The organism is uncultured Allobosea sp., assembly GCF_945957345.1.
GTDB lineage: Bacteria > Pseudomonadota > Alphaproteobacteria > Rhizobiales > Beijerinckiaceae > Allobosea.
The window spans coordinates 1-54206 of record NZ_CAMFKW010000039.1 but is presented as its reverse complement, the minus strand read 5'-3'; the positions used below and the strand labels follow the sequence as shown (position 1 = coordinate 54206).

Annotated in this window: 52 protein-coding genes; 28 read left to right on the top strand and 24 right to left on the bottom strand. The window is 67.1% G+C overall.

The window, feature by feature from the left end:
- Positions 1 to 292, bottom strand: a 292-nt coding sequence (locus Q0Q36_RS18280) for a M81 family metallopeptidase (protein ID WP_367187184.1), incomplete at its 3' end; no start/stop codon positions are given.
- Positions 289 to 1869: an ABC transporter substrate-binding protein gene (locus Q0Q36_RS18275; protein WP_293800099.1), complete on the bottom strand. Its 1581-nt coding sequence runs from the start codon at positions 1867 to 1869 to the stop codon at positions 289 to 291. The genes Q0Q36_RS18275 and Q0Q36_RS18280, both read right to left, overlap by 4 nt.
- A gap of 252 nt (positions 1870 to 2121) precedes the next feature.
- Here Q0Q36_RS18275 and Q0Q36_RS18270 point away from each other — a divergent pair, with 252 nt between their 5' ends.
- Positions 2122 to 3015 (top strand): DMT family transporter, encoded by an 894-nt coding sequence (locus tag Q0Q36_RS18270; RefSeq protein ID WP_265057870.1) that lies wholly within the window; start codon positions 2122 to 2124, stop codon positions 3013 to 3015.
- 20 nt (positions 3016 to 3035) lie between these two features.
- On the opposite strand, the gene Q0Q36_RS18265 is transcribed toward Q0Q36_RS18270, so the two are convergent.
- The gene (locus Q0Q36_RS18265) at positions 3036 to 3698 is read right to left on the bottom strand and encodes a GNAT family protein (RefSeq protein WP_293800096.1); all 663 of its coding nucleotides are present in this window, start codon (positions 3696 to 3698) and stop codon (positions 3036 to 3038) included.
- A 124-nt stretch (positions 3699 to 3822) separates the two neighbouring features.
- Here Q0Q36_RS18265 and Q0Q36_RS18260 point away from each other — a divergent pair, with 124 nt between their 5' ends.
- Together Q0Q36_RS18260 and Q0Q36_RS18255 are read left to right on the top strand one after the other, a co-directional pair.
- On the top strand, positions 3823 to 5319 hold the full coding sequence (locus Q0Q36_RS18260) for a PLP-dependent aminotransferase family protein (RefSeq protein WP_293800094.1): 1497 nt from the start codon (positions 3823 to 3825) through the stop codon (positions 5317 to 5319).
- Positions 5320 to 5425: 106 nt separating this feature from the next.
- Positions 5426 to 7276, top strand: a complete 1851-nt coding sequence (locus Q0Q36_RS18255; protein ID WP_293800103.1) for a KUP/HAK/KT family potassium transporter — start codon at positions 5426 to 5428, stop codon at positions 7274 to 7276.
- A gap of 29 nt (positions 7277 to 7305) precedes the next feature.
- Here Q0Q36_RS18255 and Q0Q36_RS18250 read toward each other — a convergent pair whose 3' ends face one another.
- Genes Q0Q36_RS18250 through Q0Q36_RS18210 form a run of 9 tightly spaced genes read right to left on the bottom strand, consistent with a single transcriptional unit; the run spans position 7306 to position 16633 of the window.
- Positions 7306 to 7989 (bottom strand): phosphoribosyltransferase, encoded by a 684-nt coding sequence (locus Q0Q36_RS18250; RefSeq protein WP_293800092.1) that lies wholly within the window; start codon positions 7987 to 7989, stop codon positions 7306 to 7308.
- Positions 7990 to 7994: 5 nt separating this feature from the next.
- A complete protein-coding gene (locus tag Q0Q36_RS18245; protein WP_293800090.1) occupies positions 7995 to 9158 on the bottom strand; it encodes a M20 aminoacylase family protein in 1164 nt (387 codons plus the stop codon).
- Positions 9158 to 10957, bottom strand: coding sequence for an adenine deaminase (locus Q0Q36_RS18240; RefSeq protein ID WP_293800088.1), 1800 nt, complete (start codon positions 10955 to 10957; stop codon positions 9158 to 9160). The genes Q0Q36_RS18245 and Q0Q36_RS18240 overlap by 1 nt, the downstream gene beginning before the upstream one ends.
- Complete coding sequence (locus Q0Q36_RS18235) at positions 10954 to 11880, bottom strand: nucleoside hydrolase (RefSeq protein WP_293800086.1); 927 nt, start codon at positions 11878 to 11880, stop codon at positions 10954 to 10956. Before Q0Q36_RS18235 ends, Q0Q36_RS18240 begins: the two co-directional genes overlap by 4 nt.
- Before the next feature lie 7 nt (positions 11881 to 11887).
- A complete protein-coding gene (locus tag Q0Q36_RS18230; RefSeq protein WP_293800084.1) occupies positions 11888 to 12910 on the bottom strand; it encodes an ABC transporter ATP-binding protein in 1023 nt (340 codons plus the stop codon).
- Complete coding sequence (locus tag Q0Q36_RS18225; RefSeq protein ID WP_265057862.1) at positions 12903 to 13682, bottom strand: ABC transporter permease; 780 nt, start codon at positions 13680 to 13682, stop codon at positions 12903 to 12905. Before Q0Q36_RS18225 ends, Q0Q36_RS18230 begins: the two co-directional genes overlap by 8 nt.
- On the bottom strand, positions 13679 to 14506 hold the full coding sequence (locus Q0Q36_RS18220; protein ID WP_293800081.1) for an ABC transporter permease: 828 nt from the start codon (positions 14504 to 14506) through the stop codon (positions 13679 to 13681). The genes Q0Q36_RS18225 and Q0Q36_RS18220 overlap by 4 nt, the downstream gene beginning before the upstream one ends.
- Positions 14507 to 14552: 46 nt before the next feature.
- Positions 14553 to 15572: an ABC transporter substrate-binding protein gene (locus Q0Q36_RS18215; protein ID WP_293800080.1), complete on the bottom strand. Its 1020-nt coding sequence runs from the start codon at positions 15570 to 15572 to the stop codon at positions 14553 to 14555.
- Positions 15566 to 16633, bottom strand: coding sequence for a LacI family DNA-binding transcriptional regulator (locus Q0Q36_RS18210; RefSeq protein ID WP_293800078.1), 1068 nt, complete (start codon positions 16631 to 16633; stop codon positions 15566 to 15568). The genes Q0Q36_RS18215 and Q0Q36_RS18210 overlap by 7 nt, the downstream gene beginning before the upstream one ends.
- Before the next feature lie 219 nt (positions 16634 to 16852).
- Between Q0Q36_RS18210 and Q0Q36_RS18205 the strand changes: the two genes are divergently transcribed.
- Positions 16853 to 17053: a hypothetical protein gene (locus Q0Q36_RS18205; protein WP_055726713.1), complete on the top strand. Its 201-nt coding sequence runs from the start codon at positions 16853 to 16855 to the stop codon at positions 17051 to 17053.
- A gap of 77 nt (positions 17054 to 17130) precedes the next feature.
- Here the strand turns inward: Q0Q36_RS18205 and Q0Q36_RS18200 are convergent, their stop codons facing one another.
- Positions 17131 to 17511 (bottom strand): PsiF family protein, encoded by a 381-nt coding sequence (locus tag Q0Q36_RS18200; RefSeq protein WP_367187183.1) that lies wholly within the window; start codon positions 17509 to 17511, stop codon positions 17131 to 17133.
- 80 nt (positions 17512 to 17591) lie between these two features.
- Here Q0Q36_RS18200 and Q0Q36_RS18195 point away from each other — a divergent pair, with 80 nt between their 5' ends.
- Complete coding sequence (locus Q0Q36_RS18195) at positions 17592 to 17873, top strand: hypothetical protein (RefSeq protein ID WP_293800074.1); 282 nt, start codon at positions 17592 to 17594, stop codon at positions 17871 to 17873.
- A 6-nt stretch (positions 17874 to 17879) separates the two neighbouring features.
- Here Q0Q36_RS18195 and Q0Q36_RS18190 read toward each other — a convergent pair whose 3' ends face one another.
- On the bottom strand, positions 17880 to 18293 hold the full coding sequence (locus tag Q0Q36_RS18190) for a hypothetical protein (protein WP_293800072.1): 414 nt from the start codon (positions 18291 to 18293) through the stop codon (positions 17880 to 17882).
- A gap of 500 nt (positions 18294 to 18793) precedes the next feature.
- Here Q0Q36_RS18190 and Q0Q36_RS18185 point away from each other — a divergent pair, with 500 nt between their 5' ends.
- Positions 18794 to 19003: a hypothetical protein gene (locus Q0Q36_RS18185; protein WP_293800070.1), complete on the top strand. Its 210-nt coding sequence runs from the start codon at positions 18794 to 18796 to the stop codon at positions 19001 to 19003.
- 22 nt (positions 19004 to 19025) lie between these two features.
- On the opposite strand, the gene Q0Q36_RS18180 is transcribed toward Q0Q36_RS18185, so the two are convergent.
- Entirely contained in the window at positions 19026 to 20150 is a 1125-nt protein-coding gene (locus Q0Q36_RS18180) for a mandelate racemase/muconate lactonizing enzyme family protein (RefSeq protein WP_293800068.1), read from the bottom strand.
- 90 nt (positions 20151 to 20240) lie between these two features.
- Between Q0Q36_RS18180 and Q0Q36_RS18175 the strand changes: the two genes are divergently transcribed.
- The 9 genes from Q0Q36_RS18175 (at position 20241) to Q0Q36_RS18135 (ending at position 29020) form a co-directional block, all read left to right on the top strand.
- A complete protein-coding gene (locus Q0Q36_RS18175) occupies positions 20241 to 20885 on the top strand; it encodes a GntR family transcriptional regulator (protein WP_293800066.1) in 645 nt (214 codons plus the stop codon).
- Positions 20882 to 21811 carry an alpha/beta hydrolase gene (locus Q0Q36_RS18170; protein WP_293800064.1) on the top strand — a complete coding sequence of 310 codons (930 nt, stop codon included), beginning with the start codon at positions 20882 to 20884 and terminating at the stop codon, positions 21809 to 21811. The genes Q0Q36_RS18175 and Q0Q36_RS18170 overlap by 4 nt, the downstream gene beginning before the upstream one ends.
- A 23-nt stretch (positions 21812 to 21834) precedes the next feature.
- Positions 21835 to 23055 (top strand): sugar ABC transporter substrate-binding protein, encoded by a 1221-nt coding sequence (locus tag Q0Q36_RS18165; protein WP_293800062.1) that lies wholly within the window; start codon positions 21835 to 21837, stop codon positions 23053 to 23055.
- 66 nt (positions 23056 to 23121) lie between these two features.
- Positions 23122 to 24021, top strand: coding sequence for a carbohydrate ABC transporter permease (locus Q0Q36_RS18160; protein ID WP_293800060.1), 900 nt, complete (start codon positions 23122 to 23124; stop codon positions 24019 to 24021).
- Positions 24018 to 24854 carry a carbohydrate ABC transporter permease gene (locus Q0Q36_RS18155; RefSeq protein ID WP_293800058.1) on the top strand — a complete coding sequence of 279 codons (837 nt, stop codon included), beginning with the start codon at positions 24018 to 24020 and terminating at the stop codon, positions 24852 to 24854. Before Q0Q36_RS18160 ends, Q0Q36_RS18155 begins: the two co-directional genes overlap by 4 nt.
- Positions 24851 to 25753 carry a sugar phosphate isomerase/epimerase gene (locus Q0Q36_RS18150; RefSeq protein ID WP_293800056.1) on the top strand — a complete coding sequence of 301 codons (903 nt, stop codon included), beginning with the start codon at positions 24851 to 24853 and terminating at the stop codon, positions 25751 to 25753. The genes Q0Q36_RS18155 and Q0Q36_RS18150 overlap by 4 nt, the downstream gene beginning before the upstream one ends.
- Positions 25753 to 26772 (top strand): Gfo/Idh/MocA family oxidoreductase, encoded by a 1020-nt coding sequence (locus Q0Q36_RS18145; protein ID WP_293800054.1) that lies wholly within the window; start codon positions 25753 to 25755, stop codon positions 26770 to 26772. The genes Q0Q36_RS18150 and Q0Q36_RS18145 overlap by 1 nt, the downstream gene beginning before the upstream one ends.
- 189 nt (positions 26773 to 26961) lie before the next feature.
- Positions 26962 to 27633: a response regulator gene (locus tag Q0Q36_RS18140; RefSeq protein WP_293800053.1), complete on the top strand. Its 672-nt coding sequence runs from the start codon at positions 26962 to 26964 to the stop codon at positions 27631 to 27633.
- On the top strand, positions 27626 to 29020 hold the full coding sequence (locus Q0Q36_RS18135) for a sensor histidine kinase (protein WP_293800051.1): 1395 nt from the start codon (positions 27626 to 27628) through the stop codon (positions 29018 to 29020). Before Q0Q36_RS18140 ends, Q0Q36_RS18135 begins: the two co-directional genes overlap by 8 nt.
- 100 nt (positions 29021 to 29120) lie before the next feature.
- On the opposite strand, the gene Q0Q36_RS18130 is transcribed toward Q0Q36_RS18135, so the two are convergent.
- The 3 genes from Q0Q36_RS18130 to Q0Q36_RS18120 form a co-directional block, all read right to left on the bottom strand.
- Complete coding sequence (locus tag Q0Q36_RS18130; protein ID WP_293800049.1) at positions 29121 to 29996, bottom strand: ABC transporter permease; 876 nt, start codon at positions 29994 to 29996, stop codon at positions 29121 to 29123.
- 10 nt (positions 29997 to 30006) lie between these two features.
- On the bottom strand, positions 30007 to 30831 hold the full coding sequence (locus Q0Q36_RS18125; RefSeq protein ID WP_293800047.1) for an ABC transporter ATP-binding protein: 825 nt from the start codon (positions 30829 to 30831) through the stop codon (positions 30007 to 30009).
- Positions 30832 to 30926: 95 nt separating this feature from the next.
- On the bottom strand, positions 30927 to 31925 hold the full coding sequence (locus Q0Q36_RS18120; RefSeq protein ID WP_293800045.1) for an ABC transporter substrate-binding protein: 999 nt from the start codon (positions 31923 to 31925) through the stop codon (positions 30927 to 30929).
- 368 nt (positions 31926 to 32293) lie between these two features.
- Here Q0Q36_RS18120 and Q0Q36_RS18115 point away from each other — a divergent pair, with 368 nt between their 5' ends.
- The 4 genes from Q0Q36_RS18115 (at position 32294) to Q0Q36_RS18100 (ending at position 38317) form a co-directional block, all read left to right on the top strand.
- On the top strand, positions 32294 to 34657 hold the full coding sequence (locus Q0Q36_RS18115; RefSeq protein WP_293800043.1) for a caspase family protein: 2364 nt from the start codon (positions 32294 to 32296) through the stop codon (positions 34655 to 34657).
- A gap of 314 nt (positions 34658 to 34971) precedes the next feature.
- Complete coding sequence (locus Q0Q36_RS18110; protein WP_293800041.1) at positions 34972 to 36279, top strand: ATP-grasp domain-containing protein; 1308 nt, start codon at positions 34972 to 34974, stop codon at positions 36277 to 36279.
- A gap of 2 nt (positions 36280 to 36281) precedes the next feature.
- Positions 36282 to 37484, top strand: a complete 1203-nt coding sequence (locus tag Q0Q36_RS18105) for an NAD(P)-binding domain-containing protein (protein ID WP_293800040.1) — start codon at positions 36282 to 36284, stop codon at positions 37482 to 37484.
- Complete coding sequence (locus tag Q0Q36_RS18100; protein ID WP_293800038.1) at positions 37481 to 38317, top strand: thioesterase domain-containing protein; 837 nt, start codon at positions 37481 to 37483, stop codon at positions 38315 to 38317. The genes Q0Q36_RS18105 and Q0Q36_RS18100 overlap by 4 nt, the downstream gene beginning before the upstream one ends.
- Before the next feature lie 88 nt (positions 38318 to 38405).
- On the opposite strand, the gene Q0Q36_RS18095 is transcribed toward Q0Q36_RS18100, so the two are convergent.
- The 4 genes from Q0Q36_RS18095 to Q0Q36_RS18080 form a co-directional block, all read right to left on the bottom strand.
- Positions 38406 to 38975, bottom strand: a complete 570-nt coding sequence (locus Q0Q36_RS18095; protein ID WP_293800036.1) for a hypothetical protein — start codon at positions 38973 to 38975, stop codon at positions 38406 to 38408.
- A 97-nt stretch (positions 38976 to 39072) separates the two neighbouring features.
- Positions 39073 to 39696 (bottom strand): Isoquinoline 1-oxidoreductase subunit, encoded by a 624-nt coding sequence (locus tag Q0Q36_RS18090; RefSeq protein WP_293800034.1) that lies wholly within the window; start codon positions 39694 to 39696, stop codon positions 39073 to 39075.
- On the bottom strand, positions 39696 to 41876 hold the full coding sequence (locus Q0Q36_RS18085; RefSeq protein WP_293800032.1) for a xanthine dehydrogenase family protein molybdopterin-binding subunit: 2181 nt from the start codon (positions 41874 to 41876) through the stop codon (positions 39696 to 39698). Before Q0Q36_RS18085 ends, Q0Q36_RS18090 begins: the two co-directional genes overlap by 1 nt.
- Positions 41877 to 41879: 3 nt before the next feature.
- Positions 41880 to 42338, bottom strand: a complete 459-nt coding sequence (locus Q0Q36_RS18080) for a (2Fe-2S)-binding protein (protein ID WP_293800030.1) — start codon at positions 42336 to 42338, stop codon at positions 41880 to 41882.
- A 201-nt stretch (positions 42339 to 42539) separates the two neighbouring features.
- Here Q0Q36_RS18080 and Q0Q36_RS18075 point away from each other — a divergent pair, with 201 nt between their 5' ends.
- Entirely contained in the window at positions 42540 to 43160 is a 621-nt protein-coding gene (locus tag Q0Q36_RS18075; protein ID WP_293800029.1) for a TetR/AcrR family transcriptional regulator, read from the top strand.
- Positions 43161 to 43239: 79 nt separating this feature from the next.
- Positions 43240 to 44079 (top strand): MurR/RpiR family transcriptional regulator, encoded by an 840-nt coding sequence (locus tag Q0Q36_RS18070; protein ID WP_293800027.1) that lies wholly within the window; start codon positions 43240 to 43242, stop codon positions 44077 to 44079.
- Positions 44080 to 44203: 124 nt separating this feature from the next.
- Here the strand turns inward: Q0Q36_RS18070 and Q0Q36_RS18065 are convergent, their stop codons facing one another.
- Positions 44204 to 44473: a hypothetical protein gene (locus Q0Q36_RS18065; protein WP_293800025.1), complete on the bottom strand. Its 270-nt coding sequence runs from the start codon at positions 44471 to 44473 to the stop codon at positions 44204 to 44206.
- On the opposite strand from Q0Q36_RS18065, the gene Q0Q36_RS18060 reads away from it, so the two are divergent.
- Complete coding sequence (locus Q0Q36_RS18060) at positions 44376 to 45839, top strand: MFS transporter (protein ID WP_367187182.1); 1464 nt, start codon at positions 44376 to 44378, stop codon at positions 45837 to 45839. The two genes, Q0Q36_RS18065 and Q0Q36_RS18060, sit on opposite strands and share 98 nt — an antisense overlap.
- Complete coding sequence (locus tag Q0Q36_RS18055) at positions 45836 to 46525, top strand: aspartate/glutamate racemase family protein (RefSeq protein ID WP_293800021.1); 690 nt, start codon at positions 45836 to 45838, stop codon at positions 46523 to 46525. Before Q0Q36_RS18060 ends, Q0Q36_RS18055 begins: the two co-directional genes overlap by 4 nt.
- Before the next feature lie 82 nt (positions 46526 to 46607).
- Here Q0Q36_RS18055 and Q0Q36_RS18050 read toward each other — a convergent pair whose 3' ends face one another.
- Positions 46608 to 48287, bottom strand: a complete 1680-nt coding sequence (locus Q0Q36_RS18050) for a SulP family inorganic anion transporter (protein ID WP_293800019.1) — start codon at positions 48285 to 48287, stop codon at positions 46608 to 46610.
- 118 nt (positions 48288 to 48405) lie between these two features.
- On the opposite strand from Q0Q36_RS18050, the gene Q0Q36_RS18045 reads away from it, so the two are divergent.
- From Q0Q36_RS18045 to Q0Q36_RS18025, 5 genes are all read left to right on the top strand, one after another.
- Positions 48406 to 49791 (top strand): RNB domain-containing ribonuclease, encoded by a 1386-nt coding sequence (locus tag Q0Q36_RS18045; RefSeq protein WP_293800017.1) that lies wholly within the window; start codon positions 48406 to 48408, stop codon positions 49789 to 49791.
- Between the two features lie 5 nt (positions 49792 to 49796).
- Positions 49797 to 50414: a ParB-like protein gene (locus Q0Q36_RS18040; protein ID WP_293800015.1), complete on the top strand. Its 618-nt coding sequence runs from the start codon at positions 49797 to 49799 to the stop codon at positions 50412 to 50414.
- 126 nt (positions 50415 to 50540) lie between these two features.
- Positions 50541 to 51287 carry a sulfite exporter TauE/SafE family protein gene (locus tag Q0Q36_RS18035; protein WP_293800013.1) on the top strand — a complete coding sequence of 249 codons (747 nt, stop codon included), beginning with the start codon at positions 50541 to 50543 and terminating at the stop codon, positions 51285 to 51287.
- 175 nt (positions 51288 to 51462) lie between these two features.
- Entirely contained in the window at positions 51463 to 52947 is a 1485-nt protein-coding gene (locus tag Q0Q36_RS18030) for an efflux transporter outer membrane subunit (RefSeq protein WP_293800012.1), read from the top strand.
- Positions 52944 to 54206: efflux RND transporter periplasmic adaptor subunit (locus Q0Q36_RS18025; RefSeq protein ID WP_293800011.1), on the top strand; the 1263-nt coding region annotated here is incomplete at its 3' end. The genes Q0Q36_RS18030 and Q0Q36_RS18025, both read left to right, overlap by 4 nt.

Genomic DNA, 54206 nt, shown 5'->3' with positions numbered 1-54206 from the left:
CGCCGGCACAAACGCAGGCGCTCCACTGGATGGTTTTCTCACCGCCGTGCACACCCGTTCCGGTGCGCGGCCAGAGCGGGGAGGTGATGCCGACGAGCTCGACATCCGCGAACTCGTGGGCGACCTGCACGAATCCGCCCATATAGCCCTTCGGATCGGTGGCCAGCAGGTCTTCGCCGGAGGCCGGGGATCCCGGATAGATGAAGTCCTCCCGCGTCGTGTCGTTGGGGAGGAATGTCACTGTCTCATGCGCGAACTGGAGAACGGCGATCCGAAGCTTGGAATGTGTCACAGCGGCCTGACGTCGTAGAATTGGGCGAAACCGATCCGCATGCCTGATATCCCGCGATAGGCCGTCTTTTCGTAGTATGCGCCGAGCGGGATATAGGGCACGTCGATGAAGAACTGCTTCTGGATCTCGGCGCAGATCGCCTTCTGGGCCGCGAGATCCTTGGCGGCGAACCAGTCGAGCCGGAGCTCTTCGAGGCGCGGCGATTTCGGCCAGCCGAACCAGGCCTGATCGCCATTGCCGCGGATGCCGAGCTGGCTTGCGGGGTCGAAATTATTGGTGCCGTTCAGATAGGTGAAGAAGATGCTCCAGCCGCCCTTGTCGATCGGCTGGCGGCTGGCGCGACGCTGGACGACCGTACCCCAGTCCGTCGAGACCAGCTCGACATTCATGCCCGACTTCTGCAGGGCATCCGCTGCCACGGCCGCGAGCGCATGGGTCGAAGGATAATCGGTCGGATCGAGCAGCACGATGCGCTCGCCCTTGTAGCCGGCCGCTTCCAGGGCGCGCTTGACGGCGGCGAAATCGCGCTTGCCGACCAGTTGCTCGGTTCCGGCCGTCGTCGCCATCGGCGTATCCGGGCTGAAGACGCCGACATGGTCCTTCCAGAGCGAGCGCTCATCGCCGGCGACCGCGATCATGCATTCGCTCTGATCGATGGCGCCGAGCAGCGCGCGGCGGATCGCCGGATTGTCGAAGGGCGGGTGCAGCGTGTTGAAGCGCAGGCAGCCGATGCCGCCGGCCGGGTCCAGTCCTTCCAGCTTGAGGCCTGATCGGCCCTTGAGGGTACCTTGCAGGTCGGGGGTGGGGTTCTGCCACCAGTCGACCTCGCCGTTGGCGAGCGCATTCGCGGCCGTCTGCGGGTCGGGGATGATGCGCCATTCGATCCGGTCGAAATGGACGTGTTTCGGGCCGGCGGTGAAGGTGGCCGAGCCATCCGCGCGCGGAACATAGTCGGCAAAGCGCTCATAGACGGTCAGCGCGCCCTGCACGCGCTCATCGGCCTTGAAGCGGAACGGCCCGCTGCCGATCATCTCGGTGACCTGCTTGTTCGGGTCGGTGAGCGCGAAGCGCTCCGGCATGATGCAGGGCATCGAGGTGCCGGTCTTGCCGAGCGCGGCCGGCAGCAGCGGGAAGGGCCGCTTCAGCCGGAACTTCACGACGCGATCGGATTCGACCGAGAGTTCGTCCGTCGCATCCATCAAGGCGCGGCCGAAGGCGTCGCGGGCGGAGAAGCGGCGGATGCTCGGCACCACGTCCTGCGCCCGGACCGGCTCGCCATCGTGGAAGCGCAGGCCTTCGCGCAGGGTCAATCGCCAGGTCTTGCCGTCATCCTCGACCGTATGGCCGGCGACCATCTGCGGCTCGAAATCGTAATTGGCGTTCTGGCCGTAGAGCGTGTCGAAGACGAGGTAACCGTGATTGCGCGTCACGGTGGCCGTCGTCCAGACCGGGTCGATGATCGCGACATCCGATTCCGGGATGAATTTCAGCACCTTCGCCCGCTGCGCGAGAGCCGGCTTGGTTACAGCGGAAACCGCGGCACCCGCAGCAACACCCAGGAACGTCCGACGCTTCATGCCGAGATCCCTCGCCCGAGGAGATGGAAAAGCTGCACAGACAGCGTTGCTGCAATTCCAATGCCGCGATCCTAGGATGCGGGAATTGACCGGCGCAAGCGGACTGGCTCCGCTTTCAACGCAGGAGCCCCCCTTCACCGACGCGAAGCCGCCACGCGAAAGGGCCGGCATGTTCCTGCCACCATATCGCTATTCGCGGAGTGGTATTCCGCGACGCAGCCCGATATGCGAGCGGTGCTGCCCGATCCTGCCATGCGTGCGACGTTGACCAGCGAAACCTCTTCTCCGACCGCCCATTCCCGTGGCGTCCTGCTCGTTTTCGCCGCGACCGTGGCCTGGAGCGCCAGCGGCATCTATGCGCGCCTGCTGACCACGGACGCCTGGACCGCGGTCGCGTGGCGAGCGCTGTTCGCCGCGCTTTTCCTGATCGTTCCCATGGCCCTGTTCGGCGGCGCGGGAACACGCCGGGCCTGGAAGAAGTCGTTCGGGCCGACCGGCTTGGCTCTGATCGCATTCCAGACGATCAGCCAGGCCGCCTTCATTGGCGCCTATTACACGACCAGCGTGGCGAATGTCGCGGTGATCTATGCGACCGCGCCCTTCATCGCCGCCGTGCTCGGCTGGCTGCTCCTCAAGGAACGGATCGTGCTGCGCACGATGATCGCGGGGCTCGCCTGCCTTATCGGCGTCGGGATCATCATCTCGGCCTCGCTGGGCGCGGGGCGGATCGTCGGCGATCTGCTCGCCCTGCTGATGACGGTGACATTCGCCTTCGTCATCGTCATCCCAAGGATGGATCCGGATCTTCCGGCGATGCCGCCGATCTTCATCAGCGCGGTGCTCACTTTCCTGCTCTTCGCGCCGTTCGGCTCCTGGGGCTCGCTCGATGCCCATAACCTCGTGGTGTTGGCTGCCTTCGGCGCGACCAATTTCTCGGTCGCGCTGGTGCTCTTCATCATCGGCGCACGGCACCTGCCGCCAGCGGAATCGGCTTTGATCGGCACCACCGAAGTCGTCATGACGCCGGTCTGGGTCTGGCTCCTTTTCGCGGAGCCACCACCCTTCGCGACGATCGTCGGCGGAGCGGTGATCTTCTCGGCCGTCGTCTGGTACACCCTGTCCGAGCTCCGGCGCGGCAAAGCCTAGGGATGCGGCGCAATCCGCGCTCAGCCGAAGCTGAGCCGGGTACGCTGCTGACCGTTCTCGTCGAAATTCCCGGGTGCGAGCCAGGCTTCGTAGCCGGCTTTGAGGCGCGGCCAATCGACATCGACCATCGCGAACCAGGCTGTGTCGCGGTTCTTGCCCTTCTGCACCATGTGCTGGCGGAACACGCCCTCGAACGTGAAGCCGAAGCGTTGCGCCGCACGCTTGGACGGCTCGTTATGGTTGTTGCATTTCCACTCGAAGCGCCGATAGCCCAGCGTATCGAAAGCGTACTGCGCGAAAAGATACAGCGCCTCCGTCGCGATGCGGCTGCGCGCGATCGCCGGGCCCCACAAGATGTTGCCGATCTCGATGACGCCGTGCACGGCATCGATCCGCATCAGAGCCTGCCGACCCTCGGCCCGACCGGAGCGCTTGTCGATGACGGCGAAGAAGAGCGGATCGGCGGAAGCGGCGGCCTTGTCGAGCCAGGTATTCAGCGCCGCCCGGTCGGCAGGCGCGTCCTCGAACAGATAGCGGAAGCGATCATCTGCGCCGGGTTCGCGAGCGGAGGCGAGCAGGTCATCGCCGTGCTTCAGGGGATCGAGCGGCTCGAGCCGCGCGTAGCGGCCCTCCAGCACGATCCGCTCGGGGCGCGGAACCCCCTTCCAATCCGACAGGTCCATGGCGATGCCTTGATGTCATACGTGGTTGCAGATGCGGCGGAGGCCGCAGCCGCCCATCGTTGGCGAGTTAAGCGGTGTGATGTACACTGCCACTTCTCTCAATCTGACCAGACCAGTTTGCGATATGGCGACCCCGGTAGAGACTTTCGCCTGGCAGCCACTGGACAGGACGGCCGGCGATCTCGAAGGACAGCTCTATCGCAGCTTCCGGGACCGCATCCTCGACGGGACGATGCCGGCCGGGCAGCGCCTGCCGTCCTCACGGCATCTGGCCATAGCGCTCGGCATTGCTCGCTCGACCGTAGTTCAGGTTTATGAGCGCCTGAAGGCCGACGGCTATCTGCTGGCGCAGGCAGGCTCGGCCACGCGCGTCGCCGCGATCGCCGCGGAGCTGCTGCCGCTCGCGCCCAGCCCTACGCCCGGCCTTTCCGAACCGGCCGATCCGCCCGAACCAGCCAGGCTTTTCGCCCCCGGCATGCCCGATCTCACGGATTTCCCGCATGCGAGCTGGGCGCGCTACTTGGGCGCGCGCGCCCGCTCGTTGCGCATCCACGACCTCGGCTATGGCGAGGCGGACGGCCTGCCGGCGCTACGGGAGGCGATCCTCGATCATGTCGCCAAGACCCGCGGCATCTTCGCCCGGCCCGAGCAGGTATTGATCGCGCCCTCGACCCGGGCGGCCATCAACCTGATGTCCCATGTGCTGATGCGGCCGGGCGACGCCGAGGGGAACGTCGCCTGGATGGAGGAGCCGGGCTATGCAACGGCGCAGGCACTGCTACGCGCGGCCGGCGCCAGGATCGTGCCAGTGCCCTGCGACGAGGCCGGAATCGACGTATCGAGGGCATCAGGCCCCCCGCCCCGACTGATCTATGTGACACCTTCGCACCAATATCCAACGGGCACGACCATGAGCCTGCAACGACGGCTTGCCCTCCTGGATGTCGCGCAGGCGCATGCCGCTGTGGTGATCGAGGACGATTATGACAGCGAGTTCCAGTACGGCTCGCGACCGATCGCGGCGCTGCAAGGCATCGACCGCACCGGTCTCGTCGCCTATCTCGGCACCTTCTCGAAGATCTTCGCTCCGGGGGTGCGCGTCGCCTATGCGATCGTCCCGCTACGTCTGTTGGAAGAGGTCTCCGCCGCCTTGCAATTGCAGGGCTCCGTCGTGCCGATCCATATCCAGGCCGCCCTCGCCGATTTCATGCGGGACGGCCGCCTGCGCGGCTATATCAGGAAGATGAAGGCCCTCTACGCCGCGCGGATGGCCGCGAGCGTCGCGGCACTTCAGCGCCATTGCTGCGACATCCTGCGGATCGGCGAGGGAGCTGGCGGGCTCCAGTTGGCGACATGGTTCCGCGATCCGCATGTCGACGATAGCGCCGTCGCCCAACATCTACAGGCGAACGGCTTCGCGATGCAGCCGATGTCGCGCTTCCATCTCGGGCCGGCCCGGCCGGGGCTTGTTTTCGGCATCGCGCGCGTCGCGCCGGCCCATGTCGAAGCCGATGTGGCACGGCTGGCCGCACTCCTGAAATCCTGCGGCGGCCAAAGCCTCGCACCAGGTTCTCGGGAAACACTTGCGGTCAGCACCTGTCATGGCTTACCCCAAGGGTAACCAAAGAGAAGAATAAGGGGGGCCGCCTTTGTCCAAGGTAGCAGCCATCGAGACCCATGCTGGGCCGAAAGCTCATCACGGCCCTCGCTCCCCCATCGGCATCGCCATGCTGGGCGCGCTCGGCGTCGTCTATGGCGATATCGGCACGAGCCCGCTCTACGCGCTGAAGGAGGCGGTCCGCGCGGCCAGCGGTGGCGGCCCGCTCGACCCGCGCGCCGTCGTCGGCTGCGTCTCGATGATCCTGTGGGCGCTGATCCTCGTCATTTCGATCAAATACGCGCTGCTGATCATGCGAGCCGGCAACCGCGGCGAAGGCGGGATCATGGCGATGATCGCCCTGCTCAAGGCCCGGCACGCCAAGCCGGGCACGCCGCGCGCACGCATCCTGGTGCTCGGGCTCGTCGGTGCCGCCCTGCTCTATGGCGATGGCGCCATCACGCCGGCGATCACGGTGCTCTCGGCCGTGGAGGGCCTCAAGCTCGACGCCCCGGTGCTGGCGCCGGCCGTAGTGCCGATCACCGCCGTGATCCTGCTCGGCATCTTCCTCGTCCAGCGCAAGGGCACGCGCTTCATCGGCCAGCTGTTCGGGCCGATCATGCTGCTCTGGTTCATCGCGCTCGCCCTCCTCGGCGTCAGAGGCATCCTGATGGCGCCCGGCATCCTCGCCGCCATCAATCCCTTCGCCGCCCTCTACTTCATCACGCATACCTCGCCGCTCGTCGGCTTCGTCGTGCTCGGCGCGACCTTCCTCGCCGTCACCGGCGGCGAGGCGATGTATGCCGATATGGGGCATTTCGGCCCGCAGCCGATCCGCTTCGCCTGGTTCAGCGTCGTGCTGCCGGGCCTGATGCTGAACTATTTCGGCCAGGGCGGGCTGCTGCTGACCGATCCCAGCGCCGCCGACAACCCGTTCTACCAGCTCGCCCCGGACTGGGCGCATTACCCGCTGATCGTGTTCGCCACCGCAGCCGCCGTGATCGCCGCGCAATCGGTCATCACCGGCGCCTTCTCGCTGACCCAGCAGGCGATGCAGCTCGGGCTGTTCCCCTCGGTCCATGTCAGGCACACGGCGGACGACCAGAAGGGCCAAATCTATATCCCGATCGTCAACTGGATGATCTGCGCGGCGACCCTGATCTCGGTCTTCATGTTCCGTTCCTCCGATGCGCTGGCGGGCGCCTATGGCGTGGCCGTCTCGCTGCTGATGGCGATCACCACCTGCCTCGCCGCGCTGATCGCGCTGAAATGGGGTTACAGCCTGCCCGCGGTGCTGGCGGTGAACGGCTTCTTCCTGCTGATCGACCTCGTCTTCTTCTCCGCCAATCTCGTGAAGCTGGTGGATGGCGGCTGGTATCCCCTGCTGATGGCACTGGTGCTGACCATCATCATGCTGACCTGGAGGCGCGGCCTTGCCCTGGTGGAGGCGGCACGCAACCGCCAGCGCGAATCCGAGAAGGACTTCCTGTCCATGCTGGCGACGAAGCCGCCGATGCGCCTGCCGGGGACGGCTGCCTTCCTCGCCTCGGCTGCGCGCGGCGTCCCGCTCTCGCTCTCGCATTTCGTGCGCCACAACCACGCGCTGCACGAGCACATCCTGCTCATCACCGGCAAGCCGGAGGAGGTGCCGCGCGTCCCCGACGACCAGCGCATGGAACTCGTAGAGCTGGCCCCCGGCATGACGCGGGTGATCCTGCATTTCGGCTTCATGGAAACGCCGCGCATTCCCGACGGATTGCGCTGCGGCGTCGAGCGCGGGCTGCTGCCTGGCATGCAGCTCAACGAGCTCTCCTACTATATCGGCCGCGAGACGATCATCCCGCGCGAGGAGATCGAGGGGATGGCGATATGGCGCGAACATCTGTTCGCCTTCATGCAGCGCAATGCCGAGCGATCGGCAGCGCATTTCCATATCCCCGCCACCCAGGTCGTCGAAGTCGGCGTCGAGATCGAGATTTAAAGAGCGCTGGCTTTAAAGGGGATCGCGCGTCATCCCACCTGTCCGTACCAAAGGCCGTCCGGTCCCCGTTCGAGCAGCGGCGTCGCAAAGCAGCCTTCGATCCGCCCGAGCCAATCCGCTCCGGGTACGGCCAGAAGGGAACGCCAGCGTAGCGATTGCAGCATCGCCGTTCCGATCGCGACGGGCTCGATGCCTCGTGCCGCCAACAGGTCGAGCCCGGCGAGGATCGATGCGCCGCTCGAGATGACGTCGTCGACCAGCGCCACCCGCCGCCCCTCGATCAGGGGCAGCATGCGGGGATCGACATAGAGCCGCTTGGCCTGCTGCGTCGTGATCGACGATAGCGGCACCGACAACGCCTCGTCATACCAGAACTTGCGGGAGGTCCCGAGCGGGACATAGCGGGCGTGGCCGAGCTTGCGCGCGACTTCCGCGGCGAGCGTCAGCCCGAGCGTCGGCAGGCCGATGACGATCTCGGGCCGGTAGGCCGCCAGCCTTGCGGCCAGATCGGCCGCAAGCGCCTCCACGACGGAGAAGCTCGCCTGATTGACGATCAGGGAGGCGAGCCCGTGGCGCCCGTCGGCGAGAGCCCGGATCGGCAGCAGCAACTGCCTGCCATCGGCGAGCGTGGCGGGGAAGAAGGCGCGATGCCCGGCCTCGACGCGAAAGCTCCCGGCCGGGTGAAGCTCCTGCCAGAATTCATGGGGTTGCACGTCGCCTATTCCGCCGCCAGTTCGCGCTCGACGAGCCGCGCCCAGAACCGGGCGCCCGGCCCGATCGCGGCATCGCTGAAGTCGTAGGCCGAATTGTGATGCAGGGCGCCGTCCTGTGCCGGCCCATTGCCGAGCCAGACATAGCAACCCGGCGCCTCGGCGGCGAAGAAGGCGAAATCATCGCCAGCGGTCGAAGGCGGAAAGCTCTGCCGCACCTTGTCACCGAAGACGTCACGCGCGGCGCCGAGCGCCCGGACCGTCGCATCGGGATGATTGACGACAGGCGGGATGCGCCGCTCGAAACGGTAATCCGCCGTGACGCCGAACATGGCGGCGGCGCCCCGCGCCAGGCGTCCGATCTCGGCTTCGAGTTGATCGCGCACCTCGGCGGAATAGGCGCGGGCCGTGCCGCCGATATCGACCGTATCGGGGATGACGTTGAGCGCGCGCGGATCGCCCGCCTGGACCGAGCAGGCGCTGACGACGGCCGGCTGGAGCGGGTCGACGACGCGCCCGACGATCGTCTGCAGGCCGGCGATGAAGGAGCCGGCGGCGGTCACCGCATCGCGCCCGAGATGGGGCTTGGCGCCATGGGTTCCGATACCGCGCAAGGTCAGCCGCCAGCTGTCGGAGGAAGCAAGCTGCGGGCCTTCGACAACGGCGATCTCGTCGGGATCGAGTCCGGGCATGTTGTGCAGGCCGTAGACGGCATCGCAGGGGAAGAGCCGGAACAGCCCGTCCTCGACCATGCGGCGGGCGCCGCCGCGCCCCTCCTCAGCCGGCTGGAAGATGAAATGCACCGTACCGCTGAAATTGCGGCTCTTGGCCAGAGCCCGCGCGGCGCCGAGCAGCAGAACGGTATGACCGTCATGGCCGCAGGCGTGCATCTTGCCGGGGACCTTCGACTTATAGGGACGCTCGGCCAGTTCGGGCATGGCGAGTGCGTCCATGTCGGCGCGCAGGCCGATGGAGCGGGTGCCGTTTCCGACCGTGAGCGTGCCGACGATGCCCGTGCCGCCGAGCCCGCGGTGAACGACGATGCCGGCCTCTTCCAGGATGCCGGCGACAATGCGGCTCGTGCGCTCCTCCTCGAAGCCCAGCTCGGGATGGGCGTGAAGGTCATGGCGGAGCGCCGTCAGGAAGGGCAGATCGCTCTCGATGGCGTCCATCACGACAGCTCCGGCGCGAGGATTTCCAGCACAGGCGTGGCGAGCACGCTTCCGGTTGCCACATCGGCAATGCCGCGATCGGTCTGATGCGGGCCAGCATTGCAGGCAAGCGTCGCGCCAAAACAGGCCTTGAACACGAGATAGGGCGGCTGCCAGTCCACGACCGCGTCCATGGCTTGCCGGATTGCGGCAAAGCCATCCGAGACGGCGGCCAACGGCGCATCCGAGACCAGACCGGAGACCGGGAGCGGCAACAGGGCGGTGACGCGCCCGCCCATTGCGACCGCCATGCCGCCGCCGGCCGCGATCACCGCATTGGCGGCCAGAGCCAGGTCTTCGGCATTGCCGCCGAAGACCGTAAGGTTGTGACTGTCATGGGCGACCGTGGTGGCGAAGGCGCCCCTCCAGCTCCCCCATTCCCGGAGATACCCGATGCGCGGCCTGCTGTCGGCGAGGCCGTGCCGATGGGCGACCGCGATGAGCGTCGCGCCTTCCGGTGGCACGACAATGCCGTCGCTGACAGCCGTCTCGGCCTCGCCCCAGCGCGTGAAGCGCGGCCGGTCGATCGTCGCGACGCGCACGCGGCTGCCTTGCGAGCGCACGCCGAAATCGGCAGGAGCAAGCGCGCCGATCTTCATCGAGGCGCCAAACGCCCCCGGAGGCGTCGGGCGGGCAGGCTCGATCACGCTGCCGTCGCGGGCGACGCTGCGGCCGTTCGTGAGCACATGGCGTGCGCGGAAGTCGGTGAGGTCGTCGAACACGACGAGATCGGCGCGCCGCCCCGCGGCGACGAGACCGAGATCCTCCCGGCCGAGCCGGCGCGCGGCATTGAGCGTGGCGGCCTGCAAGGCCCAGACGGGATCGAGCCCGTAACGGACGAGCCGGCGTACGACATCGTCGAGCCCGCCGGCCTTCAGCAAATCGTCCGGAAAGACGTCGTCGGTGCAGAGCGTCACCGTCTGCGGCAAGCGGCCGAGATCGTTCAGGGCAGCGACGAATTCGTGCAGCAGATGGTCGTGCGAGCCGCGCAACTCGATGGTCAGCCCGGCCCGCAGCTTCTCCATCAGGTCCGCGCCGGAGACGAGTTCGTGGTCGGAGGTCACGCCGGCCGCCATGAAGGCCATGAGATCGGCGCCCGCGAGGCTGCGGGCATGGCCGCAGACAGGCTTGCCCGCCGCGAGGCCGGCCTGGACGATGCCGCTCATGCGCGCTTCGCCGGCGATGACGTCGCGCATGTTCATGACCTCGGCGACGCCGCCGATCTCGGGGCGGGCGAGGATCGCGGAGACCGCCTCAGGGCCGAAATCGGCGCCGGCCGCCTCCAGACCTGGCGCCGACGGCACGCAGGAGGGCGCGAGCACAGCGAAACGCAGCGGCAGGCCGCGCGTCGCGGCGATGGCGTAATCGACCCCCTCAAGCCCATGGACATTGCCGAATTCATGGGGATCCCAGACGACCGTGGTCACGCCGCGCGCGAGCACGGCGTCGGCATAGGTCGCCGGCGTCACCATCGAGCTTTCGACATGCATATGCGTGTCGATCAGGCCCGGAACGACATAGCCGCCCGCCGCATCGACGATCTCTAGCGCGTCGCTGCGCGCCCCGCGCGCGTGGACCGAGGCGATCAATGGTCCGACGAGGCCGATATCGGCCTCGCGCCGCTCGCCCGTCACCATGTCGAGCAGGGTGCCACCGCTGACGAGGCGATCGAAGGGCGCATCGCCACGCGCCGCCGCGACGGCCCGCAGGCGCAGCGCGGGATCGGCGAGATCGAGGGGTTCGGCAGGTGTTCCGGTCACGGCTTGGCCGCCTCTTCACGCAGCGCAGCGAGGATCATCATGCGGATGGCGTCGCTGTCGCCGCCGGCCGCATAGGACGCATTGAAGACGGCATGCGACGCGCGCGTCTCGACCACCGTCCGGCCCCTGGTCACCGTTCCCGCGAGCTCGACCGTGATATTCGCCCGCTCGAAGCGCGCGAGATCCGGCCGCAGGAAGATCGCAGCCGCGCAGGCATCGTAGAGCGACATGGCCGGGCGCCCGCGCGCGGGCGCGATGCCGATGAAGCCGGCGGTGAGGTCGGCGAGCAGCGCGGCATTGCGGCCGCCTGCCTGCCGGATCGGCGCGATATCCGCCGGCGAAGCGAGGATCTGCCGACAGAAATCGAGATCGACCATCGTCAGCGGCAGGCCGTGCGACAGGACGACGGCGAGTGCCTCCGGATCGGCGAAGGCGTTGAACTCTGCCGAGGCTGTGTGGTTGCCACGCGTCACGCCGCCGCCCATCCAGACGAGTTCGTCGATGCGGGCGGCAAGATCCGGCCGGGCGGCCGCCAGCGCCGCGATATTGCCGAGCGGCCCCAGCGCCAAGATGCGCTTGGCCTCCTCGCCCTTCGCAAGCCACTCGCACAGGGCGGTGAAGGCATCGCCCATCGGGGCCGGCGCCTTTTCCGGCAGCGAGCGCCCGGCCGTCGGCATTCCGGTTTCGCCAAGAATGGCCGCGGCGGTCTCGAGCGGCCCGAGCAGCGGCCGTTCGCGGCCGGAGACGATCGGGAAACCGAAATCGAAGACGGCCGCCGCCGCCGCCGCATTGGCGCGGACCCGCTCGATCGGCGTGTTGCCGAAGGTCAGGGACACCCCGTCGATGGCGAGCCCGCCATGCCTGACCAGCAGGATCGCGGCGAGATCGTCGAAACCCATATCGGTGTCGATCCAGACGCCCATCGCCGCCTCAATCCGCCTTGAGGCAAGCGGCCTGCCCGATTGGCAGGTCGAAAGCGACCGTGGTACCCGGCGGATGTACCGGGAGGCTGGCATCGGCATCGGCCCGAATCGTGCCGAAGGACGTATCCAGCACATATTCGCGCGTGCTGCCGGCAAAGGAGACGCCGCGGACGACCCCGCTCAGAGGCCCGGCCCCGAGCGCCACTGTCCGCGGCCTGAAGGCGAGGCCGGCTGCGGCCGGCAATGAAGCCGACAGCGGAACGGCCGCATCGCCCAGCCAGAGCCTGCCGTCGCGGATCGAGAAGATGTTCTCGAAGCCGACGAAATCCGCAACGAAGCGGGAGACGGGGCGGTTGTAGATCTCTTCCGGCGTCCCGATCTGCTCGATCCGGCCGCCGCGCATGACGACGATTCGATCGGCCAGCGACAGCGCCTCCGCCTGATCATGCGTGACGAAGATCATGGTCACGCCGGTCTGCGCCTGCACGCGCTGGAGTTCGGTGCGCATATCCAGACGCAGCCTCGCATCGAGATTGGACAAGGGCTCATCGAGGAGCAGAACCTTGGGTTCCATCACCATCGAGCGCGCCAGCGCAACGCGCTGCTGCTGCCCGCCCGAAAGCTCCGGGGGCTTGCGCCCGGCATAGGCGGCAAGGCCGACCGAGGTCAGGCCGGCCTCGACCTTGTCGCGCAGGGCCGCGCCCTTCAGCCCCTTGAGCCGGAGCCCGAAGCCGACATTGTCGAAGACCGTCAGATGCGGGAACAGCGCATAGGATTGGAAGACCAGTCCGACCTGCCGGCGGTTGGCAGCGACACGCGTGATGTCGGCACCGTCGAGCCGGATCGTGCCGGCACTCGGCGCTAGCAGGCCGGCGATGGCGCGCATCGTCGTGGTCTTGCCGCAGCCGGAGGGGCCGAGCAGCGCGACGAGCTCGCCCTTGCCGATGGTGAGGTCGAGCTTTTCGACCGCGACCGTATCGCCGTAGCCCAGTGTCAACCCGTCGAGGGCGAGATAACTCTGATCAGACATAGCGGGAAAATCCGAGGAAGCGTTCGGCGGCGAGCACGATGCCCATGGACAGGAAGGCGAGCAGGGAGGAGAGCGCCGCGACCGAGGGATCGAAGACGATCTCCATATAGCCGAGCATGTCGACCGGCAGGGTCCGCACGCCCGGCCCCGAGAGGAAGAGCGAGACCGGCACTTGGTTGAAGCTCGTCACGAAGCCCAGGATGAAGGCCGCAAGGATGCCGCCGCGGATATTGGGCAGCACGATGTCGAAGAAGGCGCCGAGCCGCGAGGAGCCAAGCAGGATGGCCGCTTCCTCGATATCGGAACGGAGATTGGCAAGGCTCGCCGAGACGACCCGGACCGCATAGGGCAGCACGAGCGCCGTATGGGCGAGGAAGAGCGCCAGCGTGATCGGCATGCCCATGGGCACGACGACATAACGCAGCAGCGCGAGGCCGACGATGATGCCCGGCACGATCACCGGCGCCGAGACGATCGTGCGCACCGTCTCGGCGAAGGGCAGGCGGTAGCGCGACATGGCGTAGGCGGCGGGCACGCCGAGCGCCAGCGCCACCAGCGTGCCGCCGATCGCCAGGATCATCGAGGTGACGAAGCTCTGGCGGAAGCTCTCGACCGTGAAGACCTTGGCGATCCATTTCAGCGAGAAGCCCTGCGGCGGAAAGGCGAGCGTGTCGCCGGCGGAGAAGGAGGCGGCGACGATGATCAGGAACGGCCCGATCAGGAAGAGGATGACGAGCGACAGGACCAGCGCCGCCGGAAACCGCAAGCTCATGTACGGGTCCTCACAGTCGCGATGCGTTTCAGCAGCAGGTTGGTGGCGAAGCTCATGACGACGAGGATCAGCGCGATCACGCCGGCCGAGACGAAGTCATTGGCCACGGTGACGCGCTGGTAGAGCAGCGTCTCCAGCATCAGCACCTTCGAGCCGCCGAGGATCGCCGGGGTGATATAGGCGGTGAGCGAGCCGGTGAAGACGAGCGTGCCGCCGATCACAAGCCCTTCCCGCGTCAGCGGCAGGACGACCTTCCAGAAGATCTGCAGCCAGTTCGCGCCGAGGACGCGCGCGGCCGGCACCACGTCCCGGGGCAGGTTCTCCAGCGCCGAGATCAGCGAGATGATCATCAGCGGCAGGAAGAGCTGGAGCAGGCCGATGAAGATCGCCGTCTCGCTGAACAGGATGCGGATGGGCGCGTCGGTGAGCCCGAGGCCATGCAGCGCCTGGTTGACTATGCCGGTGCGGCCGAGGATCACGATCCAGGCATAGGTGCGCGCCACGGGCGAGATCATCAGCGGCAACATGACGAGGCCGATCATCCGCCCCTTCGAACCGGCCGGCAGCGAGACGATGGCGAAGGCGGCGGCATAGCCGATCACGGCCGAGACCGCCGTGACCTGGAGGCCGAGTTTCAGCGTGCGCCAGAACACCGTCTGGTTGAGCGGCTCGGAGAAGAAAGCCCAGTAGGGCGCGAGGCTCCAGCCTGCCGGCGAGCGGAAGCTCTCCGACAGCAGGATGGCGACCGGCACCAGGAAGATGACGGCTGCGAACACCGCCGCCGGCAGCGCCAGCAGCAAGGCCTCGTTCCTGTTTTGGAACATCGGTTGTCCTTCCCGCGCGCCGTTACCGGCGCGCCTCCCGCTCGGCTTACTGGCCGACCTTGCTGTTCCACTGCTTCAGCCAGGCGTCGCGCTGATCGAGCGCAACCGCTGAGGGGATGAGCTTGAGCGATGCGGCGGTCTCGGCGCCATAGGTGATGTTCGCGGCCACCTCGGGGGAGACCTTGACCTCCTTGTTCGCCGGGCTGTCGACGAGCTTCTCTGCCAGTTTCGCCTGCACCTCGGTCGACAGCCAGTAATCCATGAACTGCAGCGCGAGGTCGCGCTTCTTCGAGCCCTTGGCGACGACCATGACGTTCATGCCGCCAGTCTGGCCTTCCTTCGGCGTCGCCCAGCCGATCGGCAGGCCGAGCTTGGTGAAGGGCGCCCAGGAGAAGCGCCCGATCGGCGCCGCCCAGATCTCGTCCTGCTGCATCAACTGCACGAGCTGCGAGGACTTCACGTAGAAGGTCACGATATCGTCCTTCTTCGCGCCGACGGCCGCGATCGCCTCGTTGAGATCGGGGCTGTCCTTGCCCAGCGCCCGCTCGAGCATGTAGAGCGCCGGCGGCCCCTGATTGGTCGTAACGTTAGGGAAGGCGACATGCGAGGCGATCTCCGGCTTGAGGAGATCGGCCCAGGACTCGATCTTCATCTTGTCGGTGCGATAGGCAATCGAGGTGGCGTAGAAGGTGTAGCCGACGCTCATGCCGTCGGCGTTCGGGTCCTTGGCGAGATCGTAAAGCTTGTCGAAATTCGCAAGCTTCGCGGTATCGACCTTGTCGACGAGGCCGGCGCGCGAGGCCTGCAATGCATCGGCCATCGACATCACCGCCATGTCGATGACGGGATTGGCCTTGTTGGCCTCCATCTTGGCGAGACGCTCGATGCTGTTGCCGGTCTCGATCACCAGCTTGCAGCCGCATTTCTGCTCGAAGGGCGCGTAGAGCATCTCCTTGTACTCGTCCTGCGCGAAGGCATAGACCGAGATGGTCAAGGTCTTTTCCTGGGCCTGGGCGGCTCCGGCGAGGAGCACGAGCGCGGATAGGGCAGCGGCTGTCTTCAACATGGTCCTGCTCCGGTCACTGGGCTCTGTTGCCCGGCTGTTGGGGGTGGGTTCGCGACCGCCGCGCTGGTTTCCCTGGGGATCAGCGACATGGGAACGCGCGAGACATCGATCGAGGAGACGATGCCGGTTTCCGTCTTCGCCTTGCCGTCGATGACCCGCACCAGCGAAGCGACGGCGATCTCGGCCAGCAGCGGCAGGTCCGTGCGCACGGTGGTCAGCGGCGGAATGATCGCGGACGACCAGGGCAGGTCGTCGAATCCGGTGACGCTCACGGCCTCGGGGATGCGCAAACCCGCCCGGCTGAGTTCGGTCATGACGCGCAAGGCATGGACGTCCGACACGGCTGCGAAGCCGGTGAAGCCGCGTGCGGCCCAGTCGCCCAATCCGAGCGGCGCCCCCGGCCCGTGCCGCTCCTCATGCTGCTCGATCCACAGGACCGCGCTTTCGGCGCCCGCGCCCAGTCCGGCGCGCATGCCGCCGATCCGGTCGTTCTGAACGTTGGAGGCCGGGCTGCTGCCGATCAGCACGACCCTGCGATGGCCGAGCCCGGCCAGATGCGCCCCGACGAGCTCTCCGCCCTGCCAATGGTCGGCGGAGACCGTGTTGCCCGGCGTCGAAGGACTGTCGATGACCGCGACCGGGCAACCCATATCGGCGACGCGGGTACCGCGCCTGGGCACCACGACGAGACCGTCGACATCGCGCGCGACGAGACGGTTGATGGCGGATGTCTGCTGCGCGACGTCGCCGCGGGAATCGGCGATCAGGACGCCGTAGCCGGCCTTGTTGGCGGCGAATTCGATGGCCTGCGCGATCTGCGGAAAGAGCGGGCTGGCGAGATCGGGCAGAACGAGCCCCAACACGCTGCTGCGCCCGGTGCGCAACGCCCGCGCCGCTGGACTTGGGACATAGCCGAGACGCTCGGCTGTCTCGCGAATGCGTGGGATCAGCTCCGCCGAAACACGACCCTTGCCGGACAGCGCATTCGACACCGTCGCGACGGAAACGCCCAGAACCTGAGCGACGTCGCCGAGATTGGCAGTCTGTTTCGGGGCCGACATCGGGTGAGCACGCGCTGCGCGAGTTGATTAAACGATTAAGCAACACGACACGCGGGAGTCAAGCCTTGAGAACTGCGCCTGGGGACAGACAGCGCGCTTGCCATGCATCTGCGTGCATGCTGGCCCTGCCGAAACGAGGGTAGCTGGCGGCCCGATCGCCCCCATATCATGCTGCGTCGCACAATCATTGGTGCGTCGCAGCAGAATTGAGAGACTGACATGGCGAAGCGGAACAGCGGATCGGTTCGCCGCCGCAAATCCTCCGACCTACGGAAGCAGTGGCGGGCCATTGTCGAGGCCTGGAAGCAGGGCCATCTCGAGTGGCAGGGAGCCTGGGGTCCGGCCCCGAACGAGGCCGGCTGCCTGTGTCCGCGCACGATCCTGGTCGAGCAGGGGCTGGTCGTCGCCGAAGCGGCCTGAGCCGGCAGGCGAGAACCGCTCCTTAGCTTTCGACGCTGGGCCGGATCGTCCTGATCCGACCCAGCGTGCGGCCTCGATCAGGCCTTCTTGCACTCGTCGCGGAACTTCTTGCGGGCCTTGCCATGAAGCCCCTTCTGATCTGCCTGATCGGAGCAGGCTTTGGACTTGGCGGTCCTTTCAGCCGAAGACGTCGTCGCCTTCTTGCCAGCGGGAGCCATCGGCGCGGGAGCCGTCACGGCCGGCTTTGTGGCCGGGGCAGAAGGGGCCGGCGTTTGCGCGGCGGCATAGCCCGTCATCATAGCGAGCGCGGCGATCGGCAGCAGATAACGCGAGAGGTTCATGTCATCGTCCGTCATTAACCCGGGGGATCGGTTCCAGGCAGTCGCCGGGCCGGCTGTCGGATGAGCGGAGTTCACGCCCGCCCGATTGAATGATTCCTGAACGAATAACGGCGGCAATCAGGCGCTGCTCGCTCATTCTCATGGCCAACGGGCTGATGAATGCGCTAGCTTCCGAATGAGACCGACCGAGGTGCCTCATGTTCGAAGCCGTCAAAGACAAAGTCGAAGCCGAGATCGTCACGCTGGCGGCTCAGAACCAGCATCTCCTGACGGATTTCCTGGGGGAGAAGGCCTCCAGCCTCATCAATGACGATGCCGCGATGAGCAGCCTCGCGCTCAAGCTCTACGCCCTTCTGCCTGGCATGCTGAAAGCGGTCGTCGGACAGGACACGTTCACGTCCTTCATGCTCGACAACCGTCAACGGCTGATCGCGGCCATCACCGCCGCCACGCAGTCATCCAGCGGAAAAGGCGCCTGACTTCGCTCAAGACTCCGGGGTCCAGTCCTGGTCGAGCGTTCGCCTGCCGAGGCCCTGGTTGTAGCGGGCCGCCGACCTCACCGAATCTTCGATCGTGGCACGGTCGCGCCCCCGCGGGCATCCCGTCGTTTCGAACCTGATCCCCTGGCGACCCAGCCACGTCAGCCACTGCCGCTCGATGGTTTCCATCGGCTTCGAGGCGGCGAATGGCTGCGAGACATAGAAGCGCCGATCGGCATCGGAACCGGCATAGCAATAGCGCCAGTCGGCCGCCCGCGCAGCCTGCGAGACCGACTGCGCAGCCAGAACAAGCAGCAATGCAATCCGCGTGCGGCGCCGACGCCGCGCGCCTCCCCGAGCAGGTTCGACGGCGAAGAAACGCTCCTTCCACTCTGGGAGGCCAGCCAGGATTCCGTCCATTTCAATCGCCGTCCGAAGTTGTTTCGACCGGGATCGAGCATCTTGCGTGCCAATTGCCAGCTGAGGAACTGAAGCGGTGAAATCGCGATTTCATGCGGTATCCGGCGCATGAATGCTGCAAAACTTACGCATGGGATGCTTGTCGAAGACCTGCCCGACGATCGCAGCACATGCAATCCGTGTCGGAAGCTTCATGATTTGATGCTTCCGATGAGAGAGCAATGCCGAATGGCTATTCTCGGCCAGGGCGGCGCGGTCTATCTTCCCGCGATATGGCGACGCCCCGTCGATGCGCAGCCATATCTCGCAGCTGCGTCGACCATCGGGCATCCGCCTTGGGCCTATCCCTCGATAAACTTCGCCATGCGGCTCTGGTCCTGGGTTGGGCTGCTGTCGCGGCGATCATCTTCGCAACCCTGTCCCCTCTTGAACTGCGACCGCATGTCCCCGGCTTCAGGCCCGATGGCGAGCGCTTCCTGGCGTATTTGGCGGCCACTGCCTTGCTGATGCTCGCCTATCCGCAACGGCGCCTCGTCGTGCTGGGCGCCATCATCGCGATCGCGCTCGGGCTCGAATGGTTGCAGACCCTGGAAGCGACCCGCCACGGCAGACCGCACGATGCCATCGTCAAGGTGATCGGCGCGATGATCGGCGCCGGCTTTGCGCTGCTGTGCGAGCGCATTCTGCGCCGCTTCGGCTCACCCTCTTAGCGCCTCGCTTGAGGGATAGGCCTCAGCCATGGCTTGCCGGCGCGGTTTCGTCCTGTTCCCGGATGAAATCCATGTTGAGTTTGAGGCCGAGGCCCGGCAGGTCCGGCACGTGCATGTAGCCGTCGATCGGCAGCGGTGCATGGTCGAAGACCTGTGCCGTAATATCCTCGAACATCAGCAGGCGCTCGAGGAAGAGCGCGTTCGGCACCGCCGCGACCAGATGGAGATGGAGGTTCTCCATGGCATGGGGCGCGAACTTGACGTTCCAGGCCTGGGTGAGCGCTGCGCATTTCAGCATCTCGGTATAGCCGCCGGCTCGCGCACCATCGACCTGCACGATGTCGGCGGCCTCGTGCATGAGCAGGTCCCGAACGCCGAACTTGGTGTATTCGTGCTCGCCCGTCGCCAGCGGGATGTCGGTGCCGCGCTTGAAGCGCGCGAGGCCCGGGATATCGTCCGCAAAAACCGGCTCCTCGAACAGGAAGATGTCGTATTCGCGGATGCGGTTCGCGAGCTGCACCGCCGTCGCCGCGTCGAAGGAATTGTTCGCGTCGACCATCAGGTTGATGTCGGGCCCGACCGCCTCGCGGACCTTGCGGACGCGCTCCGCATCGCGGCGCGGGTTGCGTCCGCCGTCGAAGCCGACCTTGAACTTCACCGTCGTGAAACCGCGCGCGACCATGCCCTTGATCTCGTCGACAAGCTGGTCATCCGAATAGGAGGTCCAGCCGCCGCTGGCATAGACCGGCACCTTGGTCCGGTTACCGCCGAGGAGCTTGTAGACGGGCAGGTCGACGATCTTGCCCTTCAGGTCCCAGAGCGCGATGTCGACGGCGCTGAGCGCACAATACATCAGGCCCTTGCGGCCGACGCCGCGCAGGTAGTGGAAGAACTCCTGCCAGATCGCCTCGGTTTCGAGCGGGTCGCGGCCGATCAGCCTGGGCGTCATGTTGCGGTTTATCAGCTCGCAGGTCGCCTCGCCGCCGACCTCGTGATAGGTGACGCCGATGCCTTCCAGCCCCTGATCCGTCGTGATGCGGACGATCACGAAGCCGATCGTCTCGACCTTGCGCGTCGCGTCGGCGAAGCCTCCGAGGACAGGCGCCGAGACGAGATGGACGTCGATCTTCCGGATCCTGTGACGCATCGGCTTCCTCCCAGCACCCCGAATTGACATCATTATCAATAATGATATCGATATTCACATCGACCGACCTTGTCCAGCGAGGCGCCTGCCTTGATCCCGAAGCTCAGCCGCCCTTCCGATCTGGTCTACGGCATCGTCAAGCGGCGGATCATCCTGAACGAGCTGACGCCCGAGACGGTCCTGACCGAGCTCGGCCTCGCCCATGAGATCGGCTGCAGTCAGGGGCCGATCCGCGAGGCGCTGCTGCGCCTGCAGGAAGACGGCCTCGTCGTCCGCTCGGGGCGGCGGACGATCGTGACGCGGCTGACGGCCGAGGAGGCCGACGAGATGCTCGCCCTGCGCCGCCGCATCGAGACGCGCGGCGCGCTGAAGGCGGCGCTGCATGCCGATGGTCCGGCGCTCGATGACCTGCGCGGCATCCTCGCGTCCATGCTCGAAGCCGCCGCAGAGGGTGACGAGTATCGCGTCATCGAGGCCGACAAGGATTTTCACCTCGCCTTGTTCCGGCTTTCCGGGCTCGACGCCCTTGGGCAGATCCTGGCGCGCTGTATCATGCACTCGAACCGCTACAAGCTCTGGGCACCGGAGCATCGTCGCCCGCTGATCGAGACGGCGCGGCGCCATGACATTCTCTACGAGCGCCTCGCGGCTGGTGACGGCAGCGGGCTGGCCGCGGCGCTCGGGTCCCATATCGACACGATCGTCATCGAAGGCGGCGCCGAGGCGGCGGCATGAGCGCCTTCGTCCATCCGCAAATGGCCCGGATTCTCGCCGCTTTCGCGGCGGCGCCGGGCGTCGATTTCAAGACCTTGCCGATCGCGGAGGCCCGCGCCACCGCCGACGCCGGCTCCATCGCCTGGAACGAAGGCGCGCCCGATCTGCCGGCCCGCGAGATCGCGGTGCGGGTCGACGACGCTTCCCTGCGCGGGCGGCTCTATCATCCGAAGCCCGGAACCGCCCTGCCCGTCATGGTCTACGTCCATGGCGGCGGCTGGACCTTCGGCTCGGTCGATACCCATGACGGCACGATGCGGACCCTCGCGGCGGCGGCCGGCTGCGCCGTCTTCGGCTTCGACTATCGCCTCGCGCCGGAGCATCCCTATCCGATCCCGCTGGAGGATGCGCTCGGCGCCATAGACTTTGCCCTGCGAGGCGAACTCGGTCCCGATGTCGATGCGGGGCGCTGGGCACTTGCCGGAGACTCCGCGGGCGCCACGCTTGCGCTCGCGGCCATGATCCGGCGCCGTGATGCCGGGCTTGCTCTCCCCGCCACGGCAGCTCTGTTCTATGGCTGCTATGCGCCCGATTTCGACACCGTCAGCCATGCGCGGTTCGGCGAAGGCTACATCCTGACCACGGCGAACATGCGCTGGTACTGGCGCAACTATCTCGGCCCTGACTTCGATGCGCCTCCAGCGCTGGCCGCCCCGCTGAATGCCGACCTCGCTGGGCTGCCGCCGCTTTACCTGACAGTGGGTGGGCTCGACCCGCTGGCCGACGACACCGTGCGCCTGGCCGACCGCCTCGCGGCGGCCGGCGTCGCCTTCCGCTACGACCATGTCCCCGGCGTCGTCCATGGCTGCCTGCGGATGAGCCGCAAGCTCGCCCCGGCCCAGGACATGATCGAAGCCGCGGCGGCCTACATCACCGAAAGACTATAAAAACATCAGGGGAGTGAAACGCCATGGAACGCAGGACTTTCATGAAACTCGCGGGGGCGGCCGCGCTCTCCTTCGAAGCCGCCAAGCCAGCCATCGCCCAGGGCAAGGCGACCGTGCGCTGGTGGTATCATTATGACAATCCGCAGAACACGCCGGCCAGCCTCGTCGCGAAATTCGAGGCGGAGAACCCGGACATCAAGATCCAGGGCGAGCCGATCCCCTGGGGCGGCGGCACCGACTATATCAACCGCATCTTCTCGGCCCTGGTCGCCGGCAACCAGCCCGACTGTGCCATGGTGCGCCTGTCCTATCTCTCGCGCTTCGGACAGATGAAGGCGCTGGAACCGCTGGACGGATTCCTCACCAACTGGAAGGGCCGCAGCGACATTTCCGACGATGTCTGGAAGATCAACCGCTCGCCCGACGGCAAGCAGTACTACATGCCGCTGCACTATGTGGTGATCTATCTCTATTACCGGCAGGACCTGCTGCAGCAGGCCGGGCTCCAGCCGCCGAAAAGCTTCGCTGAATTCCTGACGGCCGCCCAAGCGCTGACGAAGGACGGCATCTACGGCTACGGCATGCGCGGCGGCGCCGGCTGCCACGACAATTGGGGGCCGTTCGTGCTTGGCGGCGGCGCCAGCTTCGACAAGGGCGGGATGGTCACGGATAAGGCGCTCGCCGCCAATCGCTGGTTCGTCGACCTCGCCCTGAAACACAAAGTCGTGCCGCCCTCGGCGCCGACCGACGCCTTCCGCCAAATCGTCGACGCCTTCAAGGCCGGCCGGACCGGCATGGCGATCCATCATATCGGCTCGGTTGCCGAAGTCGTCGGCGCGCTCGGCGACAAGGTCTCCGCCGTGCCGGTGCCGCGAGGGCCGGATGGCGGCGGCTGGACCTATTTCGGCGACGAATCCAACGCGATCTTCGCCGGCAGCAAGAACAAGGAAGCGGCTTTCCGCTGGATCAGCTTCCTGTCGAGCGCCGGGAACAATGCCGAGCAGGCCAAGCTCAGCGGCCAGCTGCCGATCACCATCTCGGACGCGAAAAGCTGGACCGTGCATCCCAAGCGCTTCGTCGAGGCGAGCGACGCCTCGCTGCCGATCGCAAAACCCCTCCCCGACCATGTGAAGACGCCGGATTTCGTCGGCCGCGTCCTGCCCACCAACCTGCAGAGGGCGCTGACGGGCGGGATGAACCCGGACGATCTCATGAGGGCGGTCGAACAGACCTTCTACGGCTGAGGCCGGATCGCATTGCACGACGCCGGGCCAGCCCCGGCGCCAGCCACCGATCCAAGGGACGACGCCATGAACAAGGCAACGGCGAGCGGCGCGATGCTTCGCGCGGCGACCCCATATGGTTTCCTGCTGCCGGCACTGCTGGTGACGACGCTGGTCATCCTGTTTCCGGTCCTGCAGACGGCCTGGTACAGCCTGCACGACTACGTTCTCTACGACCCCGACAATTTCCGCTTCGTCGGTCTGCGCAATTTCGCAACCGCGCTCTCCGACGAGGTCTTCTGGATCGCGCTCGCGAACTCGGCGATCTGGGTCAGCGGGATCGTGTCATTCCAGCTCCTGCTCGGCCTCGGCGCGGCGCTGCTGCTCAACCAGAGTTTCTGGTGGCGCGGCCTGGCGCGGGCTTTGGTGATCATCCCCTGGGCGCTGCCCAGCGTGATCATCGGCCTGATGTGGACCTGGATCTACGACTTCAATCTCGGCGTGTTCAACGACATCCTGCTGCGCCTCGGCCTGATCTCGGCGCCGCATCCCTGGCTCGCCCAGCCTTCCACGGCGCTCGCCTGCATCATGCTGGCGCTGGTCTGGCAGGGTTTTCCGTTCTTCACCGTCACCATCCTGGCGGGTTTGCAAACGGTGCCGCACGAGCTCTACGAGGCGGCCGAGATCGATGGTGCAAATGCATGGCGGCAGTTCCTCCATGTCACGCTGCCATCGATCGCCGGCATCGTCGCCACGGCGGTGCTGCTGCGCATCATCTGGGTCGCCAATTCGCTCGACGTCATCCTGGTCATGACCGGCGGCGGGCCGGGCTACGCCACGCATACGCTGCCGCTCTACGCCTTCCTGCGGGCCTATACCGGCATGGAATTCGGCTATGCCGCCTCGCTCTCGCTGATGCTGACCGCGATCCTGCTCGGCATCGTCTGGCTCTATGTCCGCCGGCAGGCCGAGGAGATGGAGCGATGATCCGGCGCCGCTCCTTCGCCCGCAACCTGATCCAGGTCGAAATCCCCGTCCTGCTGGTGCTCGCCTTCGCGCTCGCGCCCTTCGTCTGGATGCTGCTGACCTCGATCAAGCCGAATGCGGACCTCTCCCAGTTCCCGGTGCGCTATCTGCCAAGCAGCACGACCTTCGAGCACTATCGGACGCTGATCCAGCGCACGAGCTTCCCGGTCAACCTGCTGAACAGCCTGATCATCGCCGGCGGCGCCGTGCTGCTCGGGCTCGCGACCAGCGTGCCGGCGGCCTATTCCTTCTCGCGTTTCCGCTTCACCGGGCGGCGCACGCTGATGACGAGCTTCCTCGTCATCAACATGTTCCCGATCGTGCTGCTGATCATCCCGCTCTTTGTGCTGATGCGGACGCTCGGGCTGATCGACACCTTCCTGGGCGTCATCATCGGCCACTCGACCTTCTCGATCCCGTTCTCGATCTGGATGTTGGTCAGCTATTTCAACGCAATCCCGAAAGACCTCGACGAGGCCGCCACGATCGACGGGGCGTCGCGCCTGCAGACGATCCGGCTGGTGGTGCTGCCGCTGGTGATGCCCGGCATCGTCACCACCGCGATCTATGTCTTCATCACCTCGTGGAACGAGTACCTGTTCGCGATGATGCTCTCGGGCGAGACGGTCAGGCCGGTGACCGTCGCCCTGCAATTGTTCATCGGCGAATTCACAGTGCAGTGGGGCATCCTCACCGCGGGCGGCACGATCATCGCTTTGCCCGTCACCATCCTTTTCCTTTTTGTGCAGAAGCGCCTCGTCGGCGGCCTGACGGCAGGAGCAGTCAAATCATGACCAACGCGATCGGGGTGATCTCGATGTTCTATGCGCGCCCCTTCGGGCGCGAGCATTTCCCGACCTTCCAGCGCATGAAACAGGCCGGGGCCGATGTGGTCGAACTGCTGGTGCCGGAGCCGGGCGAACTCGATCTCGCCGAGACGAAAGCCGCCGCGGCCGATGCCGGCCTTTCGATCGTGCTGGCGGCACGGGTGAACCTGACCCGCGATCTCGCCAGCCCCGATCCGGCGGCGCATCAGGCCGGCATCGCCTATCTCGGGCAATGCATCGATATCGCCGCCGCGCTGGGCGCCGGCATCGTCGGCGGACCGCTCTATGGCGCGCCGTTGGTCTTTGCCGGCCGTGCGCCACATCCGGTCGAGCCGGCCGAGCGCCGCCGGCGGGTCGATGCGGTCGTGCGTGGCCTGACGCAGGCCGCGCGCCGCGCAGCCGACAAGGGCGTCGTCCTCGGCGTGGAGCCACTGAACCGCTTCGAGACCGACATGTGCAATACCTGCCGGCATGCGCTCGACTATGTCGAGGCCGTCGCTTCACCGGCCGTCGGCGTGATGCTCGATACCTTCCACATGAATATGGAGGAATTCGACCTCGCTGCCTCGATCCGGCTGGCAGGATCGAAGCTCGTGCACTTCCAGGCGAACGAGAACAATCGCGGCTTCGTCGGCTCGGGCCATATCGACTGGCCGGCGATCGCGCGCGCCTTGGCAGCTTGCGGCTATCAGGGCCCGATCGTGCTGGAGCCGTTCCGCCGCGACGACGAGGCGGCAGGCGTGACGCTGGCGCAATGGCGCGCACCCTCCCGGAACGAGGACGCCGAGCTCAAGGCCAGCATCGACTACCTCAAGGCGACGCTCGCCTTCGCCGACAGGCTCGCGACGACGAAGGGAATCGCGTGATGACATCCCCTCTCCGCTTAGGCTGGATCGGTTGCGGCACCCATGCGAACGAGATGCTGCTGCCGCAGGTCACCCGGCACGACGTCGTCCTGCAGGCGATCTGCGACATCTCGCCGGGGAGCCTCGCCTCGACCGGACGACGCTATGGCGTCGCGCCCGAGAACCGGATGAGCGAGTGGCGCGCGCTGCTCGCCCGCACGGATATCGATGCGGTCGGCCTCGCCATGGGCCCGCGGCAGCATCACGAGGTCGGCCTCGCGGCCATCGCTCGCGGATTACCTCTGTTCATCGAGAAACCGCCGGCGGCGACATCTCAGCAGGCGCAGGAACTGGCCGATGCCGCGAAAGCCCGTGGCGTACCGGTCGTGGTCGGTTTCATGAAGCGCTATTCCACCGCCAACCGCATCGCGGCCAACGTCATCCATGCGCCGGAGTTCGGGGAAACGGCGAGCTTCCTTGGCCAGTACATGACGGCGCCGACCTATTTTGTGGGGGATGTCGACTATACTGGCTTCTATCTGCATCACTGCGTGCACTATTTCGACCTGATCCCGCACCTGATGGGCGAGGTCGCGACGCTCAGTGCACGCCGGCACGAGCTCGAGCCTGGCAAGCTGCTCCTCCATGTCGATTTCCGCTTCCGCAATGGCGGCATCGGCACGCTCGTCATGGGCACGCACCAGTCGCGCGGCACACCGATGGAATGGTGGCAGGTGATGGGCGACCACCGTCGCGTCGAAGTCCGCAACCTGCACGAGGTCCGCTATTTCCGGGCGCCACCCTTCAAAGTCTCGCGCGCCGACGCCACCTTGGCTGAAGCAGAGGACACGCTGGTCTGGGAACCCAATTTCACGGTTGCCGCCAATGAGGACCACAAGGGCTATCACGCGATTCTCGGCGATTTCGTCCGCGCCGCCCGCGGCGAGACGCTGGACTTTCCCGATGCGGCTGCCGGTGCACGCGCGCTTGCACTCCTCGAACAGGCCATCGCGTCGGCAGAAGCCGATCGGCGCGGGTAGTCCAGACCGCGGCGACATCCGGGGGCAAGCGACTTTCCGCAGCAACCATGCTGCCGGAATTGCCTGACCAAGGCGCCGAAAGCGGCGCGGCCGGTTGCCTGGCGCCTTGCCATCGCCGCGTCAATCGCGTTCCCTCCGGTGTGGCGGCGGCAATCGGTCCGACGCTCATCGCGAGAGTTTGCCGGACCCGTGCGCATTCTGCTGGTCGAGGATAATCGGGAGCTTGCAGACTGGCTGTCGCGTCTGCTGCAGAAGAGCCGCTATGTCGTCGATTGCGTCCATGACGGGCTCGATGCCGATGCCGCTCTAGCGACGCAGAGCTATGATCTGGTCATCCTCGATCTCGGCCTGCCGGACATGACCGGGCTCGAGCTGCTGCGCCGTTTCCGGCAGCGGCGCGGATTGACGCCGGTGATCATCCTCACGGCCAACGACGCCGTGTCGAGCCGCGTCGCGGGGCTCGATGCCGGCGCCGACGACTATCTCGTCAAGCCCTTCGAGCCCGACGAGCTGGAGGCGCGGATCCGGGCGCAATTGCGCAGACGCCAGGACAGCCGCACCGCGCGCGTCAGCTTCGGTTCGCTCGCGTTGGAGACCGATGCGCGCCGCTTCACGCTCGACGATGTTCCGCTCGACCTCACCGCACGGGAATACAGCGTGCTCGAAGCCCTGCTCCTGGCCGGCGGGCGGATCGTCCCGAAGGCGAGCCTGATCGACACGGTCTTCGGCCTCGACGACGACGCCACCGACAATGCCCTGGAGATCTATGTCCATCGCGTCCGCAAGAAGCTCGCCGGTAGCGCGGTCTCGATTGGGACCTTGCGCGGCCTTGGCTATGCCCTGAGGTCGAAAGGTGAGTAGAAGCCTGCGCGCCGAGCTTCTGGCTTGGCTGCTGCTGCCATTGGCCGCCGTCGTCGCCTTCAACGGCTGGACCTTGCGACGCGACGCCACGCGGACGGCCGACCTGATCACCGACCGCACCCTGCTCGCTTCGGCGCGCGTCATCGCTGAGCAGGTCAAGGAGAGCGACGGGCGGATCGAGTCGCTGATCCCGCCCTCAGCACTGGAAATGTTCGCCTCGCCCGACCGTGAGAAGGTGATCTACCGCGTGCTCTCGCCGTCCGGGGAGCTGATCGCCGGCTTTCCGGACGTGGTCGAGCCGCCAAAGCCGCCGCAGGGGCTGGAGCCTGCCTATTACGAGGGCCAGTTCCGCACGGAGCCCGTGCGCGCGGTCGCGCTGGCACAGCCCGTCATCTCGAAAGTCGAGGGTGGCAACGCACTCGTCATCGTCGCGACGACTCTCCATGGCCGCGACCGGCTTGTCGGCGAGATCTGGCAGAACTCGCTGCGCGACCAGCTCGTGCTGGTCGGCATCGCGGCGTTGCTGGCCCTGCTGGGCTTGAGGCGCGGCCTTGCTCCCCTGCTCCGGCTGCGCGACGAGTTGCGCAACCGCGACCCCGAATCCTTGGCCGCATTGGACCGCAAGCATGTGCAGGGCGAGATCAGGCCGGTCATCGATGCGCTCAACCACGCGCTCGAACGGGTCCGCGCCTATATCCTCCTGCAAAGGCGCTTCGTCGCCGACGCATCGCACCAATTGCGCACGCCATTGGCCGTGCTGAAGACGCAGATCGCCATGGCGCGGCGCGACGACGATCCCCGGCTGCGGCATGAGGCGCTTTCGGCTATCGAGGGCGGCATCGACAATATGGGCCGGCTCGTGAACCAGCTCTTGACGCTGGCGCGGGCGGAGCCGGGCGGCGCAGCCCTGCGGAAGGAACCGCTGGATTTCGGTGTGATCGCCCGCGACGTGCTGGAAGGCCTCGGCGTCATCGCCTTCGACCGGGAGATCGACCTCTCTTTCGAGGCTCCCGATGCGCCGGTGCCGATCCACGGCCACGTCACCCTGCTGCGCGAGCTGATGAGCAATCTTGTCGAGAACGCCCTGCGCCATATCCCGGAGGGCGGCAGCGTCGCCGTGAGATTGACCGCGTCGGACCGCGGCATCCTGCTCGTCGTCGAGGATAACGGGCCGGGGATTCAGGAGGCGGATCGCAACCGGGTGTTCGAGCGCTTCCATCGCCTCGCGCCGGCGACCGTCGAGGGCACCGGGCTGGGGCTCGCGATCGTGAAGGAGATCGTCGCGGCCCATGACGGGACCATCGCGCTCATGGAAACGCAGCCCCCGCCGGGGCTGCGCGTCGAGGTCAGGTTACCGGCAGCAACTGGAGAGACGCCGCCGGCCTGAGGCTGCGATCGCTACGCCTCGTTCCGAGACGTAGCGATCGATCTTTTGTTTTGCCGCATTTTCTTTACGCGAACCGGTTCCCACTTCGCTCGAAAATGGTTCAATGCTGGTCCTGCAGCGGTGCCGGGCGCCAGGTCGCGAGCCGGCCTTCGACCCAGGTCATCAGGTATTCGGCCGCCAGCGCCACGATCATGATCACCACGATCGCCGCATACATCCCGGCCGAGTCGAAGGTGCCCTTGGCGATGTTGATCAGCAGGCCGATGCCGTGGCGCGAGCCGACGAACTCGCCGACGATGGCGCCGATGATCGCGAAGCCGAAGCTGACATGCAGGGAGGCGAAGATCCAGCTCATCGCGGACGGAATGACCACCGAGCGGGTAAGCTGCCAGCCGCGCGCACCGAGGATCTGCGCATTGGCCATCAGGTTCCGGTCAGCCTCGCGCACGCCCTGGAAGGCGTTCGCGAAGACGACGAAGAACACCATGATGAAAGCCAGCGCCACCTTGGAGCCGATGCCGAGGCCGAAGATCATGATGAAGATCGGTGCCAGCACGACGCGCGGGATCGAGTTGAACACCTTGATGTAGATCGAGAAGATGTCCGCCAGCATCTGGTTGCGGCCGAGTGCTATACCGACGACGACGCCGGTGATGGACCCGATGGCGAAGCCGAGCACGGCCTCTTCCATGGTCACATAGAGATGCAGCCACAGCGAGCCTTCGGAGGTTCCCTCGATCGTCCATTCGACGAGCCGGTTCCAGATCGCGCTGGGACTGGAGAAGAAGAATTCGTCGATGATGCCGAAGCGAGAACCAAGCTCCCAGCTGCCGAGGATGGCGATCAGGATGGCCCAGCGCCAGAACAGCACCTTGTAGCGGCGGTTGCGGGCGGCCTTGGCGGCGGCGGCCTCGATCTCGGCATCGGACGTGCCGGGCGCGAAGACGGTCGGGGTGGTGAGAACTGCGTCGGTCATGGCGTTCTCCTCAGGCTGCGCGGGCTTCGTCGCGGCCGCTGCCGCGCTCGACCTCGGCGCGCAGGTCGTCCCAGATGCGGCGGGAAAGCGCGATGAAGTCTTCCTGGTAGCGGATCTCGCTGACAACGCGCGGGCGCGGCAGCTCGACGGGATAGACCGCCCTCACGGTGGCCGGCCCCGCGGTGAGCACATAGACCTTATCGGCCAGCGCGATCGCCTCTTCGAGATCGTGCGTCACGAAGATCACCGAGGCCTTGGCCTCCGACCAGAGATTGAGCAGCACCTCGTGCATCACCACGCGTGTCTGCACGTCGAGCGCCGAGAAGGGCTCGTCCATCAGCAGCACCTGCGGCTCGTTGATGAAGGTCTGCGCCAGCGAGACGCGCTTCCTCATACCGCCCGAGAGCTGATGCGGATATTTGGTTTCGTGCCCGCTGAGATGCACGCGGGCGAGCCATTCGCGCGCCTTGGCATAGGCCTCGTCGCGCGGCTTGCCGCGGAAGAGCGGGCCGGCGACGACATTGTCGATGACGCTGCGCCAGGGGAACAGCGCATCCGTCTGGAAGGCGAAGCCGATGCGCGGGTCGATATCGGTGACCGGCTGGCCGAAGAGCCGGACCTCGCCGCTCGACGGTCGGGCCAGGCCGGTGACGAGGTTGAGCGTCGTCGACTTGCCGCAGCCCGTCGGGCCGACGACGGCGACGAACTCGCCGCGCGCCACGCTCATGTTGAAGTCCCGGATCGCCGTCATCGACTTGCCGTCGGGCGTGATGAAGCGGCGCGAGACGTTGATCAGTTCGACGACCGGGCCGCCGGCCGCGTCGGTTGCAGGCATGGGACCTCCTTCGCCGCGATGGCGGCGGGACGGATGGACGATCAATGAAAAGCAGGAAGAGAGGCGGCCGGGCTGACCGGCCGCCTCGGCGCGGCTTACTTCGCCGCCTTCACGAACTCGGTCGTGTAGGTCTTCGACAGGTCGATCTGCTTGCCCTTGATGTTCTTCGAGAAGCCGGAGAGCACGGCGAGCACCGTCTCGGGGCCGCCCTGCGGCATCACGCCATCGGCGGTGAACATCGCCTTGCCGTCGGCAAGCGCCTTCACATAGCCGTCCTTGTCGCCGACATAATAGTCCTTCGGCATCTGTTCGGCGATTTCCGCAGCGCTATGGGTGTTGATGTATTTCAGCGTCTTGACGAAGGCGTTCGCGAGCTTCTGCACCGTCGGCTTGTTCTTCTCGACCCAGGCGGTGGTCATGTAGAGCGAGGCGGCCGGATAGGTGCCGCCGAGCGCAGCCTTGGTCTGCTCGACCGTCCGCATATCGACGAGAACCCGCGCCTCGCCGGTCTTCAGCAGCCGCGAGATCGTCGGCTCGGTGGTCATGCCGGCCTGGATCTTGTCCTGCTGCATGGCGGCGATGAAGGTGGCACCGGCGCCGACGGGCACCGAGGTGAAATCGCTGAGCTGCACGCCCGACTTCATCATCAGGTACTGGCTCAGGAAATTGGTGGAGGAGCCGAGCCCGGTCACGCCGAGATTCTTGCCCTTGAGATCGGCCATCGACTTCACGTCGGGATATTTGCTCGAGACGAGTTCGACCTCGCCCGGCGCCTGGCTGAACTGGACGATCGACTGGACGAACTTGCCCTTGGCTTGCAGGTCGACGCAGTGGTCATAGAAACCGACCACGCCCTGCACCGCGCCGGCGAGCATCTCGTTCTCGGCGTCGACGCCGGCTGCCTCGTTGAGCAGCTCGACATCGAGCCCCTCGTCCTTGAAGTAGCCCAGCCGCTCGGTGAGCTTGGCCGGCAGGTAGATCTGCTTCTCGTAGCCACCGACGATGATGGTGACCTTGTCGGCGGCAAGCGCGGCGGTCGAGCCGGCGAGCGCCGAGGCGAAGGCAAGCGAATAGATGGCGGCACGGATGCGCATGGGCAGGCTCCTTGGTTTCACGTCCTCTCGCCGGGGTACCGCTCTCTGGGGCGGTTTGACGGCAATGATCCTGCCCTAGCCCGCCAAGCTTTCGCCAACCTTTCGATCTGGCTGCGCGCACATCCCTCGCGTCCAAATGAAGAGCCGTCCCAAAGGTTCGCAAGCCTGTGGCAGCAGTGAATCAAGAATGCTGCCAGCCGCTCTCCAACGCCCTCGTCAACCCGAGGCCGACAGTTGCCTGTTCCCCCCTCGTCATCCCTGGACACGCTCAGCCCCGGCAGGTCATGATTTCGACAGGTTTCATTCAATCCCCGTTCAGGCTGGAAGGCAGAGCCTGCTGTGAGATGGCCGTTTTGCGGGAGGTTTCCATGACGCTCTGGCGTATCGTCTGTGGCCTTGTCCTCGCGGCCGCCCTGCTGGGCGGCCAACCCGCTCAGGCGCAATCCTCCGAGAAGCGAATCGCGCTCGTCATCGGCAACGGCGCTTATCCGGAGGGAGCCCTGGCGACGCCGGCGAACGATGCCGGCCTGATCGCGCAGACGCTGCAGGCCGCCGGCTTCGACGTCACCGGCGCGCGCGATCTCGACACCGCGACGCTGCGCTCCACTTTCCGCGAATTCCTCGACAAAGCCGCCGCTTCCGGGCCTGAAACGGTCGCCTTCGTCTATTATGCCGGGCACGGGCTGCAATTCGAAGGCGAGAACTATCTCGTCCCGGTCGATGCCCGCATCGCGCGCGACGCCGACGTGCCGCTGGCGGCCATCCGCCTGACCGATCTCGTCAAGCCACTGGCGACCCTGCCGCTCAAGGCGCGGATCGTCGTGCTCGACGCGGCGCGCGCCAACCCCTTCGCCCGCACGGGTCAGCCGCTCGCCGGCGGCCTCGCGCTGATGCAGCCCGATCCGGGGGCGCTGATCGCCTTCAATGCCGCGCCCGGTACGATCGCGCCGGAAGGCAAGGACTATAGCGCCTATGCCACGGCTTTGTCGGAGATGATCAAGGAGGGCGGCCTGCCGCTCGACGACCTGTTCGAGCGCGTCCGGCTGCGCACCAGCGAACTGACCGGCGGCGCCGAGATTCCCTGGCAGGCGTCGAAGGTCCAGGCGCCCTTCCTGTTCTTCGAGCGCACGAACGCCGCCCCGCCGGCGCAGAACCATTTCGTCGACCTGCGCGACAAGCCCATCCGCGATTTCGACGCGCGCGACGCCTATCTCGCCGCGCTCGCCCGCGACAGCATGCGCGGCTACGAGGACTTCCTCGCCGCCTACCCAAGCGATCCGCTGGCGAAGCGCGTCCGCGCGATCCTGGCCGCCCGGCGCGAAGCCATCGTCTGGCGCGAAAGCGCCGTCGCGGATACCCCGGACGCCTACTGGTCCTATCTGCGGCGCTATCCGCGCGGTCCCCATGCCGGCGATGCGCACCGCAGGCTGACGCATTTCGCCGTCGCCTTCGAGCCCCCGGCCGCCTTCACCGCGCTTTCCTACGACGTGCCGCCGCCGCCGCCCGACGAGATCGTCTATATCGAGCGCCCCGTCGTCTATTTTGCCGACCCGGTCTATGATCTCCCGCCACCGCCGCCGGTGCCCGTCCTGTTCCTGCCGCCGCGGCCGGTCTACTATGTCGACCTGCCGCCGCCGCCTCCGCCGATCGCCGCCTTCGTGCTGCCGATCCCGATCTATCACCCGGTCCCGCTCTGGGTGGAGCGCCCGGCCTATGTCGCTCCGCCCCCGGTCAACATCATAAACGCCAACATCCACAACACCGTGGTGGTGAACCCGGCCGCGCAGACCGTGGTGGTGACGAACCCGCAAGGTCGGCCCGAGCCGCCCCTGCCGCCGGTGCTGATGGGCAATCCTCAGGCTCCGATTGCCCCCGTTCCGCAGCCTGGCCAATCGGGTATCGTGGCCGGCGCCCAGCAATTGATCCAGCAGCATCCGGCCGCCGCCGCGGCGATCGCGGCAACCGCAGCCGCCTTGCCGGCCGCGGCCGTCCTGCGGGCCCGGCAGCAGCAGGCGCGGCCGCAAGGGGCCTCGGCACCGGCGCTTCAGCCCGGCCAGCAACCGGCGCTGCCGGCCGCCCCCGGCCAGCTGCGCCCCGGGCAGTTGCCGCAACCCAACCAGCCGATAGCGGGACGCGGTCCTGTCGCTCCCGTCCCGACCGGCGTGAAGCCCCTGCCGACGCCAGGAGCCCTGCCGGCTACTCCGGCGCAGCGCCTGGCCACACCACCCGGCGCCGCCCAGCCGAACCGCCCGGTGCCGCCGCCAGTCGTGGCCGGCCCGCGCGTGGCGCCTCAGGCTCCCCAGGGAGCGGCCACGGCGCAGCGAGCTGCCCAGCAGCGTGCGCAGCAGGCCGGCGCGCTTCAAGCACAACAGCAGCGCGCGTCCCAGGCGGCCCAGCAGCGCGCGGCGCAGGCCCAAGCCGCGCAGCAGCGGCAGTCTCAGCAGCGTGCGATGCAAGCCCAGCAGCAGGCTCAGCAGAGAGCAGCCATGCAGGCTCAGGCCCAGCAGCAACGGCAGGCGCAGCAGCGCGCGATGCAAGCTCAGCAGCAGAATCAACAAAGAGCGGCCATGCAGGCTCAGCAGCAGCGCGCGGCGCAGGCACAGCAACGCGCCGCTATGCAGGCCCAGCAGCGCAGCCAGATGATGGCCCGCCCCCATGCTGCGCCCCAGCCATCGCGCGGCCCGCAACCGCAGCACCGGCCTTGCCAGCCCGGCCAGCCGTTCTGCCGCTGAGGGCAGACAACAGGCGGATTGCCGGCCATCCTTGGTCACCCGATGGCGTGCGCTGAACCGCACGCCATCGTCCAGGTTGTCGATGGAAACGCGAAGCACCCCTTCGCGACGTGAGCCTGCAAAGCGCAACCGGTTGCGCGTTTCCCAGGTGCGGCGGTCTTCGCTCCCGCCGCGAAATCCAGCGCCTCTCGCTAGCCAGCCATTTTTTTCGAACCGATCGTGCCGCAACGGCACCGTGCGCGTTTTTAGAGTGAGCCGCCCACGCGCGCGAGTGGCCAGCGGCTGTCGTGACGTGTCGAAAAACGAGGCTGGGCATGCACCAACCCCTTCTCAAACAGCCCTCCGTCCTGTTGGGGTCGGCTTCCTCCGGGGGCACGATCGCGGCGATGCGCCACCTCGCCGGCCACGGCGTCGGCGTCAACCTCATCGTCGATCATCCCTTTTGCCCGGCCGGCTGGTCGCGCTGCACGGGGCGGCGCCATCCGGGGCCGGTCGAAAGCGACAGCGAGCGCTATCTCGACCGGTTGCTCGACATCGGAAAGTCCGATCCCGGACAGGTGCTGCTGCCGACATCCGACGAGCTGGTCTGGCTCTACACCACCAACGCGCCGCTCCTCGCGCGCTATTTCCGGCTGTATCAGCCGCCGGTCGACACCATCAGGCGCACCCTCGACAAGGCACTGCTCGAACAGGCCGCAATCAGCGCCGGGGTCGCGGTCCTGCCGAGCTGGGATCCCCAGAACCTGGACGAGCTCGCCGAGCTGGCGCCGCAGCTTCCCTATCCGGTCCTGATCAAGCCACGCACCCATGTCCACCGCCTGCGCAACGACAAGGGCATGGTCGTGCATTCGGCAGACGAGCTCGCGGCGGAGTATCCGCGCTTCCTCGCCCGCGAACGCTACCGCTTCGACGAGATGCCGCGCGCCCCCGATGCGGTGCGGCCGGTGATCCAGAAATTCGTCGAGATCGGGCGCGAGGGCGTGGTCTCCATCTCGGGCTTCATCGGACGTAGCGCCGACGTGTTCGTGACCCGACGCTCGACCAAGATCCTCCAACGCTCGCGACCCGTGGGTGTCGGCGTATGCTACGAGTCGCGCCCGGCCGATCCCGCACTATCTCTGGCGGTCCATCACCTGTGCCGCGAGCTCGGCTATTTCGGGCTGTTCGAGGTCGAGTTCATCCTGCATGACGGCGCCTGGACGGTGATCGACTTCAATCCGCGCCTGTTCAATCAGATCGGCCTCGATCTGCGCCGCGGCGTACCCTTGCCGATGCTGGCCTATCTCGACGCGCTCGGCGAAGCTGATGCCCTGCGAAGGCTCGCAGCCGAGGCGCAGGACGAGAACCCGGCCGAGAAGGTGGTTTTCTGCGACAGTTTCACGCTCCACGCGATCCTTCTGGCACAGACGCTCTGCATGCGGACACGCCTCCAGGATCTGGCGTATTGGCACAGCTGGGCCAAGCAGAACCGCGCGCATATGGTCCGTTTCGCGTTCGATCGCGGCGATCCGATGCCGGGCATCATCCATGTCCTGTCGGAGCTCTATCTCGGCTTCCGGGCGGCGCCGCGCTTCGTGCGGACCATGCTGCCGTCCTCTCCCTTGGTCGCGCGCGGGCTGTGACGATGAGCAAGCAACTCGTGGCGATCATCGGCGGCGGCCCTTACGGGCTCTCGCTGGCAAGCCATCTCGCGGCCCGGAATGTCCCACACCGGATTTTCGGCCAGCCCATGGCTTTCTGGAGCCAGATCGCCCGTGCCGGATCCCGGCGCTATCTCAAGTCCTATTGCTTCGGGACGAATATCTCCGCGCCCGACCCAGGCTCGACCTTCGCCGACTATAACGAGCCGCGCGGCCTCGAGACGTTCGAGCCGTGCTCCATCGCGAATTTCGCTGCCTACGGCCTCTGGTTCCAGGAACGGCATGTCGAACGGATCGAGCCCGTCGACGTCGCGAACGTCTCCCGGCGCGGAGAAGGCTACCTCCTGACGCTCGGCAATGGCGAGGAGGTCGAGGCGTCGGATGTCATCGTCGCCACGGGGCTGGCGAATTTCGCCAGGATGCCGCACGCCCTGCGGGCCCTGCCCGGTGCAGCCGCCACGCATACCGCCAAGGTCGACAGTTTCGCCGCCTTCCAGGGCCTCGAGGTCGCGGTCGTCGGCTCCGGCCAGTCCGCGCTCGAAGCCGCCGCCCTGCTCCATGAAGCCGGCGCATCGCCACGCCTGCTGATCCGCAAGCCCTCTACCTTGTGGATGACACGCGGCAGCCGCACGCCGACGCTCTGGCAGCGGATCCGCTGGCCGGTCTCCGCGCTGGGCGGCAGCCCCAAGGCCTGGGCCCTGACGCAAATGCCCGGCGCGTTTCACCGGTTGCCGGCCTGCGGACGAGCGCTCTTCCTCAAGAACTTTCTGCCGCCAGAGGGCGCATGGTGGCTCCGCGAGCGTGTCGAAGCGCAGGTCCCGGTCGAGCACGATACGATGATCGTCGAAGCCCGGGAGAGCGGCAACCGCGTCTCGCTGCACTTGCGGCAAGGTGACGACGGCCGGGAGCGCGAGCTGCTCGTCGATCATGTGGTCGCCGGCACGGGCTACGAGGTGAATGTCGGGCGCCTGCCGTTCCTGGCCCCGGAGCTGCGCAACGCGATTGCCCGGCACGGAGCCGCGCCACGGCTCGATGCGTCCTTCCAGTCCTCCGCGCCGGGCCTGCGCTTCGCCGGCCCGGCTTCGTCGATCAGCTTCGGCCCGGTCTTCCGCTTCGTCGCCGGTGCGGATTACACCGCGCGCACGATCGCGGCGGCCCTGACCCGAACCGCCATGGCCCACGCATGAACGCGGCGCAGCTGCCGCTCGTCGTCCTGCCGGGCGCGCGCGGCCACGCGCCGGATTGCACGCCGTTCTGCGCCGCGCCATCCGACCTGGATCGCGTGGTCATCCTGCACTATCCGGCCTGGCGAGCCCAGCTTGAGGGGGAGCTCACCGCAGAGGCCCTGGCCGAAGCCCTCGTGGCGGAGATCCTGGGCCGCGTCCCGCCCGATCCCGTCGTGCTGCTCGGCGTTTCGATCGGCGGCCATTTCGCCTATGCCGCCGCGCTGCGCCTGGAGAGCCTCGGCCATCCTGTCGCAGGCCTTTGCCTCATCGATTCCGGGACGATCACCGCGGCACGATCGGCTGGCTGGAAGGCCCGCCTCGCCTCGCACGCGGCCGACCTTCTCCGACGCGGGCGGCCCGGCGCGCTTGCGCTCCATGCCCGCCGGCTCGCCTGGCGCGGCCTGTTTCGACTCGCCGGCGACGACCTGCCCAGCTTCGCTCGGCGCCATATCGCGGCGCTTGAACGGCTCAGCCGGATCGACCCCGCCTTCGCAGAGGAACTCGGCATGCGGCTCCTGATCCGCATCACGGCCGCGTGGATGCCGAGCCTCGAAAGCCACACTGCGCGCCTCAACGCGCCTGCCGCCTTGCTGCGCACCGAGGCAAGCGCGGCGAATGACGACCTCTGGCGCAAGCGCTGCCCCGAACTGCGCATCATCGACCTTCCCGGCAACCACGAAACCCTGTTCGAAGCCGAGAATGCCCCCGCACTGCACGCGGCCTTTCTGGCAGCTGCGGCGGCGTGGAGCCGACCCGATCCATGGCCAGCCGCACGCCGGGCGCAAGGCGGATAGGGATCGCCCGGCATCGCGACCGCCTCATCATCGACCGATGAGCGGATGCCTCCCGCTCAGACCGTCAAGCCGGCGCCGCGCCGTCGGCTCACGGCCGCTTGAGGCTGGTGGCGACGCCCGTCGACATCGCGGTTGCGCCCGATACGTAGTAGAACGTTCCGAACGGCGACTGACGCGACAGCTCCGCCCCGGCGGGCACGCCCATCTCGGAATAGACCGAGGCCATCAGAGCGGTGCCTTTCGGCGAGCGCGCCTGATGGAAGCCCAGGCCGCTCTGCCCTTTGCTCCTGACGCCTTCGACGATCCGGTCGCCGCCGGCATAGATGCGCTGTGCGCCTGCGACGAAGAGCAGGGTGCAAGCACTGCCGCAGATGTTTCCCGAGGCATTCACGATCGTGGTTGCGCCGGTCGCCTTGATGTTCCTGGCCATGGCGACGGCGGCGGGAAGCCCGCCCTCGCCGGCTCCGTTGCTCGACAGCGTGACCGTGCGATAGCTGCCCTGCGGAGCGACCTTTTCGAACTCCAGATCATCACCCGGCCCGATGCTGCCGCGCACCGTGACAGCGGTCCCGCTTCTGGTCACCTGCGCGGCATGGGAGCCGGCGCTTGCCAACAGCAGGGGGAGGATAACGGCCAGGCCAGGAATGACGCGCTTCATGGAAATCCCCCGATCGGTCGGCGAGCACTGCAACCAAGTTGCTCTCCACGGAACGAGCGCGTCAATCGTCTTCAACCCTCCGGCCGGCTTCAGCCCATTACGGCGCCGGGCAGGCCGCACCGCTATCGGCCCAGGCCTGCATCAGCGCGCCGAACTCGGCTGCCGTGCCCGGCGCGGGCGTGCGCCCCTTGCCTGGATTCCAGCCCCAGAGCACGAGCGTGTCGGTGGTGACGTGCTTCACCAGCGCGGCGAGGTCGCGGCTGCCATTGCGGTTCTGGTCCTTCAACTGCTCGCAGATCTGGCCGACCGTCTTGCCCTCCCAGGCCATCGAGGCCGGCGCGAGCGCCCAATGGCCGTCGCCGGGAACGCCGGCCGGGTCGAAGTTCTGCTTGCCGTGACAGGTCGCGCAATGCAGCCCAGCCGCGCCATGGCCGTCCTTGCCGCGAACCACGAGAGGCTCGTGCAACTTGCGCAAGTCACCTTGGCGCGGCCGTTCGGTAGCGGGATGGCAGTTCATGCAGCGCGGACTGGTAAGCACCTTGCCCATCTCGGCGAAGAGCGCGACCGAGCGGTCGCGCTGATTGGCGATGGAAGCGAAGCTCGATGCGGGGCGCAAGCTCGCCCCGCCCGGCTGGGCCGCATTCTGCGCCAGCGTCAGCGCGCTGCCGCCGATGCAGACCACAAGCGCCGCGCCGGCGGCGAGGATCAGGTTCCTGCTCATCAAACGGAGCCTCCCTGCATCGGCAACTGGCGCGGCCGGCCATGGCCGAGTGCCGCAAGCGCATTGGCGACGGCAGGCCCTATCGGCGGCACGCCGGGCTCGCCGACGCCGCTCGGCTTCTCGGTCGAGGCGATGATCGTCACCTCGACTTCCGGCATCTCGTGGATGCGCAGCGAGCGGTATTCGTGGAAATTGGTCTGGACCGGCCGGCCGCCATCGAGCGTGATCTGGCCGTAGAGCGCGTGGCCAAGGCCGAAGCCGATGCCGCCCTCCACCTGCGCGCGGATGATGTCGGGATTGACCGCGACGCCGCAATCGACTGCGCACCAGACCTTGTGGACCTTGGGCTCACCCTCCGGCCCCATCGAAACCTCGGCGATCTGGGCGACGAAGGACCCGAAGCTCTCGACCACGGCGACGCCTCGCGCGCGGCCATCGACCGGCCCCGGCCCCTTCCAGCCCGCGAGATCGGCAACGGCCTTGAGCACGCCGGCAGCGCGCGGATGCTTGTCGCCCATCAAAGCAAGCCGGCCCTGGACCGCATCCTGCCCGGCCGCCTGCAGCAATTCATCGACGAAGCATTCGACGGCATAGCCGGTATGGGTATGGCCGACGGAGCGCCACCACAGGGTCGGCACACCAACCTTGGGGTTGTGTACCTCGCAACGGAAGTCAGCCACCTCGTAAAAGATTTCGTTGGCGCCTTCGACCGAGGTCGCGTCGATGCCGTTCTTCACGACCATCGCCTCGAAAGGCGTGCCGAGGAAGAAGGACTGGCCGACCAGCGTGCTCGACCAGGCCGCGATCTTGCCGTCCTTCACCGCGCCGCGGAAACGATGGACGAAGAGCGGGCGGTAATAGCCGCCGGTCAGGTCGTCCTCGCGAGTCCAGACCACCTTGACCGGGCGGTTCGGGCCGATCGTCTTGGCGACCGTGGCGAGCTCGGCGGCAAGATGCTGGCTGACCTGCGCGCGCCGGCCGAAACTGCCGCCGGCGAACATCGTCTGCAGCGTCACCTTCTCCGGCGGCAGGCCGAGAATGGTGGCGATGGTCTGGTGCTCGGTGGTCTGGAACTGGCTGCCGAAACGGGCATGAGCCGTCTGCCCATCCCATTCGATATAGCCGTCGAGCGGCTCCATCGGCGCATGCGCGAGATAGGGGAAGACGAACTCGGCCTCGATGACCTTGTCGGCCTTGGCCAGCACGGCTTCGGCATCGCCATGGCTGCCGGCGACGGTGCCGGGCTGCCGGACGAGCTTGCGGTATTCGGCGATCAGCTCGGGGCTGCCGCGCTTCTCGGCCGCGCTGTCGTCCCAGGTCACCTTCAGCGCCTCGCGGCCCTTCAGCGCCGGCCACATGCCGTTGGCATAGACCGCGACGCCGTAGCCGATCGACTTCACATCGACGACGCCCTTGACCTTCAGTGCCTCGGCAGCGTCGAAGCTCGCGACCTTGCCGCCGAAGCGCGGCGAGCGGGCGACCACCACCGTCAGCATGTTCGGAGCGTGGATATCGATGGTGAACTGCGCCTTGCCGCACGACTTGTCTGGGCTGTCGAGCCGCTTCGTCGCGCCGTCCTTGCCGATCAGCTTGTAGGCCGAGGCCGGCTTCAAGGGCGGGTTCTCGGGCACGGTCAGTTTGGAGGCCGCTTCCGCGAACTCGCCAAACGAGCCCTTGCGGCCGGAAGCATGGCTGATCACGCCCTCCTCGACCTTGATCTCCGCCGCCGGGACCTTCCAGCTATCGGCCGCGGCCTGGACCAGCATGGCGCGCGCCGCCGCGCCCGCCTTGCGCATCTGTTCCCAGCTATTGGCGATGGCGGTCGAGCCGCCTGTGCCCTGCACGCCGAGCGCGAGATTGGCGTAGAGCTTGACGTCGGCCGGAGCGTGCTCGGCACGCATCTGGCTCCAGGCGGCATCCATCTCCTCCGCCGCGAGCGTGGCGAGGCCGGTGAAAGGCCCCTGCCCCATCTCGATATGCTTGATCAGCACGGTCACGGTGGAGTCGGGCGCGACGCGGATGAAGGCGTTGGGCGCGAAGGTCGCATTGCCGCCGGGCCGATAGGCCGCGCCGGCGCCGGACTGCGCCTTGGCGCCGCGCGGCAGGTGGAAGCCGATGACGAGCGCGCCGGCACCGGCCAGCAGCGAGCGGCGGGAGAGCTTGGGATCATGCGCGGTCATGGCTCAGATCTCCAGCGCGCGGGCCGCGTCATGGATCGCGGCGCGAATGCGGACATAAGTGGCGCAGCGGCAGATATTGCCGTTCATCGCGAGATCGATGTCGCGATCCGTCGGCTTCCTGTTTTCCTTGAGCAGGGCGATCGCGCTCATCACCTGGCCGGACTGGCAATAGCCGCATTGCGGCACGTCGCGGGCGGTCCAGGCGGCCTGGACGGCGTCCGCCTCCTTGCCGGTGAGGCCCTCGATGGTGGTGATTTCGCTGGTGCCGACCGCCGAGACCGGCGTCACGCAGGAGCGCAGGGCCTGGCCGTCGATGAACACGGTGCAGGCACCGCATTGGGCGACGCCGCAGCCGAACTTGGTGCCGGTGAGGCCGAGATTATCGCGGATGGCCCAAAGCAAGGGCGTGTCGTCGTCGACATCGACGGTATGCGTCGTCCCGTTGACCTTGAGAGAGACCATGGCTGCCTCCGATGCTGGCATGCGTCGGCGCGGCACCATGGTGCGGATCGAGGGCTCGCCCTCGATGGCCCGATCTGACATATCAGATGGCGGGCGATGTATCCGAAGCCCTGGGTCGCGCGACTGGACTAATTAGACTGCTTGAGTCTAATTAGGATGGTCGCGCGCAGTTTGGATTTTGTCAAGACTACAGACGCCGCAATGCAGGACAGACGCGAAAGCTCCGGCTCCCTCCCCGCCGATGAGGCAAATGCCCGCGTCGACCAGGTCGCCGATGCCGCGCTGCGGCTCTTCGCCCGCTACGGCTACAAGCGCAGCTCGATGGACGACATCGCCAGGGAGGCGAGCCTCGCAAAGGCGACGCTCTACCTGCATTTCAAGGGCAAGGACGATGTCTTCCGGGCGATGCTGGACCTGCTCGGGCGACGCGTCGAGGCACGTTGCCGTGAGGTCGTGGCGATGCAGGGGCCGTTTCCGGAGCGTCTCGCGGCACTACTCCAGGCCCATCACGGGCAGGCCTATGCCAGCTTCGGCACCGGCGAACACCTCGTCGAGCTGAAGGCGGTGATGAACACGATCGCGACGCGCGAGCTGCAGGCATTCGAACAGATTTTCACGCGGTTTGCCCACGAGCTTCTGCAGCAGGCCGAAAAGGAGGGCGAGATAACCCTGTCGCGTCTTTCGGCCAGCGCCGAGGATTGGAGTGCCAGCCTGCTCTTCGCAGCAGCTGGTGCGAAGCTCGGCGCGCCGCCAAGCGCCGAGGACTACGCACGCAGGCTCGACGGCATCGCCTCGGTCTTTGCGGCGGCCCTTGCGCGGTAGACAGGGTCTCCGCCATCGGCTTGCAAAGCCAGTCCTGACGGATGAGGCTGCTCCACCCTCGATTCCAGCGTCTTGCGTGATGAACTCCAAGGAAAGATCGTTCCTCAGCCGCGTGCGCGGCATCCTGCCCGATCTCACGCCGGCCGAGCGACGCCTCGGCGATTTCGTCTGCGATTTTCCCGGCGAGGTCGCGACCTATTCGGCCCAGGAACTGGCGGCGCTGGCGCATGTCTCGAAGGCGACGGTCTCCCGCTTCGTCCAGCGACTGGGCTACGAGAACTACGAGGAGGCCCGCCGCCATGCCAGGCTCGAACGGCAGAGCGGATCCCGACTCTTCCTGACCGCGGCGGATACGGCAGGCGAGCAATCGATCGCGGCCAATCTCACCCAGGGCATCGCGAATCTCGAGGAAACCTTCCGCGCCATCGGCGAAACCCAGATCAGCAGCGCCGCCGAAGCGATTCTCGCCGCGCGCAAGGTCTGGGTGATCGGCTTCCGCGCGAGCTTCACCTTCGCCACCTATCTGCAATGGCAATTGACGCAGGTCATCGAGAACGTCGTCGCCATCCCGGGCGGCGGACAGACCTTCGGCGAGCATCTGGTCAGCCTCTCGCCCGACGATGTCGTGATCTTCTTCGGCCTGCGCCGGCGCGTGTCCCAGACCGAAGCGCTGCTCGACCAGATCGGCAAGTCGGGAGCGCGCCTCCTGTTCGTGACCGACGAGAGCGCCGATTTCGAGAAGCGCAGCCAGTGGCATTTCCGCTGCCAGACCCTGGCGCCGGGCCCCCTCTTCAACCACACGGCGGTGATGGCGCTCTGCCATCTCCTGATCATGCGCTGCATCGAGATCGCCGGCGCCAGAGGCCGCACACGGCTGCGCCATATCGAGATGCTCAACGACGCGCTCGACGAACTCTGACGCCGCCGGCCACGCCGGAATCAAGCGTTTTCCTCCCTAATTGGCAGCCCCGCCAAGCCTGCCGCCGAAAGCGGCAGCGGAGGCGCATTTATGGTCTTTTCTGAAACTACAGTTTCAGATAGTTTCATCTGAACCAAATGTTCCAGAGCCACTCGAAGGAGACGAGCGGCAGCCGGAACGACAGGACGGAGACAACCACTTCCAGGGCAACAGCGACGCGCAAGCCTCTTAACCAGCCGAAAAATCGCGGGAGGCCTGCGCCCACCATCACGTCACGAACGATCAGGGGAACGATCATGGCTATGGAGAACATGCAGGCATCCGGCGCGGTGACGCCGGCCAGCAGACAACTGGATTCAGCCCTCAACAAAATCGGCGTGACGGGCGCCCACAAGCAGATCCTGGCGCTCGTCCTGATCGGCTGCCTCTTCGACAGCTTCGAGCAGAACACCATCGGCGTCTCGGGCCCGCTGCTGCGGCAGCATTGGGGCCTGACGGGCGCCGATATCGGCTTCCTCAACACCATCACCTTCGCCAGCGCCGCCATCGGCCGGTTGATGTCGGGCATCCTCGGCGATCGCTACGGCCGCCGTGTGATGCTGACCCTCAACCTGCTGCTGTTCTCGCTCGGCTCCGCCCTCTGCGCGCTTGCGCCGAACTTCACCGCGCTCTGCATCGCCCGCGCCATCGTCGGCTTCGGCGTCGGCGGCGAGATCTCGACCGCGGTGACGATGCTGTCCGAATTCTGCTCGGCGAAGTTCCGCGGCACGGCGGCCGGCCTCGTCAATGTCGGCGCCGGCGGCTTCGGCAACTTCCTCGCCCCGGCCTTCGGCCTGCTGATCTTCACGCTCTTTCCGGGCGAGAACAGCTGGCGCTGGCTCTTCGCGGCGCTCGCGCTGCCGGCCCTGCTCGCCGTGTTCTATCGGCGCTTCGTGCCGGAGACGCCGCGCTTCCTGGCTTCCAGGAACCGCTTCGACGAGGCCAACAAGGTTCTCTCCACCCTGGCCTCGGGCACGCTACGCCCGCGCAATCTGACCGTGCAGCCCTATCTCTCCGCCGATCTCGCGCAGTTGCCGCCGGTGGCGAAGAGCGACTGGACCGAATTGTTCCGCGCGCCCTTCATCGGCCGCATCATCCCGGTCTCGATCGCGATCCTGATGAGCTACGGCGCGCAATTGTCCGTGCTGACCCTGATGCCGGTGATCTTCGTCTCGATGGGCTACACACTTCAGGGCAGCCTGCTCTACAGCATGATCATCCAGAGCGGCAGCGTGCTCGGCGCGATCGCGGCCTCGACCTTCGGCTATTACCTGCCACGGAAGCTGGTTCTCACCACCGGCGCGGCGCTGGCCTCGGTGGCTGCGGTCTCGATCGCCTATCTCGGCACCAATATCTACATGGTGCTGCTGTTCGGCGCGATCTTCCAGTTCTTCGTGCTGCTGCTCAACACCTCGATCTGGATCTACGCGCCAGAACTGTTCCCGACGCGGATCCGCGCCTTCGGCGTGGCCTTCATCCTCGCCACCGGCTCGGCAGCCGGCTCCTTCGTCCCGACGATCTCGGGCATGCTGTTCGACAAATACGGCATGGTCGGCGTCTTCGCGCTGGCGGCCGCGATGTATGCGGTCTTCGTGGCCTGCATCCAGATGGGGCCGGAGACCTATGGCCGGTCGATGGAAGACATCACCCAGCCGGCGGAGGCTGATAGCGCCGCACAGGCCGAAACCCTTTCCGAACCAGCGAAGGCAGTGAGGGCGTGAGCCGACATATCCTGTTGATCAATCCCAACAGCTCGCAGGCGACCAGCGCGATGATGCAAGCCATCGCGCAGCGGGCCGCGGATGGTGCGATGGCCGTGACAGTCGTCACGGCCAGACGCAGCCCGGCCATGATCGTGACGGAGGATGACCTGCTGGCCTCGGCCGCGGAGGTCGTCGAGATCGGCAGGCGTCACGCCGCCGATTGCGCCGGCATCGTCGTCAGCGCCTTCGGCGATCCCGGGCTCGACGAGCTTCGGCGGCGGGTCGAGATCCCGGTCACCGGAATTTGCGAAGCCTCGATGCGAGCAGCGGCGCAGGGCGGGCGGCCCTTCGGTGTCGCGACGACGACGCCGCTGCTGGCCGGCGTCATCGCGGCACGGGCGGCCGCGCTCGGCCTCGCAGAACGTTTGACCGGGATCCGCTGTACTGCGGGAGATCCGCTTGCCCTATCTGGCGACAAGGCGGCCTTGACGCTGGCCCTCGGCGAGATGGTTGAAGCTTGCATCGCGGCCGACGGCGCGGAAGCCGTGATCATCGGAGGCGGTCCGCTCGGCGAAGCGGCCGGTGCCTTGCAGGCGCGGTACACGACGCCGATCATCTCGCCGATCCCCTGCGCGATCGCCTCCCTGCTGGAGCAGATGAACGCGCGGCAAGCTGCACCGGCGGCTGCGGCCGCCGGGGGCTGAACCGTCGAGCCCTACCAACGGCACTCGACGCTTCGGCGCCGCGCGGCCTTCGGCCGATTCGCCACGCGCTCAATGCGCCTCATCAGTGGGCAGGACCGCCGCCGAGCTGGGTCACGGCCTGCTCTACGCTGTGAAAAATTCGTTCGTCCCCGATCGCACGGGTGATGCCGAAACCGTCCAAAGCCGCGCGGGCTCGCACCGACTCCACGCGCGCGATCGCGAAAACCGCTCCCTGCGCCTCGCAGGCGGCGGCGATGGCGAGCAATGCCTGCGCAGCCGTGTAATCGATGGCGGCAATCCCGCTGGCTTCGAGCACGACCAGTTGCGGCTTCTGCTGCACGAGCCGATCGAGCAGTTCCTGCTGGAAACCCAGAGCGTTCGCGAAGAGCAAGGGCGCCGGAAAGCCGGCGACGAGAACGCCGGGCTGCGTTGCCAGCGGCTTCCCCTGTTCGGGTGGCCACCAGACCGTCGTGCCGGGAATACGGCCGAGCTCGACGAGATGGCTGCGGGTCGTCATCCAGATCCCGTGCAGCAGGGACAGGCCGATGCCGATCGCGACGCCGCTTTCGATCGGCAAGAGGGCGACGGCCAGGGCGGTCAGCAGCACCAAGGCGAATTCCGGCCGGCTCTGGCGCGCGATCTGCGCGATCAGGTTCAGTCGAAGGATGCGCCCGGCCACGAAGAAGAGCACGCCGGCGAAGGCGGCCTCCGGGACGTCGGCCAGGACATCCGCCCCGAACAGCGCCAGCCCCAGAACCAGTGACGCGGCGACAAGCCCGGTGGCTGGATTGCGGCCGCCGCTCTCGACGACGATCGCCGTGCGCGGCGGGCTGGCATTGACGGGAAAGGCGCCGGCAAGGCCGGCCAGCAGATTGGCCCCGGCCAATCCGAGATAGTCGCGCCCGACATCGGCGGTGCGGCCATCGGGATCGCGGAAGGAACGGCTGACCGTCGCCGTCTGCATCATCACGACGAGCGCGATGATCAAAGCGAGCGGCAAGAGCCCGCGGAAATCGGCCCAGGACAGATCGAAGCCGGGCCATGCCGGCAATCCCTTCGGCAAGGCCCCGAGCACCGCGACGCCATGGCTCTGCAACCCGAAGGCGATGACTGCGCCTGTCGCCAGCGCGAAGGCGATCAGGGCCCCGGGGAGCCACGCCGCCGTCCTCTCGCAGAGGACGATGATGCCCAGCACGCCCAGCCCGAGCAGGGCGGAGACCGGATTGATCGCGCCGCGCGCCGCCCAGATTTCCGCCAGACGGGGAACGAGAGTGGTCGCCTGAACCTGAAGCCCCAGCAGGCTCGGCAGTTGCGATACGACGATGTGAACGGAGATGCCGGCCAGGAAGCCCGCCACGACCGGCGTCGACAGGAAATCGGCGATCCAGCCGAAACGCAGGATGCCGGCCAGCAGCAGCAGGATGCCGACCAGCACGGCCAGCGTCGGCGCTGCCGCTGGCGCAACCACCCCGCCGGCAGCAAGCGTGGCGAGCGCCCCGGCGAAGATCGGCGTGATCGTCGAGTCCGCGCCGACCGTAAGAACCCGGCTCGCGCCGAGCAAGAGGAAGCCGAGCGTCGCCGCGACGAAGGCGAACAGCCCGACCTCGACGGGAAAGCCGCCGAGCCGCGCCGTCGCCATCTGTTCGGGAATGGTGATCGCCGCCAGCGTCAGGCCGGCGAGCAGATCGCGCCCCAGCCCTGCGCCGAACGAAGGCCTCCCGGGAAGATGTGCCGGTCCGGCCAGAGGTGCGTTACTCGACATGACCAGTCACCGCCGTTGCATGCATCGCCCAAACGGTTGCAACTATAGCAGTCGAAAAGCCTTCGCGCTGGCGCCTTCGCTGCCAGCCGGGCAACTGGCAAAGGCCCTGCGGCACGGGATGAAGACGCTCATCGATTCCACCAATGCGCTGATCGGCGGGCTGGCGGCGATACGCCGGCAGTTCAACGTGCCCGAGCAGTTTCCGGCGGCTGTCCTGGCAGCGGCAGAGAGCGCCGCCAAGCGTGCGCCGACCGCACATGTCGACCGCACCGACCGGCCTTTCGTCACGCTCGATCCCGCGACATCCAGGGATCTCGACCAGGCCTTCGCGATCGAGCGGAGCGGCAACGACCTCCTGCTGCACTATGCCATCGCGGATGTCGCCTGGTTCGTGGAGGACGGCGACGCCATCGACCGGGAGGCCTGGCAGCGCGGCACGACGCTTTACCTGCCGGACGGGAAGGCCGGGCTTTACCCGCCTGTCCTCGCCGAGGGCGCCGCCAGCCTCCTGCCCGCCGTCATCCGGCCTGCGGTGATTTTCACGACGCGGATCGACCCCGACGGCCATGTCCATCTCGACGGTGCCGAGCGGGCCGTCATCCGCAGCATCGCCAAGCTCGCCTATGACGGCGTCCGGGCTTCCGACCTGCCAGTCGATTTCGACGAGCTGGCGCGCCGGATCGAGGCCGCCGAGGCCCGCCGTGGGGCTTCGCGCGTCGACCCACCCGAGCAGGAGGTCGAGGCGCTCGGTGACGGCGGCTACCAGTTGAGCTTCCGCCCGCGGCTGCGTGCCGAGGATCAGAACGCCACCCTGTCCCTGGCCAGCAATGTCGCGATCGCCGATGCGCTCCTGGCCGCCCATACCGGGCTGTTCCGGGTGATGCCGGAACCTGACCAGCTCGCGGTCCAGCGCCTGCGCCAGACCGCGCGGGCACTGGGACTCGCATGGCCGGAGATGGAAACACTCGCACAGTTCGAGAAGACGCTGGTCCCTGCCGACAGCAGCCAGGCGGCTTTCATGCTGGCGGTGCGCAGGGCCAGCGGCGGCGCGAGCTATGTCCCCTACCGCGAGGGCGTAGTGCCCTGGCATGCACCGATGGCGGCGACCTATGTCCATGCCACAGCGCCGCTGCGCCGCCTTGCCGACCGTTATGTGGTGCGCGCGGCGCTTGCCGTCGCGAATGGCCAGCCGGTGCCTTCGGAGATCTCGGCCGCCTTCGAACAATTGCCCGCGGTGATGGCGAAGGCCGATGCACGCGACGGGCAGATCGACCGGCTCGTGATCGACCTCGCCGAGGCGCTCATGCTTCAAGGCAGCGAAGGAACCGCTTTCGACGCGGTGGTGACCGATGCCGACGAGCACGGCCTGCGCATCCAGCTCTGCGAATTGCCCGTGGTCGCACGGGTGCGCGGGCAAGGCGGCAAGCCCGGAGACAAAATCCGGGTCAGGCTGACATCCGCCGACCCGCTGAAGCATACGGTCAACTTTGAACGAGCGGACTGAACACGATGACACTTCGAGACCCCGTCCTGCAGCCGATCCGGATCGCAGAGCTGCGCCCGACCCAGATGACCGTCGGCTTCAGGGAAGTCGACGACAAGCGCCGGGCCTGGCGCGAGCGGGAGGGCGGCGAAGCCGGCGATTTCCTGGGCCGGCACATGATCCCGGTGATCAAGGGGCCGAAGGACCGGCTCTACATCATCGATCACCATCACCTCGTCCGCGCATTGCACGACGAAGGCCAGACGAAAGTGCTCGTCAACGTCATCTCCGATCTCTCGTCGCTGTCGCAGGCCTCGTTCTGGACGGTGTGCGAGCATCGGAACTGGGTACATCCCTATGACGACAAGGGGCAACGGTGCGCCACCGGCGACATCCCGAAGAAGATCGAGGGCCTGACCGACGACCCCTATCGCTCGCTCGCTGGCGAACTGCGCCGCTGCGGCGGCTTCGCCAAGGACACGACGCCTTATTCCGAGTTTCTCTGGGCCGATTTCCTGCGACATCGCCTGAGCCGACGCCGGGTCGACGCCGATTTCGAGAAGGCCCTGGCCAAGGCCCTGAAGCTCGCCCGTGGCCGCGACGCCGGCTATCTCCCCGGTTGGTGCGGGCCTGTCGACGCCTGAGTGCCGGCGAGGCTCTTCGTCATGTCTCGGCTCGCGTCAACCGTTCAGGGTGGCGCAGGTCGAAGGGCGCACCCATTTGCAGCTCCGCCCGATTTCGGCGATCCAGATGCGAGTCGGGTGGGCCTCATGGAATCGAATATCGTCCTCATCGTCGCGGGCTTGCTGGCCGGAGCGCTGAATTCCGTTGCCGGAGGCGGCACCTTCCTGTCCTTCCCGGCGCTGGTCTGGATCGGCGTTCCGCCGATCATGGCGAACGCCACGGCAACGCTCGCAGCCCTCCCCGGCTATATCGGCGGCGCCTGGGGCTTCCGCAGGGATATCCGCGCGGGCGGGCCGATCAGCTTGCGCTGGACCGCTGCGATGGCCGCGCTCGGCGGGCTTCTCGGCGCGCTTCTGTTGCTGGTCACCCCGAAGGAGACGTTCTCGGCGCTGATCCCCTGGCTGCTGCTGGCGGCGACGCTGATCTTCGCCGCAGGCCCCGCCCTCGTGCGCCGTCTGCTGCGGCATGGCGGCGGCCTGCCGAAGCTGCCGGCCTTGCTGCTGTTGCTGGCCGTCTCGATCTATGGCGGCTATTTCAACGGCGGCCTCGGCATCATGCTGCTCGCGGCCTTCGGCTTTGTCGGTCTCACCAACCTGCACGAGATGAACGGGCTGAAGAGCCTGATGTCGGCGATCCTCTCGACCGTCTCGGTCGCGACCTACTCCGCCGCGGGGCTGATCGACTGGCGCTCCGCGATCGTGCTTGGCCTGTCCTGCGCTCTCGGCGGCTTCGTCGGGGCTCATCTGGCCCGGCGAATCACCAACATGCTGGCGCTGCGCATCTTCATCACGCTGATCGGCTTCGGGATGGCAGCAGCCTTCTTCATGGCGTGATCGGGCCGCGCTTCACGGAGAACGGCGGTTCAGCGCGATCTCAGCAATCCCCGGGCAGGCTTCGGCCACAAACATGAAGAGAAATTCACTTTCTCTCCCCCGCGGATCACTCTAGAAGCGGCTACTGTTGCGCCGTGTTCCGCGGTCCTTCGAATCGAGGCTGGAGAAGAGCGGAATGGTGCCGGGCTACAGGCGCGATCTTGCGGGAAACGCGGTCGGACATTCGCTCTTCCGCCTTTCCTCCGCGACCGCCATCGCCCTCGGCCTCGGCGCCTGCCTGCCGGCCGACCAGCGCCCCGATCTCGGCGTCGCCGTCACCCGCAGCTTCGCCGCCGGCGAGCGCCGCGCCGCGCCGGCCGTCTCGCCGGACTGGCCGCGCCTGTTCCGGTCGAGCGAGCTCAACCGGCTGGTCGAGCGGACGAGCGGCGCCAATTTCGACATCGCCATCGCCATGACGCGCATCCGGCAGGCTGATGCGCAGTCCCGCATCTCGGCTGCGTCGCTCTATCCGACACTGAGCGGCTCGACCAACGCCGCGCGCAGCCTGAGGCCGGGCACGCTCGGCTCGAAGCGCGGCCCCTTCAACGAAAGCGTCGGCAACACGTTCAGCCTAGGCCTCTCCGCCAGCTACGAGCTCGACTTCTGGGGCAAGAACCGCGCGACCGCCGATGCCGGGCGCTTTGCCGCGGAAGCGACACGCTTCGACCGCGACGTAGTCGCGCTCACTGCCGTCTCCAGCGTGACCAGCACCTATTTCCAGGTCCTGGCCGCGCAGGACCGGCTGCGCATCGCCCGTGAGAACATCACGGTGGCCGAGCGCACGCTCAAGGTGATCCAGGCCCGGCTCTCGGTGGGCACCGCGACCCAGCTCGACATCGCGCAGCAGGAAAGCGTGGTCGCGCAGCAAAAGGCCTCCGTGCCCGCGCTCGAGCTCTCGCTGCGCCAGGCGAAGGTCACGCTCGCCGTGCTCGTCGGTGAGACGCCGGCCGCGATCACGATCAAGGGGGGCAGCCTGAACGCGATCGCCGTGCCGGCCGTGCGCGCCGGCCTGCCCTCGCAATTGCTGCAACGCCGGCCCGACATCGCCGAGGCGGAAACGAGGCTTACGGCGCAGGAGGCGACGCTCTATGCCGCCCGCGCGGCACTCTATCCGAACATCACGCTGACCGGCCAGGGCGGCCTCGAAAGCGCGCTGCTGAAGAACCTGCTGCGGCCCGATGCCGCCTTCGCCTCGGCGGCGGCGGGCCTCGTCCAGCCGATCCTCGACGGCGGCAATCTCCGCGCCAGGGTCGAGCTCGAACGCGGCACGGCCGACGAGTTGATCGCGACCTATCGCAAGACCATCGTCAGCGCCTTCGCCGATGTCGAGAACGCGCTGATCGCGATCCAGGAGAACACCAGCCACGAACGGCTGCAGGCTGAGGTCGTCGCCTCGGCGCGGCGGGCCTATTCCATCACCGAGCAACGCCTGCGCGAAGGCACCATCGACATCGTGACGCTGCTCAATACCCAACAGACCCTGTTCCAGGCGCAGGACCAGCTCTCGCAGATCAAGCTCCAGAAGCTCACGGCCTATGTCGAGCTGTTCAAGGCGCTGGGCGGCGGCTGGTCCGATGCCGATCGCCGCGCCGCCATCACCGCGACCGAGGCGGCGGAATGAAGCGTCTTCTCATCCTTCTCGTGCTGATCGGCGCGGCCGCCTGGGGCTGGCACAGCTACAATGGCGGCTGGATGCCCTCCAGTGGGGAGAACGTCTCGGCCGGCGGCCAGCAGGGCGGCGCGCGCGGCGGGCGGCGCGCCCGCTTCGGCGGCAATGAAGGCCCGATCCCGGTGATCGCAACGCCTGCGCGCCGCGACGACGTGCCGGTCACAGCCGATGCCGTCGGCACCATCCAGGCGCTGAATACGGTGACCGTGCGCACGCAGGTCGACGGCAGGCTGCTGGAGATCGCCTTCAAGGACGGCCAGGACGTCAGGAAGGGCGACGTGCTCGCCAAGATCGACCCCGCGACCTATCAGGCACAATACGACCAGGCTATCGCCAAGAAGGCGCAGGACGAGGCGCAGCTCGCCAATGCCCGCGCCGATCTCGAGCGCTACGCCAAGCTCGCGCAGACCGATTACGGCTCGCGCCAGCAGGCCGACACCCAGCGCGCAACGGTGGCACAGCTCGAAGCGCAGGTCCGCTCAGACCAGGGCGCGATCGACAACGCCAAGGCCATTCTCGACTACACCACAGTGCGCGCGCCGATCGACGGCCGCCTCGGCATCCGTCAGGTCGACCAGGGCAATATCGTCCGCGCCTCGGATTCGAACGGCCTCGTGGTCATCACCCAGCTGAAGCCGATCGCGATGATCTTCAACCTGCCGCAGCAGCAGCTCCGCGCCGTCAGCGCCGCGGTGGCCCGCGGCCCGGTCGAGGTCGATGCGCTGGACTCCGACGGCACGACGATCATCGACAAGGGCGTGGTCGAGGTCATCGACAATGTCGTCGACCAGACTACCGGCACGATCAAGGTCAAGGCCCGCTTCCCGAACGACCACCTCCAGCTCTGGCCGGGTCAGTTCGTCAATGTCCGCGTCTTCGTCGACATGCTCAAGAATGTCGTGGTGGCGCCGACAGCCGCGATCCAGCGCGGGCCGAACGGCGCCTATGTCTTTGCCGTCAACGAGGACGAGACCGTGCGGCAGGTGCCCGTCACCGTGGGCCAGCAGGACGAGACGACGGCCGTGATCACGGCGGGCATCGAGCCGCCGGCGAAGCTCGTCACCACCGGCTTCGCCCGCCTGACCGACAAGGCGAAGGTGCGCGTCACCACGCCGGAGGAGGCAGCCCAGCCGCCGGCTGCCGCCGCGCCCGGCCGCCGCGGCACGCGCGAGCCCGGCCAGGGGCCGGGCCGGCGCCGCGACCAGCAAGGC

Bases quoted from the DNA above. Each gene is read 5' to 3' on its own strand.
- Q0Q36_RS18275 (WP_293800099.1), bottom strand. From the start codon at position 1,869: ATGAAGCGTCGGACGTTCCTGGGTGTTGCTGCGGGTGCCGCGGTTTCC.
- Q0Q36_RS18270 (WP_265057870.1), top strand. From the start codon at position 2,122: ATGCGTGCGACGTTGACCAGCGAAACCTCTTCTCCGACCGCCCATTCC.
- Q0Q36_RS18265 (WP_293800096.1), bottom strand. From the start codon at position 3,698: ATGGACCTGTCGGATTGGAAGGGGGTTCCGCGCCCCGAGCGGATCGTG.
- Q0Q36_RS18260 (WP_293800094.1), top strand. From the start codon at position 3,823: ATGGCGACCCCGGTAGAGACTTTCGCCTGGCAGCCACTGGACAGGACG.
- Q0Q36_RS18255 (WP_293800103.1), top strand. From the start codon at position 5,426: ATGCTGGGCGCGCTCGGCGTCGTCTATGGCGATATCGGCACGAGCCCG.
- Q0Q36_RS18245 (WP_293800090.1), bottom strand. From the start codon at position 9,158: ATGGACGCCATCGAGAGCGATCTGCCCTTCCTGACGGCGCTCCGCCAT.
- Q0Q36_RS18235 (WP_293800086.1), bottom strand. From the start codon at position 11,880: ATGGGCGTCTGGATCGACACCGATATGGGTTTCGACGATCTCGCCGCG.
- Q0Q36_RS18230 (WP_293800084.1), bottom strand. From the start codon at position 12,910: ATGTCTGATCAGAGTTATCTCGCCCTCGACGGGTTGACACTGGGCTAC.
- Q0Q36_RS18225 (WP_265057862.1), bottom strand. From the start codon at position 13,682: ATGAGCTTGCGGTTTCCGGCGGCGCTGGTCCTGTCGCTCGTCATCCTC.
- Q0Q36_RS18220 (WP_293800081.1), bottom strand. From the start codon at position 14,506: ATGTTCCAAAACAGGAACGAGGCCTTGCTGCTGGCGCTGCCGGCGGCG.
- Q0Q36_RS18215 (WP_293800080.1), bottom strand. From the start codon at position 15,572: ATGTTGAAGACAGCCGCTGCCCTATCCGCGCTCGTGCTCCTCGCCGGA.
- Q0Q36_RS18210 (WP_293800078.1), bottom strand. From the start codon at position 16,633: ATGTCGGCCCCGAAACAGACTGCCAATCTCGGCGACGTCGCTCAGGTT.
- Q0Q36_RS18205 (WP_055726713.1), top strand. From the start codon at position 16,853: ATGGCGAAGCGGAACAGCGGATCGGTTCGCCGCCGCAAATCCTCCGAC.
- Q0Q36_RS18195 (WP_293800074.1), top strand. From the start codon at position 17,592: ATGTTCGAAGCCGTCAAAGACAAAGTCGAAGCCGAGATCGTCACGCTG.
- Q0Q36_RS18190 (WP_293800072.1), bottom strand. From the start codon at position 18,293: ATGGACGGAATCCTGGCTGGCCTCCCAGAGTGGAAGGAGCGTTTCTTC.
- Q0Q36_RS18180 (WP_293800068.1), bottom strand. From the start codon at position 20,150: ATGCGTCACAGGATCCGGAAGATCGACGTCCATCTCGTCTCGGCGCCT.
- Q0Q36_RS18170 (WP_293800064.1), top strand. From the start codon at position 20,882: ATGAGCGCCTTCGTCCATCCGCAAATGGCCCGGATTCTCGCCGCTTTC.
- Q0Q36_RS18165 (WP_293800062.1), top strand. From the start codon at position 21,835: ATGGAACGCAGGACTTTCATGAAACTCGCGGGGGCGGCCGCGCTCTCC.
- Q0Q36_RS18160 (WP_293800060.1), top strand. From the start codon at position 23,122: ATGAACAAGGCAACGGCGAGCGGCGCGATGCTTCGCGCGGCGACCCCA.
- Q0Q36_RS18155 (WP_293800058.1), top strand. From the start codon at position 24,018: ATGATCCGGCGCCGCTCCTTCGCCCGCAACCTGATCCAGGTCGAAATC.
- Q0Q36_RS18150 (WP_293800056.1), top strand. From the start codon at position 24,851: ATGACCAACGCGATCGGGGTGATCTCGATGTTCTATGCGCGCCCCTTC.
- Q0Q36_RS18145 (WP_293800054.1), top strand. From the start codon at position 25,753: ATGACATCCCCTCTCCGCTTAGGCTGGATCGGTTGCGGCACCCATGCG.
- Q0Q36_RS18130 (WP_293800049.1), bottom strand. From the start codon at position 29,996: ATGACCGACGCAGTTCTCACCACCCCGACCGTCTTCGCGCCCGGCACG.
- Q0Q36_RS18125 (WP_293800047.1), bottom strand. From the start codon at position 30,831: ATGCCTGCAACCGACGCGGCCGGCGGCCCGGTCGTCGAACTGATCAAC.
- Q0Q36_RS18120 (WP_293800045.1), bottom strand. From the start codon at position 31,925: ATGCGCATCCGTGCCGCCATCTATTCGCTTGCCTTCGCCTCGGCGCTC.
- Q0Q36_RS18115 (WP_293800043.1), top strand. From the start codon at position 32,294: ATGACGCTCTGGCGTATCGTCTGTGGCCTTGTCCTCGCGGCCGCCCTG.
- Q0Q36_RS18110 (WP_293800041.1), top strand. From the start codon at position 34,972: ATGCACCAACCCCTTCTCAAACAGCCCTCCGTCCTGTTGGGGTCGGCT.
- Q0Q36_RS18105 (WP_293800040.1), top strand. From the start codon at position 36,282: ATGAGCAAGCAACTCGTGGCGATCATCGGCGGCGGCCCTTACGGGCTC.
- Q0Q36_RS18100 (WP_293800038.1), top strand. From the start codon at position 37,481: ATGAACGCGGCGCAGCTGCCGCTCGTCGTCCTGCCGGGCGCGCGCGGC.
- Q0Q36_RS18095 (WP_293800036.1), bottom strand. From the start codon at position 38,975: ATGAAGCGCGTCATTCCTGGCCTGGCCGTTATCCTCCCCCTGCTGTTG.
- Q0Q36_RS18090 (WP_293800034.1), bottom strand. From the start codon at position 39,696: ATGAGCAGGAACCTGATCCTCGCCGCCGGCGCGGCGCTTGTGGTCTGC.
- Q0Q36_RS18085 (WP_293800032.1), bottom strand. From the start codon at position 41,876: ATGACCGCGCATGATCCCAAGCTCTCCCGCCGCTCGCTGCTGGCCGGT.
- Q0Q36_RS18080 (WP_293800030.1), bottom strand. From the start codon at position 42,338: ATGGTCTCTCTCAAGGTCAACGGGACGACGCATACCGTCGATGTCGAC.
- Q0Q36_RS18075 (WP_293800029.1), top strand. From the start codon at position 42,540: ATGCAGGACAGACGCGAAAGCTCCGGCTCCCTCCCCGCCGATGAGGCA.
- Q0Q36_RS18070 (WP_293800027.1), top strand. From the start codon at position 43,240: ATGAACTCCAAGGAAAGATCGTTCCTCAGCCGCGTGCGCGGCATCCTG.
- Q0Q36_RS18060 (WP_367187182.1), top strand. From the start codon at position 44,376: ATGGCTATGGAGAACATGCAGGCATCCGGCGCGGTGACGCCGGCCAGC.
- Q0Q36_RS18050 (WP_293800019.1), bottom strand. From the start codon at position 48,287: ATGTCGAGTAACGCACCTCTGGCCGGACCGGCACATCTTCCCGGGAGG.
- Q0Q36_RS18045 (WP_293800017.1), top strand. From the start codon at position 48,406: ATGAAGACGCTCATCGATTCCACCAATGCGCTGATCGGCGGGCTGGCG.
- Q0Q36_RS18040 (WP_293800015.1), top strand. From the start codon at position 49,797: ATGACACTTCGAGACCCCGTCCTGCAGCCGATCCGGATCGCAGAGCTG.
- Q0Q36_RS18035 (WP_293800013.1), top strand. From the start codon at position 50,541: ATGGAATCGAATATCGTCCTCATCGTCGCGGGCTTGCTGGCCGGAGCG.
- Q0Q36_RS18030 (WP_293800012.1), top strand. From the start codon at position 51,463: ATGGTGCCGGGCTACAGGCGCGATCTTGCGGGAAACGCGGTCGGACAT.